General features: G+C 59.7%; 52 protein-coding genes (1 of these 52 only partly in view). 30 read left to right on the forward strand and 22 right to left on the reverse strand.

Annotation, left to right across the window (positions count from 1 at the left end; genetic code table 11):
* Positions 1-166 precede the first annotated feature (166 nt).
* Positions 167-1,675, reverse strand: coding sequence for a glycerol-3-phosphate dehydrogenase (glpD, locus tag CBW22_RS22495; protein ID WP_088517919.1), 1,509 nt, complete (start codon positions 1,673-1,675; stop codon positions 167-169).
* A 227-nt stretch (positions 1,676-1,902) separates the two neighbouring features.
* Between glpD and glpE the strand changes: the two genes are divergently transcribed.
* The 5 genes from glpE to malQ all read left to right on the forward strand — a co-directional run bounded on the left by glpE (position 1,903) and on the right by malQ (position 8,620).
* Positions 1,903-2,229, forward strand: coding sequence for a thiosulfate sulfurtransferase GlpE (glpE, locus tag CBW22_RS22505; RefSeq protein WP_021313438.1), 327 nt, complete (start codon positions 1,903-1,905; stop codon positions 2,227-2,229).
* Positions 2,230-2,261: 32 nt separating this feature from the next.
* Complete coding sequence (glpG, locus tag CBW22_RS22510) at positions 2,262-3,086, forward strand: rhomboid family intramembrane serine protease GlpG (RefSeq protein ID WP_088517946.1); 825 nt, start codon at positions 2,262-2,264, stop codon at positions 3,084-3,086.
* Between the two features lie 43 nt (positions 3,087-3,129).
* Complete coding sequence (locus tag CBW22_RS22515) at positions 3,130-3,888, forward strand: DeoR/GlpR family transcriptional regulator (protein ID WP_088517920.1); 759 nt, start codon at positions 3,130-3,132, stop codon at positions 3,886-3,888.
* A gap of 212 nt (positions 3,889-4,100) precedes the next feature.
* Positions 4,101-6,506: a maltodextrin phosphorylase gene (gene malP, locus CBW22_RS22520; RefSeq protein WP_088517921.1), complete on the forward strand. Its 2,406-nt coding sequence runs from the start codon at positions 4,101-4,103 to the stop codon at positions 6,504-6,506.
* 56 nt (positions 6,507-6,562) lie between these two features.
* Positions 6,563-8,620, forward strand: a complete 2,058-nt coding sequence (gene malQ / locus CBW22_RS22525; protein WP_088517922.1) for a 4-alpha-glucanotransferase — start codon at positions 6,563-6,565, stop codon at positions 8,618-8,620.
* Between the two features lie 36 nt (positions 8,621-8,656).
* On the opposite strand, the gene nfuA is transcribed toward malQ, so the two are convergent.
* Positions 8,657-9,232, reverse strand: a complete 576-nt coding sequence (gene nfuA / locus CBW22_RS22530; RefSeq protein WP_021507402.1) for a Fe-S biogenesis protein NfuA — start codon at positions 9,230-9,232, stop codon at positions 8,657-8,659.
* Positions 9,233-9,290: 58 nt separating this feature from the next.
* On the reverse strand, positions 9,291-9,968 hold the full coding sequence (gntX, locus tag CBW22_RS22535; protein ID WP_088517923.1) for a DNA utilization protein GntX: 678 nt from the start codon (positions 9,966-9,968) through the stop codon (positions 9,291-9,293).
* 35 nt (positions 9,969-10,003) lie between these two features.
* Between gntX and bioH the strand changes: the two genes are divergently transcribed.
* A complete protein-coding gene (gene bioH, locus CBW22_RS22540) occupies positions 10,004-10,777 on the forward strand; it encodes a pimeloyl-ACP methyl ester esterase BioH (RefSeq protein ID WP_088517924.1) in 774 nt (257 codons plus the stop codon).
* On the opposite strand, the gene CBW22_RS22545 is transcribed toward bioH, so the two are convergent.
* Entirely contained in the window at positions 10,758-12,446 is a 1,689-nt protein-coding gene (locus tag CBW22_RS22545) for an alpha-amylase family glycosyl hydrolase (RefSeq protein ID WP_088517925.1), read from the reverse strand. The genes bioH and CBW22_RS22545 overlap by 20 nt on opposite strands.
* 96 nt (positions 12,447-12,542) lie before the next feature.
* The gene (locus CBW22_RS22550; protein ID WP_088517947.1) at positions 12,543-14,873 is read right to left on the reverse strand and encodes a Tex family protein; all 2,331 of its coding nucleotides are present in this window, start codon (positions 14,871-14,873) and stop codon (positions 12,543-12,545) included.
* 236 nt (positions 14,874-15,109) lie between these two features.
* Here CBW22_RS22550 and CBW22_RS22555 point away from each other — a divergent pair, with 236 nt between their 5' ends.
* Together CBW22_RS22555 and greB are read left to right on the forward strand one after the other, a co-directional pair.
* Positions 15,110-16,372, forward strand: a complete 1,263-nt coding sequence (locus CBW22_RS22555) for a hypothetical protein (RefSeq protein WP_088517926.1) — start codon at positions 15,110-15,112, stop codon at positions 16,370-16,372.
* Between the two features lie 53 nt (positions 16,373-16,425).
* A complete protein-coding gene (gene greB / locus CBW22_RS22560) occupies positions 16,426-16,932 on the forward strand; it encodes a transcription elongation factor GreB (RefSeq protein WP_021507408.1) in 507 nt (168 codons plus the stop codon).
* Positions 16,933-17,034: 102 nt separating this feature from the next.
* Here the strand turns inward: greB and yjbE are convergent, their stop codons facing one another.
* Positions 17,035-17,277: an exopolysaccharide production protein YjbE gene (gene yjbE / locus CBW22_RS22565; RefSeq protein ID WP_021507409.1), complete on the reverse strand. Its 243-nt coding sequence runs from the start codon at positions 17,275-17,277 to the stop codon at positions 17,035-17,037.
* Positions 17,278-17,787: 510 nt separating this feature from the next.
* Between yjbE and ompR the strand changes: the two genes are divergently transcribed.
* Both ompR and envZ read left to right on the forward strand, forming a co-directional pair.
* Positions 17,788-18,507: an osmolarity response regulator transcription factor OmpR gene (ompR, locus tag CBW22_RS22575; protein ID WP_001157751.1), complete on the forward strand. Its 720-nt coding sequence runs from the start codon at positions 17,788-17,790 to the stop codon at positions 18,505-18,507.
* Positions 18,504-19,862 carry a two-component system sensor histidine kinase EnvZ gene (gene envZ, locus CBW22_RS22580; RefSeq protein ID WP_088517928.1) on the forward strand — a complete coding sequence of 453 codons (1,359 nt, stop codon included), beginning with the start codon at positions 18,504-18,506 and terminating at the stop codon, positions 19,860-19,862. The genes ompR and envZ overlap by 4 nt, the downstream gene beginning before the upstream one ends.
* Before the next feature lie 133 nt (positions 19,863-19,995).
* Here envZ and pckA read toward each other — a convergent pair whose 3' ends face one another.
* The 4 genes from pckA to CBW22_RS22600 all read right to left on the reverse strand — a co-directional run bounded on the left by pckA (position 19,996) and on the right by CBW22_RS22600 (position 25,566).
* Complete coding sequence (gene pckA, locus CBW22_RS22585; protein ID WP_088517929.1) at positions 19,996-21,615, reverse strand: phosphoenolpyruvate carboxykinase (ATP); 1,620 nt, start codon at positions 21,613-21,615, stop codon at positions 19,996-19,998.
* 270 nt (positions 21,616-21,885) lie between these two features.
* Positions 21,886-22,758: an Hsp33 family molecular chaperone HslO gene (gene hslO, locus CBW22_RS22590; RefSeq protein WP_021507412.1), complete on the reverse strand. Its 873-nt coding sequence runs from the start codon at positions 22,756-22,758 to the stop codon at positions 21,886-21,888.
* 25 nt (positions 22,759-22,783) lie between these two features.
* The gene (hslR, locus tag CBW22_RS22595) at positions 22,784-23,185 is read right to left on the reverse strand and encodes a ribosome-associated heat shock protein Hsp15 (RefSeq protein WP_021507413.1); all 402 of its coding nucleotides are present in this window, start codon (positions 23,183-23,185) and stop codon (positions 22,784-22,786) included.
* 239 nt (positions 23,186-23,424) lie between these two features.
* Complete coding sequence (locus CBW22_RS22600; RefSeq protein ID WP_021507414.1) at positions 23,425-25,566, reverse strand: intracellular growth attenuator family protein; 2,142 nt, start codon at positions 25,564-25,566, stop codon at positions 23,425-23,427.
* A 398-nt stretch (positions 25,567-25,964) separates the two neighbouring features.
* Here CBW22_RS22600 and nudE point away from each other — a divergent pair, with 398 nt between their 5' ends.
* Positions 25,965-26,531, forward strand: coding sequence for an ADP compounds hydrolase NudE (gene nudE, locus CBW22_RS22605; RefSeq protein ID WP_058780182.1), 567 nt, complete (start codon positions 25,965-25,967; stop codon positions 26,529-26,531).
* Between the two features lie 83 nt (positions 26,532-26,614).
* Here the strand turns inward: nudE and mrcA are convergent, their stop codons facing one another.
* The gene (mrcA, locus tag CBW22_RS22610; RefSeq protein ID WP_058759309.1) at positions 26,615-29,164 is read right to left on the reverse strand and encodes a peptidoglycan glycosyltransferase/peptidoglycan DD-transpeptidase MrcA; all 2,550 of its coding nucleotides are present in this window, start codon (positions 29,162-29,164) and stop codon (positions 26,615-26,617) included.
* 148 nt (positions 29,165-29,312) lie between these two features.
* On the opposite strand from mrcA, the gene pilM reads away from it, so the two are divergent.
* The 12 genes from pilM to trpS all read left to right on the forward strand — a co-directional run bounded on the left by pilM (position 29,313) and on the right by trpS (position 39,309).
* Entirely contained in the window at positions 29,313-30,122 is an 810-nt protein-coding gene (gene pilM, locus CBW22_RS22615) for a type IV pilus biogenesis protein PilM (protein WP_088517930.1), read from the forward strand.
* Positions 30,122-30,664 carry a PilN domain-containing protein gene (locus tag CBW22_RS22620; protein WP_088517931.1) on the forward strand — a complete coding sequence of 181 codons (543 nt, stop codon included), beginning with the start codon at positions 30,122-30,124 and terminating at the stop codon, positions 30,662-30,664. Before pilM ends, CBW22_RS22620 begins: the two co-directional genes overlap by 1 nt.
* Positions 30,657-31,145 carry a HofO family protein gene (locus CBW22_RS22625; protein ID WP_176428169.1) on the forward strand — a complete coding sequence of 163 codons (489 nt, stop codon included), beginning with the start codon at positions 30,657-30,659 and terminating at the stop codon, positions 31,143-31,145. Before CBW22_RS22620 ends, CBW22_RS22625 begins: the two co-directional genes overlap by 8 nt.
* The gene (locus CBW22_RS22630; protein WP_088517932.1) at positions 31,135-31,515 is read left to right on the forward strand and encodes a HofP DNA utilization family protein; all 381 of its coding nucleotides are present in this window, start codon (positions 31,135-31,137) and stop codon (positions 31,513-31,515) included. Before CBW22_RS22625 ends, CBW22_RS22630 begins: the two co-directional genes overlap by 11 nt.
* Positions 31,457-32,716 (forward strand): DNA uptake porin HofQ, encoded by a 1,260-nt coding sequence (gene hofQ, locus CBW22_RS22635; RefSeq protein WP_058759304.1) that lies wholly within the window; start codon positions 31,457-31,459, stop codon positions 32,714-32,716. Before CBW22_RS22630 ends, hofQ begins: the two co-directional genes overlap by 59 nt.
* A 481-nt stretch (positions 32,717-33,197) precedes the next feature.
* On the forward strand, positions 33,198-33,719 hold the full coding sequence (gene aroK, locus CBW22_RS22640) for a shikimate kinase AroK (protein ID WP_010617392.1): 522 nt from the start codon (positions 33,198-33,200) through the stop codon (positions 33,717-33,719).
* Positions 33,720-33,758: 39 nt separating this feature from the next.
* Entirely contained in the window at positions 33,759-34,847 is a 1,089-nt protein-coding gene (aroB, locus tag CBW22_RS22645; protein WP_088517933.1) for a 3-dehydroquinate synthase, read from the forward strand.
* A gap of 94 nt (positions 34,848-34,941) precedes the next feature.
* Entirely contained in the window at positions 34,942-35,970 is a 1,029-nt protein-coding gene (locus CBW22_RS22650) for an SPOR domain-containing protein (protein WP_088517934.1), read from the forward strand.
* A gap of 96 nt (positions 35,971-36,066) precedes the next feature.
* Positions 36,067-36,879, forward strand: a complete 813-nt coding sequence (gene dam / locus CBW22_RS22655; RefSeq protein WP_021507424.1) for an adenine-specific DNA-methyltransferase — start codon at positions 36,067-36,069, stop codon at positions 36,877-36,879.
* A 65-nt stretch (positions 36,880-36,944) separates the two neighbouring features.
* Positions 36,945-37,628: a ribulose-phosphate 3-epimerase gene (rpe, locus tag CBW22_RS22660; RefSeq protein WP_021507425.1), complete on the forward strand. Its 684-nt coding sequence runs from the start codon at positions 36,945-36,947 to the stop codon at positions 37,626-37,628.
* On the forward strand, positions 37,612-38,289 hold the full coding sequence (locus tag CBW22_RS22665) for a phosphoglycolate phosphatase (RefSeq protein WP_021507426.1): 678 nt from the start codon (positions 37,612-37,614) through the stop codon (positions 38,287-38,289). Before rpe ends, CBW22_RS22665 begins: the two co-directional genes overlap by 17 nt.
* 15 nt (positions 38,290-38,304) lie before the next feature.
* Positions 38,305-39,309, forward strand: a complete 1,005-nt coding sequence (gene trpS, locus CBW22_RS22670) for a tryptophan--tRNA ligase (protein ID WP_058770971.1) — start codon at positions 38,305-38,307, stop codon at positions 39,307-39,309.
* A gap of 40 nt (positions 39,310-39,349) precedes the next feature.
* Here trpS and CBW22_RS22675 read toward each other — a convergent pair whose 3' ends face one another.
* From CBW22_RS22675 to nirB, 5 genes are all read right to left on the reverse strand, one after another.
* Entirely contained in the window at positions 39,350-39,796 is a 447-nt protein-coding gene (locus CBW22_RS22675) for a hypothetical protein (protein ID WP_058759299.1), read from the reverse strand.
* Positions 39,797-39,868: 72 nt separating this feature from the next.
* Positions 39,869-41,233, reverse strand: coding sequence for a siroheme synthase CysG (gene cysG, locus CBW22_RS22680; RefSeq protein WP_088517935.1), 1,365 nt, complete (start codon positions 41,231-41,233; stop codon positions 39,869-39,871).
* 46 nt (positions 41,234-41,279) lie between these two features.
* The gene (gene nirC / locus CBW22_RS22685) at positions 41,280-42,083 is read right to left on the reverse strand and encodes a nitrite transporter NirC (protein WP_088517936.1); all 804 of its coding nucleotides are present in this window, start codon (positions 42,081-42,083) and stop codon (positions 41,280-41,282) included.
* Between the two features lie 30 nt (positions 42,084-42,113).
* Entirely contained in the window at positions 42,114-42,440 is a 327-nt protein-coding gene (nirD, locus tag CBW22_RS22690; protein WP_021507431.1) for a nitrite reductase small subunit NirD, read from the reverse strand.
* Positions 42,437-44,977 (reverse strand): nitrite reductase large subunit NirB, encoded by a 2,541-nt coding sequence (gene nirB, locus CBW22_RS22695; protein WP_088517949.1) that lies wholly within the window; start codon positions 44,975-44,977, stop codon positions 42,437-42,439. Before nirB ends, nirD begins: the two co-directional genes overlap by 4 nt.
* Positions 44,978-45,212: 235 nt before the next feature.
* Between nirB and CBW22_RS22700 the strand changes: the two genes are divergently transcribed.
* Positions 45,213-46,496: a cytosine deaminase gene (locus CBW22_RS22700; RefSeq protein WP_088517937.1), complete on the forward strand. Its 1,284-nt coding sequence runs from the start codon at positions 45,213-45,215 to the stop codon at positions 46,494-46,496.
* 48 nt (positions 46,497-46,544) lie between these two features.
* On the opposite strand, the gene tsgA is transcribed toward CBW22_RS22700, so the two are convergent.
* Positions 46,545-47,723: an MFS transporter TsgA gene (gene tsgA, locus CBW22_RS22705; protein WP_021507434.1), complete on the reverse strand. Its 1,179-nt coding sequence runs from the start codon at positions 47,721-47,723 to the stop codon at positions 46,545-46,547.
* Positions 47,724-47,984: 261 nt separating this feature from the next.
* On the opposite strand from tsgA, the gene ppiA reads away from it, so the two are divergent.
* The 5 genes from ppiA to argD all read left to right on the forward strand — a co-directional run bounded on the left by ppiA (position 47,985) and on the right by argD (position 51,333).
* The gene (gene ppiA, locus CBW22_RS22710) at positions 47,985-48,557 is read left to right on the forward strand and encodes a peptidylprolyl isomerase A (RefSeq protein ID WP_021507435.1); all 573 of its coding nucleotides are present in this window, start codon (positions 47,985-47,987) and stop codon (positions 48,555-48,557) included.
* A gap of 100 nt (positions 48,558-48,657) precedes the next feature.
* Positions 48,658-48,828: a YhfG family protein gene (locus CBW22_RS22715; RefSeq protein ID WP_021507436.1), complete on the forward strand. Its 171-nt coding sequence runs from the start codon at positions 48,658-48,660 to the stop codon at positions 48,826-48,828.
* Positions 48,818-49,411, forward strand: a complete 594-nt coding sequence (locus CBW22_RS22720; protein ID WP_021313655.1) for a putative adenosine monophosphate-protein transferase Fic — start codon at positions 48,818-48,820, stop codon at positions 49,409-49,411. The genes CBW22_RS22715 and CBW22_RS22720 overlap by 11 nt, the downstream gene beginning before the upstream one ends.
* Before the next feature lie 41 nt (positions 49,412-49,452).
* On the forward strand, positions 49,453-50,028 hold the full coding sequence (locus CBW22_RS22725) for an aminodeoxychorismate synthase component II (protein ID WP_088517938.1): 576 nt from the start codon (positions 49,453-49,455) through the stop codon (positions 50,026-50,028).
* An 87-nt stretch (positions 50,029-50,115) separates the two neighbouring features.
* Positions 50,116-51,333 carry a bifunctional acetylornithine/succinyldiaminopimelate transaminase gene (argD, locus tag CBW22_RS22730; RefSeq protein ID WP_088517939.1) on the forward strand — a complete coding sequence of 406 codons (1,218 nt, stop codon included), beginning with the start codon at positions 50,116-50,118 and terminating at the stop codon, positions 51,331-51,333.
* Here the strand turns inward: argD and CBW22_RS22735 are convergent.
* Together CBW22_RS22735 and crp are read right to left on the reverse strand one after the other, a co-directional pair.
* Entirely contained in the window at positions 51,330-53,405 is a 2,076-nt protein-coding gene (locus CBW22_RS22735; RefSeq protein WP_088517940.1) for a YccS/YhfK family putative transporter, read from the reverse strand. The two genes, argD and CBW22_RS22735, sit on opposite strands and share 4 nt — an antisense overlap.
* Before the next feature lie 58 nt (positions 53,406-53,463).
* Positions 53,464-54,096, reverse strand: coding sequence for a cAMP-activated global transcriptional regulator CRP (crp, locus tag CBW22_RS22740; RefSeq protein WP_000242755.1), 633 nt, complete (start codon positions 54,094-54,096; stop codon positions 53,464-53,466).
* Positions 54,097-54,400: 304 nt separating this feature from the next.
* On the opposite strand from crp, the gene CBW22_RS22745 reads away from it, so the two are divergent.
* Positions 54,401-54,805, forward strand: a complete 405-nt coding sequence (locus CBW22_RS22745) for an OsmC family protein (protein ID WP_021507440.1) — start codon at positions 54,401-54,403, stop codon at positions 54,803-54,805.
* A gap of 70 nt (positions 54,806-54,875) precedes the next feature.
* Here CBW22_RS22745 and CBW22_RS22750 read toward each other — a convergent pair whose 3' ends face one another.
* The 3 genes from CBW22_RS22750 to CBW22_RS22760 form a co-directional block, all read right to left on the reverse strand.
* Complete coding sequence (locus CBW22_RS22750; RefSeq protein WP_021507441.1) at positions 54,876-55,745, reverse strand: phosphoribulokinase; 870 nt, start codon at positions 55,743-55,745, stop codon at positions 54,876-54,878.
* A 61-nt stretch (positions 55,746-55,806) separates the two neighbouring features.
* The gene (locus tag CBW22_RS22755; RefSeq protein ID WP_021507442.1) at positions 55,807-56,025 is read right to left on the reverse strand and encodes a YheU family protein; all 219 of its coding nucleotides are present in this window, start codon (positions 56,023-56,025) and stop codon (positions 55,807-55,809) included.
* 2 nt (positions 56,026-56,027) lie between these two features.
* Positions 56,028-57,024: the 3' portion of a hydrolase gene (locus CBW22_RS22760; protein ID WP_058759291.1), read on the reverse strand. 20 nt of this gene lie beyond the right edge of the window; only the last 997 of its 1,017 coding nucleotides appear in the window; the start codon falls outside the window, past its right edge; it ends in the stop codon at positions 56,028-56,030.

The raw sequence follows: 57,024 nt of genomic DNA on the forward strand, positions 1-57,024 counted from the left end.
GAAATAATGGCGATGGCGGGAAGCTTCGTATTACCCGGCCGTCGTCAGCGGCATTATCCGCGGGCGGTAAAAAAGAAACCGCAGCGTTATCCGCTGCGGCGTCCTTAAAAGCTTAACTGACAAGCATTACGCGCGGTGGCGGGGTTGAGGACAATGCTTAAGGCGATTAGGAAGCCAGCGACAGCGCCGGTTTCTGGCCATTTTCCGCCAGCCAGTCGCGGATGCGCGCCTGTTCGGCTTCGCTCAGCCACATACCCTGTTTGGTACGGCGCCAGATGGCGTCGTCCAGTTCGCGCACCCACTCGTGTTTCACCAGGTAACGCAGTTCGGCTTCATAGAATTCGTGGCCAAAGTTTTCACCCAGATCTTCACGGCTCTTCGCGCCTTCCAGCAGCTCTTCAGTACGGCTGCCGTAGGTGCGGGCGAAGTGACGCGCCATGCCTTCGCTGATGAACGGATAGCGACGGCGCAGGCTGGCAGCGTAATCTTCACGCGTACCGGAGAAATCACCGCCTGGCAGCACGGCGTTTTTGGTCCACGCCGGACCGGCATCGGGGTAGTATTTCGCCAGTTTCTCCAGCGCATGCTCCGCCAGCTTGCGATAGGTGGTCAGCTTGCCGCCAAACACGGAAAGCAGCGGTGCCTGACCGTTGTCGTCGTGCACGTCCAGCGTGTAATCACGGGTGATCGCCTGCGGTGAATCAGATTCATCATCGCACAGCGGACGCACGCCGGAGTAGGTCCAGACGATATCGTCACTGGTCAGCTGCTTTTTAAAGTGCGCGTTATACACCTTCAGCAGGTAGCTGATTTCATTGTCATCGATTTTGACATTTTTCGGATCGCCTTTGTATTCGACGTCGGTGGTACCGATGATCGAAAACTCATCCATCCACGGAATCACAAACACGATACGGTTATCTTCGTTTTGCAGAATGTAAGCCTGCTTCTCGGTGTGCACGCGCGGCACCACGATATGGCTGCCTTTGATCAGGCGAATACCGTACGGCGATTTCAGCTTCAGGCCATCGTCAAAGAACTGCTTCACCCAGGGACCAGCGGCGTTAACCAGCCCTTTGGCGCGCCAGGTGTAGGTTTTGCCGGTATCGACGTCTTCCGCTTCCACCATCCACAGGCCGGCTTCACGCCAGGCGCGGGTTACGCGGGTGCGGGTGCGCACTTCGCCGCCCTGTTTCACCACTTCCTGCGCGTTAAGCACCACCATGCGCGCATCGTCTACCCAGCAGTCGGAATATTCGAAACCGCGCGTAATTTCAGGCTTCAGGGCCGATTCCGCGCCAAAACGCAGACCTTTACTGCCTGGCAGCGTAGTGCGCTTACCGAGGCGATCGTACATAAACAGGCCCATGCGGATCATCCACGCCGGACGCAGATGCGGGCGGTGTGGCAGACGGAAACGCATCGGGAAGGCGATGTGCGGCGCCATTTTCAGCAGCACTTCACGTTCGGCCAGCGCTTCGCCCACCAGACGGAATTCGTAATGTTCCAGATAGCGCAGGCCACCGTGAATCAGCTTGGAACTGGCAGAGGAGGTTGCACAGGCCAAATCCCGCGCCTCCAGCATTAGCACTGACAGGCCGCGTCCTGCAGCATCCACTGCAATGCCGGCACCGTTGATGCCGCCGCCGATCACGATCAGGTCTTTGGTTTCCACGTCATCTCCTCCGATGTTCGGAATAGTTCTAAAATGTTCGTTTTCGAGCGTAATAATAATCGGAAACCAACATTGACGCCAGCGCTTAACTCAATAAAAACATTCTTGCGTGATATAGCTAACATTTCGGCAGGAAAAAAATCACATATCCACAGGATTTGTCAGGTTATAGCGGCGGCTTATCAGGGTAAACTAACGCCAATTGATGACGAGGTAATGAGAGACCCATGGAAACCTTCGAGTGTATTAATGTCCTGCAGGCTAACGAGCATCTGGCACAGGGAGCGCAACTGGTAGACATCCGCGATCCGCAAAGCTTCGCCATGGGCCACGCCACCGGTGCGCAACATCTGACCAATGACAACCTGGCGACGTTTATCGCCGGCGCCCGGCACGACCAGCCGGTGCTGGTGATGTGCTATCACGGTAACAGCAGTAAAGGCGCGGCGCAGTTCCTGTTAAGCCAGGGCTTTAGCGACGTCTACAGCATCGACGGCGGTTTTGATGCCTGGCGCGCGGCGTTTCCGACGCAGGTCGCCACCGGCAGCCTCTGATTGACCGATTAAAGGAAGGAGAGCACCGCATGATGCGCATCACCCAGTTTAACCAGCCGCGTATGGCGCAGGCGTTTGTGGATTACATGGCGACGCGTGGCGTCACGCTGCGCATTGAGCGCGAAAGTCACTGTGTCATTGTGCTGGATGACGACAGCAAGCTGGAGATGGTCGAAAACGAACTCGCGCAGTTCGTGCGCGATCCCAACCATCCACGCTATCAGGCGGCGAGCTGGCACAGCGGTACCACCGACAGCGGTCTGCGTTATGAGCGTGGCAATATCTGGGCAAACATTCGCGAACGCGCGGGCCCGCTCACGCTGACCATCATGATCGCCTGCGTGGCAGTGTTTATCCTGATGCAGATTGTCGGCGACGATGTGGTACTCAGCTGGCTGGCCTGGCCGGCGGATTCCTCCCAGTATTTTCAGGTGTGGCGCTGGTTCAGCCACGCGCTGCTGCACTTCTCGCTGCTGCACATTCTGTTCAACCTGATGTGGTGGTGGTATCTCGGCGGTGCGGTAGAGAAGCGCCTCGGCAGCGGCAAACTGTTCGTTATCATGCTGATTTCAGCGCTGCTGAGCGGCTGGATGCAGGCGAAATTCAGCGGTGTGCTGTTTGGCGGGCTGTCCGGCGTGGTCTATGCGCTGATGGGCTACTGCTGGCTGCGCGGCGAGCGCGATCCCGAAAGTGGCATTTATCTCGAGCGCGGCCTGATTGGCTTCGCTATTGTATGGCTGGTGATTGGCTGGTACGGCGCCTTTGGCCTGTCGATCGCGAACGCTGCGCACGTCACCGGTTTGCTGGTGGGGCTGGCAATGGCGTTCGTTGATACGCGCAAACGCGCACGTCGCTAGTAGCAGGATAAAAAGAACACGGCCTTGAGCCGAGGAGAGAGATGTGAAGCAGACGCAACGTCATGACGCCATTATCGATCTGGTCCGGCGTCAGGGGTATGTCAGTACGGAAGAGCTGGTGGATCACTTTGAGGTCAGCCCGCAGACTATCCGGCGCGATCTGAACGATCTGGCCGATCAAAACAAAATTCAGCGTCATCACGGCGGCGCAGCGCTGCCTTCCAGCTCGGAAAACACCGCGTGGCAGGATCGCAAAATGATGTGGTCGGCGGAAAAGGCACGCATCGCCGAGCGCGTGGCGAGCCAGATCCCGGACGGCGCCACGCTGTTTATTGATATCGGCACCACGCCGGAAGCGGTGGCGCATGCGCTGCTCAACCACAACAATCTGCGTATCGTCACCAACAACCTCAACGTGGCGATTTTGCTGATGGCCAAGCCGGATTTCCGCGTGATCATCGCCGGCGGTGAAGTGCGCACGCGCGACGGCGGTATCATGGGGGAAGCCACGCTCGATTTTATCTCTCAGTTCCGGCTCGATTACGGCATTCTCGGCATCAGCGGTATTGATATGGACGGTTCGCTGCTGGAGTTCGACTATCACGAAGTGCGCACCAAACGCGCCATTATCGAGAACTCGCGCTGCGTGATGCTGGTGGTGGATCACTCGAAGTTTGGCCGTAACGCCATGGTTAACCTTGGCAACATGAGCCTGATTGATTACCTGTATACCGATCAAACCCCGCCGTTAAGCGTACTGAAGGTGATTGAACAGCACGAAGTCCATCTGGAGCTGTGCTGATTTCCCAGGTGCGCATCAATGCGCACCCTGTGAGGCACCAGGTCATCGCGCTTATTGTAGGGTCGCCATTGATGGCGACCAGGCCGCAGCGGCACGCCTTTTTTCACTGCATCTTCATTTCCCTGTCGCTTTTTTCAGCGTCCCCGGCTTAACTTACTCTTTCAGATTTGCGCTTGCCCGTGTTTACCGTTTCGGATGCAAAGGGATGCACTATGTCGCCGCTAAAATTCAATAAAACCCGCTTTGACGCCGCGCTGACCCGCCAGTGGCAGCAGCTCGGACTGACTTCCGCCCGGCAGATGACGCCGCATCAGTGGTGGCAGGCGCTCAGCCGGGCGCTGATGGAACTGCTCGCCGCACAGCCGCCCGTGCCGCCGAAAAGCGCTCAGCGCCACGTTAATTATCTCTCGATGGAGTTTCTGCCCGGCCGGTTGACCGGTAACAACCTGCTCAATCTCGGCTGGTATAACGAGGTGGCCGCCGCGCTGGCAGAGCACCAGGTTGAGCTGAATGAACTGCTGGAGGAGGAGGTCGATCCGGCGCTGGGCAACGGCGGTCTGGGACGGCTCGCGGCCTGCTACATGGATGCGATGGCGACGGTCGGCCAGCCGGCGATGGGGCACGGCCTCAACTATCAGTACGGCCTGTTTCGTCAGTCGTTTGTGGCCGGACAGCAGCACGAAGCGCCGGATGACTGGCAGCGCGAACGCTATCCGTGGTTCCGCCACAACGCGGCGCTGGACGTGCCGGTGGGGCTGGGCGGTAAGGTCAAAAAGCGCGACGACGGCAGCGTCGAATGGCGTCCGGCACAGCAGCTGATCGGCCAGGCCTGGGATCTGCCGGTAATCGGCTATCGCAACGGCATCACGCTGCCGCTGCGCCTGTGGCAAGCCACCAGCGCGCAGCCTTTTGACCTGACGCTGTTTAACGCCGGGAAGTTCCTGCAGGCGGAGCAGCCGGGCATTGAAGCCGACAAGCTGACCAAAGTGCTCTATCCCAATGACAACCATGCGGCAGGTAAACGTCTGCGGCTGATGCAGCAGTATTTCCAGTGCGCCTGCGCGGTGAGCGACATACTGCGTCGTCACCGGCTGGCGGGCCGTGCGCTGCATACGCTGCCGGATTTCGAAGTGATTCAGCTCAACGATACCCATCCCACCATCGCTATTCCGGAGTTGCTGCGCCTGCTGCTGGATGAGCATGGCCTGAGCTGGGACGACGCCTGGCACATTACCAGCCGCACCTTTGCCTATACCAACCATACGCTGATGCCGGAGGCGCTGGAGCGCTGGCCGGCGAGCCTGCTGCGCGAACTGCTGCCGCGCCATCTGCAAATCATCAAACAGATCAATCGCCAGCTGAAGCAGCAGGTCAAACAGCGCTGGCCGAATGATAGCGCCCTCTGGCACAAGCTGGCGGTGGTGAGCGACGGCGAAGTGCGCATGGCCAATCTGTGCGTGGTGAGCTGTTTCGCCGTCAACGGTGTGGCAGCGCTGCACTCGCAGCTGGTGGTTAACGATCTGTTCCCGGAATATCACCAGCTGTGGCCGTACAAGTTTCATAACGTCACCAACGGCATTACGCCGCGCCGCTGGCTGAAGCAGTGCAACCCCCTGCTGTCCGCGCTGATTGACGACAGCCTGCAGGTGGAGTGGGCCAACGATCTCGACGCGCTGGAATGGCTGGCGCCGCTGGCGAAGAAGAAAAGCTTTCGCCAGCAGTTCCGCACCATCAAACAGCAAAACAAACTGCGGCTGACGGTGTACATCAAACGCGTGACTGGCATCGATATCAATCCTGACGCGCTGTTTGATGTGCAGATCAAGCGCCTGCACGAATACAAACGCCAGCATCTCAGTCTGCTGCACATCCTGCACTGCTATCGCCAGCTGCGCGATAACCCGGACAATCCCGACTTCGTGCCGCGCGTCTTTCTGTTTGGTGCCAAGGCGGCGCCCGGCTATTTGCTGGCAAAAAACATCATCTGTGCCATCAATAAAGTCGCGGAGGTGATCAACAACGACCCGCTGGTGGGCGATCGCCTGAAAGTCGTGTTTGTGCCGGATTACCGGATTACCGCCGCCGAGCTGATGATTCCGGCAGCCGATCTCTCGGAGCAGATCTCCACGGCCGGCTACGAAGCCTCCGGTACCGGCAACATGAAGCTGGCGCTCAACGGCGCGCTGACGATTGGCACGCTGGACGGGGCTAACGTGGAGATTGCCGAGGCGGTCGGTGAGAAAAATATCTTTATCTTTGGCAACACGGTGGATGAGGTAAAAGCACTGAAGGCCGACGGTTACAGTCCGAAGAAACTGCGTAAGCACGATCGCTATCTCGACGGTTTGCTGAAGGAGCTGGAAAAGGGCAAATTCAGCGACGGCGACCGGCAGGTATTTGCGCCGCTGCTGGAGAGCCTGAGCAAACAGGGCGATCCGTGGCTGGTGCTGGCCGATTTCGCCGCTTACATCGCGGCGCAGCAGCGCGTCGAAGCGCTGTGGCGCGACCCGGAAGCGTGGACCAAAGCGGCGATTCTCAACACGGCGCATACCGGCCGCTTCAGTGCCGATCGTTCGATTCGCGATTATCAACAGCGTATCTGGCAGGCGGCGCGCTGAGCCGCCGGAAAATGACGCTGCATGCGTAATGTGCGCACGGCAACGAAGGAGACGACATGGCCATGAAGAAACTGGATCAGGCTGCACGGGATGCCGGTATCGCACTGAGTTTTATCAACAATAAAGGTGAGTCACAGACCATCAGCGACGACACCAAACGCGCGCTGCTGGCGCTGATGGACGCCCCGACGGGCAACGCGCCACCGCTGCCGCCGGTACTGGTGTTCACGCCGCCCGGGCTGCCTGAACTGACGCCGCAGGGTAGCGACGACTACCGCTGGCAGCTGGTGAGCGAGCAGGGGCAGCACTATGACGGCACGCTGAGCGCGGGAGAAAGCCTGGCGCTGCCGGCAGAACTGCCCGAGGGCTACTATCAGCTCACGCTGAGCACTTCACGCCAGCAGTGGCAGACGCGCATTATCATCGCACCGGCGCGCTGTTATCTGCCGCCAGCGCTGGCGCAGGGGGAGAAGCGCTGGGGCGCGCTGGTGCAGCTCTATACGCTGCGCTCGGCGCGTAACTGGGGCATCGGCGACTTTGGCGATCTGATGCAGATGCTGGAGCAGGTCGCCGCTCACGGCGGCGATTTTATCGGTCTCAACCCGCTGCATGCGCTCTATCCGGCGCAGCCGGATCACGTCAGCCCGTACAGCCCGAGCTCGCGCCGCTGGCTCAACGTGCTGTACATCGACATCAATCAAATCGACGAATTCACCCACAGTGAAGCCGCCCAGCGCTGGTGGCACAGCGCGCCAACGCGCAAAGCGCTAAAACAGGCGCGCAGCGCAGCGTTTGTTGATTACCGCGCGGTGACGACGCTCAAGCTGACTGCGCTGCGTTTTGCCTGGCAGCACGCACAGCCGCAGCTGACCCGACAGCCGGCGTTTCAGCAGTTTCTGGCTGAAGGCGGCGATGCGCTGCGCTATCAGGCGGCGTTTGACGCCATCGTAGCGGCGCGCAGCCAGCAGCATCCCGATGAGTGGGGCTGGGAAAAGTGGCCGTCAGGCTGGCAGCAGGCGCAGCAGCCGGAGGTGCAGCAATGGTGCGCGCAGCATGAGGACGACATTCTGTTCTGGAGCTGGCTGCAGTGGCTGGCGCAGCAGCAGTTCGCCGCCTGCTGGCAGCGTAGCCAGCAGCTGGGGATGGCGGTCGGGTTATATCGCGATTTGGCGGTTGGCGTGGCACAGCACAGCGCGGAAACCTGGCAGGATCCGCAGCTGTATAAGCTGGGCGCATCGGTGGGTGCGCCGCCGGATCCGCTTGGCCCGCTCGGGCAGAACTGGGCGCTGCCGCCGCTCGATCCACATGTGCTGCGCGCGCGGGGCTATCAGCCGTTTATCGATCTGCTGCGCGCCAATATGCGCGATTGCGGGGCGCTGCGCATCGATCACGTTATGGCGCTACTGCGTTTGTGGTGGATTCCCTATGGCGAAGGTGCCGATAAAGGCGCGTATGTCGCCTATCCGGTGCACGACCTGCTGGCGATCCTCGCGCTGGAGAGCCAGCGTCAGCGCTGTATGGTGATCGGTGAAGATCTCGGCACCGTGCCGCAGGAGATCGTCAGCCTGCTGCGCGATCGCGGCATTTTTTCGTGGAAGGTGCTGATGTTCGAGTGCGGGGAGGAGGGGCAGTTCCGGCCACCGGCAGCCTATCCGCGCCAGTCGATTGCCAGTGCCAGTACCCATGATTTACCGACGCTGAGCGGATTCTGGCATGCCGCCGATCTGCAGTTGCGCGAGCAGCTGGGGCTGTTTACTAAACGCAGCATGCTGAAGGCGGCCATCGCCGAACGCGATGGGCAGAGAAAAGCGCTGCTGAAGGCGATGAGCGAGGCGCAAGCCATTGATGCGCGCAGCAAAAACCGCGCCGGCCAGCGTCTGACGCCCGCGCTGAATCAGGGCGTGCACCGCTTTCTGGCATTTACCGACAGCGCCCTGCTGGGGCTGCAGCCGGAGGACTGGCTGGGAATGGAGACGCCGGTCAACGTGCCGGGTACGGTAGCCGAATACCCCAACTGGCGGCGCAAACTGCGCGTACCATTGGAGAAGTTGTTTAGTTACCGGAAAGTGCAGCGGCTGCTGGCGATCGTCAATGAAGGGCGTAAGAAGCAGTAAAACACGCGGCAGCCGGGGTGGCTGCCGCATCTTCTATCAGTAGTAGGAGTGCTCGCCGCGCTGATGCTCGGTGAGATCGCGCACGCCTTTCAGTTCCGGGAAGGCGGCCAGCAGCTCTTTCTCGATGCCGTCTTTCAGCGTCACGTCAATCATCGAGCAACCGTTACAGCCGCCGCCGAACTGCAGAATGGCATAGCCCTCGTCGGTGATCTCCATCAGCGAGACGCGCCCGCCGTGGCTGGCCAGCTGCGGGTTGATCTGCGCCTGCAGCAGATACTCCACGCGCTCAACCATCGGCGCATCGTCCGACACTTTACGCATCTTGGCGTTCGGCGCTTTCAGCGTCAGCTGTGAACCGAGGTTATCGGTCACGAAGTCGATCTCCGCATCTTCGAGGTACGGCGCGCTCAGCTCATCGACATACGCAGACAGCTTGTCGAACTTCAGTTCGGTATCGGTGGCTTCAACCGCGTCCGGCGGGCAGTAGGAGACGCCGCACTCGGCGGTTGGCGTACCCGGGTTAATAACGAATACGCGAATCTGGGTGCCATCTTCCTGTTTTGACAGCAGTTTTGCGAAGTGCTCTTGCGCAGTATCAGTAATACGGATCATGGCGATTGCTCAATAGTTGACTAAAATACCTGGTTATAATACGCCCAACGCCGACGCTCTACAAGGTACGGCACAGGCATCCTATGTGTACGCTGGCCGCGCCCTGCGCCAGTAATAAGCGGCTGATTTCCCCCACCGTGCTGCCGGTGGTCACCACATCATCGATAAGCAGGATGTGGCGTCCGCGCACCGCCATTTCAAGGCGAAACGCGCCACGCAGATTGCTTTTCCGGGCGCGGGCGCTGAGCGCATGCTGCACCGCGCCGTGACGCACCCGGCGCAGCCCTTCGCGGTATTCACAGCCGAGCCAGCGCGCCAGCGGTTTAGCCAGCAGCGCGGCCTGATTATAACCGCGCTGCCAGGCGCGGCGGCGATGCAGCGGCACGCTCAGCACCAGATCGATACGCGACAACGGCTGCTGGCGGCGCTTTGTTAATAATTTTAACAAAAGCAGCCGCGCCAGCATCACCCTGAGTGCGGTTGCGCGCGAGAATTTGAGCTGCTGCACCCATTCGCTCAGCGGCGGCACATAATCACTCACGCAAGTGAGCGCCTGCCACGGCGGCGGCCGGCGCAGGCAGCGTCCGCACGGCTGATCGCCGCTGGCCGGCAGTCCGCAGCAGGGACAGAGCGCCGGCAGTGCCGGTAGCTGACGCAGACACACGCTGCACAGGCCGTGCCGGGCGATACGCAGCGGCAGACGGCATAGCCAACACAGGGCCGGGATTGCTAGCATAGCGACCTCCTTTTCACTTTTCGGGAGTGTAACCGATGAGTTCGCTTTACTGGCACACCACAGGCACAGGCGATCGCGATCTTGTGCTGCTGCACGGCTGGGGACTGAACGCCGAAGTGTGGCAACACATTGTTCCGCGACTCAGCCCGCATTTTCGTCTGCACCTGGTGGACCTGCCGGGATTTGGCCGCAGCCAGGGATTTGGGCCGCTGAGCCTGGCGCAGATGGCGCAGCAGCTATTACCGCAGTTGCCAGCGCGCGCCGTGCTGCTCGGCTGGTCGCTGGGCGGTTTAGTGGCCAGCCAGCTGGCGCTGAGCCAGCCCGATCGCGTGGCGGCATTGATTAGCGTGGCGTCGTCGCCGTGCTTTACCGCCCGGGATGAATGGCCCGGCATCCAGCCTGAGACGCTGGCGACGTTCCAGCAGCAATTGAGCAGCGATTTCCAGCGCACCGTGGAGCGTTTTCTCGCGCTGCAAACCATGGGGACGGAAAATGCGCGTCAGGATGCGCGCCAGCTGAAAGAGGTAGTGCTGTCGCAGCCGATGCCGTCAGTGGCGGTACTGGAAGGGGGATTGAACATTCTGCGCCACGATGATTTGCGCAGCGCACTGGATGGGCTGACGCTGCCGTTCCTGCGTATCTATGGCGCGCTGGATGGCCTGGTGCCGCGCCGCATTGCGCCGCAGCTGGATGCACGCTGGCCGCATTCGCAGTCGGTTGTCATCGCGAAGGCCGCGCACGCGCCGTTTATTTCGCACCCGGAGGCGTTCTGCCAGCAGGTGCTGCAGTTCATCCACGCAGCCACATAAACTGCCAGGCGGCCAGCACCAGCGGCTGGCTGCCATCCACGCGCTGCCCGCTGATCACATCCTGAAAAGGGCGCGCCTGCGGCAGCGTGGTGCTGATCTGGCGGCTGCTGAGATTGAACACGCACAGTAACCCTTCGTCGCTGTCCGCGGCGTGACGGCGCAGCAGCAGCACCGCGTTGTCGCTCTCCAGCAGCGTCATCGGATTGTCCGGATGGAACGCCGGCTGCCGGGTGCGCAGCTGAATCAGTGCGCTAAGCCGCTCAAACACCTGCTGACGCAGCGGGTTGCCGCCGCTGATTTGCTGTTCGATATCGCGCAGGCTGTACTTCTCACGGTTGATGGCGCGGTTGTGCCCGGCAGCGCGCACGCCCTCGTTGTCATTGCGCGAGCCGAGAATACTTTGAATATAGATGGCGGGCACGCCGGGAAAGGCCAGCAGAATCGCGTGCGCCAGCAGGAAACGGCGCAGGCGCGTGTCGTCATCGTCGGTCTGGTGATTGAGCGCATCCAGATACGTTACGTTGATTTCATACGGGCTGGTGCTGCCGTCCGGGTTGTTTTTATAGGACACCAGCGCGCCCTCCAGCGCCAGTTCACGCACCAGCGCCACAATCTCGACTTCCGACAAAATGCCGCGTGCCGGATTGAGGCCAATGCCGTCGTGCGAGGCGAGAAAATTAAAGAAGGTGGTGCCGCCATCACTGGGCTCAAGCGTGCTGGCCCACTGGCGCAGCGCGCGCGCCGAGCCGGAGTGAATGGCGTGCAGCACCAGCGGTGGCAGTGAAAACTGGTAAACCATCTGCGCTTCGTCGTGGCCGTTGCCGAAATAGCTGATGTTATCCTGATGCGGCACGTTGGTTTCGGTCACGATCACCGTACCTGGCGCGACTTCGTTGGCGATGGCGCGAAACAGCTTCACCAGCTGATGGGTTTTGGTCAGATGGATACAGCGTGTGCCCGGCGTTTTCCACATGTAGCCCACCGCGTCCAGCCGCACGTAATCCGCGCCTTTGTTGAGATAATCCAGCAGCACGCCCACCATGCGGATCAGCACCTGCGGATTGGCGAAGTTGAGATCGATTTGGTCGGCGCTGAAGGTGGTCCAGATAAAGCGCGTGTCGCCGTTAGCGAGGGTAAACGGCGTCAGCAGCGGTGAGGTGCGCGGGCGCGTCACGGCGCTGAGATCGGTGGCGGGCGGCATGCTGATAAAGAAGTCGTCCCAGCCGGCATCCTGCGCCAGAAAGTGGCGAAACCATGCGCTGTGCGCCGACATATGGTTACAGACGAAATCGAACATCAGCCGGGTTTCGCTGTGCAGCGCCGTGATGTGCTGCCAGTCGCCGCAAATCGGGTTCACTTTGTGGTAATCGATAACCGAGAAGCCATCGTCGGACGAGTAGGGGAAAAATGGCAGCAGATGCACCAGGCTGAAGGTGGACTGCAGATGCTGCTGATAAAAGCGCGTAAAGCTGGCGAGCGTGGGTTGCTCGGGTTCGCGGAACTGGTCGGCGTAACTGATCAGCACCACGTCTTTTTCATCCCAGTGCGCTTTACGCGGCAGCTTTACCGTGTCGCGCGCCGCGCGGATGTGCGAAAGCAGGCGCTCGCGCGCCGCGACGGGGAAGCTACCTTCATAAATCTCATCGAGCAGGAAGTTGATAATGTCCATCGGATCGCCGGGTTACGCGGAAGGTCATTTTTTCACACGGTTTTTTCAGCGTAGTCCCCCAGGACAATTTATCAACCTCCTGTACTCGCGCGCCGCTTAGCGTTTCTTCCCAAACGCGGCCGCCAGCGCATCGCCCATCGCGCTATTACCGACGCTGCTGCTGGCAGGTTTGCCGCGGCCTTTGGCACCGGCGGCCGGCCGCGCGGCCTCTTTGCCTGCGCCACGGTTGCCGCCGCTGCGCGCGTTGCTTTCACCCGGCTGCTCATCCAGACGCATGGTCAGCGCGATACGCTTACGCTGCAGATCGACTTCCATCACCTTCACTTTGACGATATCGCCGGCTTTCACCACCTGATGCGGATCGTCTACGAATTTGTCCGACAGTGAAGAGATGTGCACCAGGCCGTCCTGATGCACGCCGATATCGACGAACGCGCCGAAGTTGGTCACGTTGGTCACCGCACCTTCCAGCACCATGCCCGGCAGCAGGTCGTTGAGCGTCTCCACGCCTTCGGCAAACTGCGCGGTTTTGAACTCCGGACGCGGATCGCGGCCCGGTTTCTCCAGCTCTTTGATGATATCGGTGACGGTCGGCAGCCCGAAACGCTCATCGGTGAAGTCGCGCGCATTCAGGTCGCGCAGGCTACCCGGATTGCCCACCAGTTCATTCAGCGCCTGTTCCGTAGCGGCGAGAATGCGCTCCACCAGCGGATAGGCTTCCGGATGCACCGTTGAGGCATCCAGCGGATTATCGCCGTGGTTGATGCGCAGGAAGCCGGCGCACTGTTCAAAGGCTTTCGGCCCAAGGCGGCTCACCTTCAACAGCTGCTGGCGGTTCTGGAAGCGGCCGTTTTCGTCACGCCAGCTGACAATGTTCTGCGCCATCATGCGCGTCAGGCCGGCGACGCGCGTCAGCAGCGCCACCGAAGCGGTATTCAGATCGACGCCCACGGCGTTCACACAATCTTCCACCACCGCATCGAGTTTTTTCGCCAGCTGGCTCTGGCTGACATCGTGCTGATACTGGCCAACGCCAATCGATTTCGGGTCAATTTTGACCAGCTCTGCCAGCGGATCCTGCAGACGACGGGCGATAGACACCGCACCGCGCAGCGAAACGTCGAGATCGGGGAACTCCTGCGCCGCCAGTTCGGAAGCGGAATAGACCGATGCTCCGGCCTCACTGACAATCACTTTTTGCGCTTTGATTCGCGGGAACTGCTTCTGTACGTCGAGGAAGAAACGCTCGGTTTCACGTGAAGCGGTGCCGTTGCCGATCGCCACCAGTTCAACCTGATGTTTCGCGCACAGTGCCGCCACCGAGGTTGCGGCTTTGGCCGCCTGGCCGGTATGCGGATAGATGGTATCGGTCGCGACCAGCTTGCCGGTGGCATCGACCACCGCCACTTTGACCCCGGTGCGCAGGCCAGGATCGAGACCCATGGTGGCGCGCATGCCGGCGGGAGCCGCCATCAGCAGATCGTGCAGATTACGGGCAAACACGTTGATCGCTTCGTCTTCCGCCCGTTCGCGGATGGTGCCCATCAGTTCGGTTTCGAGGTGCAGCAGGACCTTGATGCGCCAGGTCCAGCTGACCACGGCTTTGCGCCAGCTGTCGGCCGGTGCGTTGTTCAGGCGCAGGCCAAGGTGGTCGGCGATCAGCGTTTCACCGTAGCTTTCGCGCGGCGCTTCATCAAACTGCGGATCGGCGTTGAGCGACAGCTGTAAAATGCCTTCGTTACGGCCACGGAACATGGCCAGCGCGCGGTGCGACGGCACGCTGCTCAGCGCTTCGTGGTGATCAAAGTAGTCGCGGAATTTAGCGCCTTCTTCCTCTTTGCCTTCCACCACGCGCGCAACCAGATGGGCGTTCTTCCACAGGTATTCACGCACTTTCGCCAGCAGCGTGGCGTCTTCGGCGAAGCGCTCCATCAGGATATAGCGTGCGCCATCCAGTGCGGCACGCACATCGGCGACGCCTTTGTCCGCGTCGACATAACGCGCTGCCAGCTGCTCGGGATCCTGAGACGCATCGTTCCACAGCGTCTCAGCCAGCGGTTCCAGCCCGGCTTCGATAGCGATCTGCCCGCGCGTGCGGCGCTTCTGCTTATAAGGCAGATAGAGATCTTCCAGCTCGGTTTTGTTCAGCGTGCCGTTGATGGCAGTGGCTAATTCCGGCGTCAGTTTGCCCTGGTCATCAATGGATTTCAGAATCGACTGGCGGCGTTCCTCCAGCTCACGCAGATAGCCGAGACGGCTCTCCAGCGTACGCAGCTGGGTATCATCCAGCCCGCCGGTCACTTCCTTACGGTAACGTGCGATAAACGGCACGGTGTTCCCTTCATCCAGCAAGCGAATGGCGGCGTCAACCTGGTCGGCGCGTGCCTTCAGCTCACCTGCGATAATCTGGCTCAGCGAATCTTTCATCATCAGTAACGGTCTTGCTTACACAGGGTTAGAAATAGGGGACAGTTATACGGACTGAGGCCGCAAATTGCCAGCCGCTGACCGGTGAATCCGTCTTTTTCTGAATGCAGCGCGCAACTCAGAGAAACTTAGCCACCTATGTGTTAAACCCCAGCGCAATGGCGTGCCGGTTGCTGCCAGGCTCGCCCCGCCTCTGCCCTATAATCCGCGGCAAACCACGGAAGGAGGGTGAAGCAATGATCAAATTACTGCTGCTGCTGGCCGGACGCGAGCTGCTGGTGCGTTATCGTCTGCTGATTTATGCCCTGGCGCTGTGCGGCGTGCTGCTGGCAGGCATGATCGTGGCGGACGTGCTGGTCGATGGGCATATCAATCTGTCGCTACAGGTGCTGGCGCTCTTAATGTCGCTGTCGCTGCTGTTTAACCTGCTGAGCGGCGAGGTGTCGCTGCAGCGCTGGCTCAATCTGCTGTTTTCCCTGATTTTTGTCGGCACGCTGCTGGCCGGCGCGCTGTGGCACGGTGATGAAAGGCAACTGAAGAAACTGCTGCTGACGGTGATGGAAATCTGCCTGTTGTTTAACGGCCTGTTTCGCTGCCTGAGCGCGGCGCTGATTCAGCGCCAGCGCTGGGTGCGGCATTTTATGCTGGGCTGCGGCGAGATGGTGCTCAGCGTGGTGCTGTTTTTCAATGACAACCTGCATACCTGCCTGTTGCTGGGCAGCTGGCTGGTACTGTTGCTGCTGTCGTTCAGCCTGACGGTGTGGCGCGTCTGGCGCCAGTGGCAGCGCCTGCCGGCGGGTCAGTCCGTTACGCTGCTGCCGTGGTTTTGTCGCGGCCATCGTCATATCGCGCGGCTCCGGCCGTGGCAGCAGGCCCGCTTTCCGCCGGACGCTGCGGCATTTCCTCTCTGTGTCCACGTCTGGCAGGCGCAGTCTGAAGCCAGTCAACAGCCGAAGCGCTATGTGATTGACCGTTACATCGGCGTGATTAACGGTGAAGGGCACTTTTGTACCGGCCACGCGGCACTGAGCTTTGGCGAGCGCGGCTACATCAGCCTTTATCCGCAGCAGGAGATCGATCCGCAACCGCACGAGCTGCCGCGTCTGCTGCTGGCCGGACAGATTAACGATCGCCCCGGCCGTTTTCTCCCCTCGCTGGCGGCAGAGATTGCCGACTGGCGCAGCCCGGATTTAACCTTCAGTTTTCAGCACTACAACGGGCAGGCGCTCGCCAGCTACTGGCAGGCCAACCGTGGTGACAGCCTGTATAATCTGACGGCAAAAAACTGTTCGACCACCGTGGTGGATGCGCTGGACGTGGCGTTTGAAGGCTATTACGGCCAGCGACTGCAGCAGGTGTTTGCGCTGCTGCTGCAGCCGGCGTTCTGGGGCGCCTGCGTGCTGCGCGAACGGGCAGAAATCATGACCTGGACGCCCGGCCTGGTCGCCGATTATGTGCGCCTGATGAAAAAGACGCTGGGTGCCTGTCCGGGCAGGTAAGGCTTTGTGATAGCCTCTGTGCAGTGAACAGGGCTGTAACCACGAGTGAAGCGATGAAAACCCAACTGATTACCCGCGAAGGCTATAACAAGCTGCGTGCTGAGCACGACCATCTGTGGAATGAGAAGCGGCCGGAAATCACCCGCATTGTCTCCTGGGCCGCCAGCCTGGGCGATCGCTCTGAAAACGCCGATTACACCTATAACAAGCGCCTGCTGCGCCAGATCGATCGGCGCGTGCGCTATCTGCGTAAATGCCTCGCCGAGCTGAAAATTGTTGATTATGCGCCGCAGCAGGAGGGCAAAGTGTTCTTCGGCGCCTGGGTGGAAGTGGAGAACGAGCAGGGCGACGTGAAGCGTTTTCGTATCGTCGGACCGGACGAGATCTATGGCGATACGGTGAAAGAGTACATCTCCATCGACTCGCCGATGGCGCGCGCGCTGATCAAAAAAGAGGTGGATGACGAGGTGACGGTAAACACGCCGGAAGGACAGAAGGTATGGTTTGTGAACCGCATTGAGTACGTGACGGAAAGTGAGGAAAAAAGAGGCGGAGAGTAATGGCCTGGTGAAACAAGCCGGGGCGCAACTTATTCTCCGCTGGCGAAAGGGCTGGCAGTATAAGAGGGGGAAGCGCCGCAGCCTTGCCGCGCCAGATAAGCGTTATTTGCCCGGCGTGGTCGCCGTGGTCGTTGAGGTGCTGCTACCGCCGTGATCGCCGCCGCCCATGGTGGCCAGCGCGACGCCGAGCAGGGCACCCACCGCACCGATGCCGATAGCATCGGAATTACCTTTGGCCGTGGTCGACGCCTGTGCGCCGGCGGCTTCGCCCGCTGGCGTAGCGGCCTGAACCTGTGTGAGGCTGGTGAGTACCAGAGCGCTCAGCAGAACAACGGTTTTTTTCATCTTTCTTCTCCACATGAACTCAGTAAGCAGGTACCGATGCAGTGTCGGAGATCATTTGCGCAGAGGAAAGGGGAGTTTACTGACTGATTTAAATCACTTTATTTAACACTGGCCTTATTTTGCGCGCGCACTGGCACTGTTCCGAGCGCGGATACGCAGTCAGCGGCGAAAACGCGCTATTTTATGCTGCTGAGCGCGGCCGCTGGCTTATCCTGCAGGCGAAACTTAAGCCAAATGGCGCGCCCCGCCTGACGGCGGAAGCGGGACGGCCTGGCTGGACCACTCGCCGACAGAAAACGCCGCTGATTTTCAGACAAGCGCTAAACGGCGTCAAAATCAGTCAGAAAAGCGCGAGCGGAGCCGCAGTTCGCGGTTAAAATTAAAGATAAGCTGCTGTTTAATATGCTTTGTAACAATTTCGGCTAGAATATAAACCATTAATGACTGTCACAGACAGGCATCTTTTTTACACAATATCGGCTCAGGCAATGGCGCCTTTGGGAGTTGAACATGCAAGAGAACTACAAAATTCTGGTCGTCGATGATGATATGCGTCTGCGCGCACTGCTCGAACGCTATCTCACCGAACAGGGCTTTCAGGTGCGCAGCGTCGCCAACGCCGAGCAGATGGATCGTCTGCTGACCCGCGAATCATTCCATTTAATGGTGCTCGATTTAATGCTGCCGGGCGAAGATGGCCTGTCAATTTGCCGTCGTCTGCGTAGCCAGAGTAACCCGATGCCGATCATTATGGTCACCGCGAAAGGTGAAGAGGTCGATCGTATCGTGGGGCTGGAAATCGGCGCCGATGACTACATTCCAAAACCGTTCAACCCGCGTGAGCTGCTGGCGCGAATTCGTGCTGTGCTGCGTCGTCAGGCCAATGAGCTGCCGGGCGCGCCGTCGCAGGAAGAAGCCGTCATCGCCTTCGGTAAGTTCAAACTGAACCTCGGCACGCGCGAAATGTTCCGTGAAGATGAGCCGATGCCGCTGACCAGCGGAGAGTTTGCCGTGCTGAAAGCGCTGGTGAGCCATCCGCGTGAGCCGCTGTCGCGCGATAAGCTGATGAACCTGGCGCGCGGGCGTGAGTACAGTGCGATGGAGCGTTCTATCGACGTGCAGATCTCTCGTCTGCGCCGCATGGTCGAAGAAGATCCGGCGCATCCGCGCTATATCCAGACCGTCTGGGGCCTTGGCTACGTGTTCGTTCCGGACGGCAGTAAAGCATGAGGCGATTGCGCTTCTCACCCCGCAGTTCGTTTGCCCGCACCCTGTTGTTGATCGTTACCTTGCTGTTCGTCAGCCTGGTAACGACCTACCTGGTGGTGCTCAATTTCGCCATTCTTCCCAGCCTGCAGCAGTTCAACAAAGTCCTCGCCTACGAAGTGCGTATGCTGATGACCGATCGGCTGCAGCTGGAAGATGGTACGCAGCTGGAAGTGCCGCCGGCCTTCCGGCGCGAAATTTATCGTGAGCTGGGCATCTCGTTGTACACCAACGCGGCGGCGGAAGAGAGCGGGCTGCGCTGGGCGCAGCATTATGAATTCCTCAGTGAACAGATGGCGCAGCAGCTGGGCGGGCCGACCGACGTGCGGGTTGAGGTTAACAAAAACTCGCCGGTGGTCTGGCTGAAAACCTGGCTGTCGCCGGATATCTGGGTGCGCGTACCGCTGACCGAAATCCATCAGGGCGACTTCTCACCGCTGTTCCGCTATACCCTGGCGATTATGCTGCTGGCGATTGGCGGCGCCTGGCTGTTTATCCGTATACAAAACCGACCCCTGGTCGATCTCGAACACGCTGCGTTGCAGGTGGGGAAAGGCATTATTCCGCCACCGCTGCGCGAATACGGTGCTTCGGAAGTGCGTTCGGTGACGCGCGCCTTCAACCAGATGGCGGCGGGCGTGAAGCAGCTGGCCGATGACCGTACGCTGCTGATGGCCGGCGTCAGCCATGATTTACGCACGCCGCTGACGCGTATCCGTCTCGCCACCGAGATGATGGGCGAGGAAGATGGCTACCTGGCCGAGTCGATCAACAAAGATATCGAAGAGTGTAACGCCATCATCGAGCAGTTCATCGATTACCTGCGCACCGGGCAGGAGATGCAAACCGAGCGCGCCGATCTGAATAGCGTGCTGGGCGAAGTAGTGGCGGCGGAGAGCGGCTACGAGCGCGAGATTGAGAATGCGGTGATGGACGCGGAGCTGATGCTGGATATTAACCCGCTGTCGATTAAACGCGCGGTGGCGAATCTGGTGGTTAACGCGGCGCGTTACGGTAACGGCTGGATCAAGGTCAGCAGCGGTCAGGAATTGAATCGTGCGTGGTTCCAGGTGGAGGATGATGGTCCGGGCATTAAGCCGGATCAGTTACAGCATCTGTTCCAGCCGTTTGTACGCGGCGACAGCGCGCGCAGCACCAGCGGCACCGGTCTGGGCCTGGCAATTGTGCAGCGTATTATCGATGCGCATGACGGATCGCTGGAGATTGGCGAGAGTGAACGCGGCGGATTACGTATCCGTGCGTGGTTACCGATTCCGGAAAACAGCGCCACGACGGCAGTAAGCAGTACTGTTAGTTAAATTTCCGCACCAACCGTCGCGGCGCAATCTATTGCGCATCCATCAGCGATATTGCCGCTGCAGGCATGCGCGATAAATCGCGCCGCGACGAAATGTGCCATCGCTAAGCCGCCGTTGTGGCGGCTGGGCTACTTCACAGCTGCGGGCCGGCCTGCACCAGCGCCTTACCGGCATCGTTATCGGTGTACTTCTCGAAATTGGTGATAAAGCGCTGCGCCAGCGCTTCGGCAGCCTGCTGCCAGGCGGCGGCGTCAGACCAGCTGCGGCGCGGATCGAGAATGGCATCGTCCACCTGTGCCAGCGTGGTGGGCACCTGCAGATTAAACACCGGCAGCGTCACGGTCTCCGCTTCATCCAGCTCACCGGCCAGAATCGCGTTGATGATAGCGCGTGTGTCTTTCAGCGAAATGCGCTTGCCGCTGCCGTTCCAGCCGGTATTCACCAGATAGGCCTGCGCGCCGGACGCCTGCATACGTTTCACCAGCACATCCGAGTACTGCGTTGGATGCAGCGTCAGGAACGCCGCGCCAAAACAGGCGGAGAAGGTTGGGGTGGGCTGCGTCACACCGCGCTCGGTGCCGGCCAGCTTGGCGGTAAAGCCGGACAGGAAGTGGTACTGGGTTTGCTCCGGCGTCAGACGCGAAACCGGTGGCAGTACGCCAAAGGCATCGGCGGTCAGGAAGATGACCTTCTTCGCGTGGCCGGCTTTCGATACCGGCTGCACGATGTTTTCGATGTGCTCGATCGGGTAAGACACGCGGGTGTTTTCCGTCTTGCTGGCGTCGGCGTAATCGACCGTGCCGTCGGCGCGCACCACCACGTTCTCCAGCAGCGCATCACGGCGAATCGCGCGGTAAATCTCCGGCTCAGCCTGCTCTGACAGATTGATGGTTTTGGCGTAGCAGCCGCCTTCGAAGTTAAAGACGCCGTCGTCGTCCCAGCCGTGCTCATCGTCGCCGATCAGCTGACGATCCGGATCGGTAGAGAGGGTGGTTTTACCGGTACCGGACAGGCCAAAGAACACCGCCACGTCGCCCGCTTTGCCGACGTTGGCCGAGCAGTGCATCGAGGCGATACCCTTCAGCGGCAGCAGATAGTTCATGATGGCGAACAGGCCTTTTTTCATCTCGCCGCCGTACCAGGTACCGCCGATCAGCTGCATGCGTTCGGTCAGGTTAAAGGCAACAAAATTCTCTGAATGCAGCCCCTGCGCCTGCCAGTCCGGATTGGTGCACTGCGCCGCGTTCATCACCACGAAATCCGGCGTAAACTCAGCCAGTTCGGCTTCAGTCGGACGGATAAACATGTTTTTAACGAAATGCGCCTGCCACGCCACTTCCATCACGAAACGCACGCTGAGGCGGGTGTCCGGGTTGGCGCCGCAGAAGGCGTCAATCACAAACAGACGCTTGCCGGAAAGCTGTTGCGTGCAGCGATCTTTGAGCGCCTGCCAGGTTTCCTGTGACAGCGGCTGGTTGTCGTTCTTGCCGTTGCCAACGTCGTTCCACCACAGCGTGTCACGCGTGGTGTCATCCCGCACGATGTATTTATCTTTCGGCGAACGTCCGGTGAAGATGCCGGTATCCACGGCAATGGCACCGCTCTGCGTCAGGGTGCCGCGCGCGTAACCTTCCACCTCCGGGCGGGTTTCTTCCTGAAATAACGTGGCGTAATCAGGGTTGTACACCACCTCGGTGGTGCCGCTAATTCCGAGCGTTTCGAGGTCTTGCGATGTCAGGCCGTTAACGCGCATGTGACTGCTCCTTAAATCGGTACTTCATGGCATTTTTTATGAGGGTTTCTGCGTCCTGCTGCGCATAGCCGCACAGGGCAGATCGCGCGCAGTGTACACGTCTGAGCGAGGTGGAAAAGTGAAGAGAGTTAAAAATGCGAGCTGGAACGTGACAAGTAGAGAAATCTGCCACTTATGAAACTAAAGTTAGCGTAAATTAGTTAATTTCCGTGAAAAATCATAGCGCTACGCCGGCGGAAAATACGGGCGGCGTCACCGCCCGTTTGCTGATTAATGCAGTTGATCGCTATTGCCGGAGGGAGCGTTACGAATAGCAGCAATATCCACTGCATCGTACACATAGTGCGTGCCGCAATAGTCGCAGTGCATATCAATTTTGCCGTCTTCGACCAGAATCTCATCCACTTCCTCTGGCGGCAGCGTCTTCAGCACTTCACCGCAGCGTTCGCGCGAGCAGGTGCATTTAAAGCTGACCGGCGCCGGGTCGTAAACCGTGGCTTCTTCCTGATGATAGAGACGCCACAGTACGTCAGTAGCGGGCAGCTCAATCAGCTCTTCGCTCTTCACGGTTTCGGTTAACGTGGCCAGATGGTTGAAGTCATCCAGGTTGGGCTCCTGCGCGGGAAGCACCTGCAGCAGAATACCGGCTGCGCCTTTCTCGCTGGTGCGAATGAACAGGCGGGTTGGCAGCTGCTCGGAACGCATGAAGTAATCTTCCAGACAGCCCGCCAGCGTATCGGCTTCCAGGCCGACCACGCCCTGATAGCGCTCGCCTTTCTCAGGCGAAATGGTGATCACCAGATAGCCGTTACCCACCATCTGCTTCAGGCTGCTGCCGGCGGCAATCTCCGCATCCTCTTTCAGCCGCGCCACGCCGCGCAGCTCCTGGCGGTTATTCCCGTTGATCACCGCCATGCTCAGCGGGCCATCGCCCTGCAGCTGCACGGTGATATCGCCGTCAAATTTCAGCGTAGCGGTGAGCAGGCTGGTGGCGACCAGCAGTTCACCCAGCAGCGTTTTGACCGGCTCGGCGTAGTCGTGGTTCTGCACGATGTCGCGCCAGGTTTGAGATGCGTTGACCAGCTCGCCGCGCACGGCGACGTTTTCAAACAGGTAACGATGCAGTTGATCTTGAACAGACATAAGGTTTCTCTCGTGGGGGCGCGAGTTATTCATCGCCCGACAATTTAAATTTCAGCAGATCGCGGCGCTCTTTTTTATCCGGGCGGCGATCGGGATGCGGCATGGTCAGGGCATTCATTTTGCGCGCCAGCGCGTTCTTTTCGCGCTTTTCGATGCTGGCGGCCGTCTCCGCGTACATCTGCTGCGCTTCGCTGGCCGGACGCCGCTGGTCGCCGATGGCGGTGATAATCACCGTGCGCTCATCGTTGCCCTGACGCAGCGTCAGCTCGGCCTGCAGTTCGACCACTTTGCCCGGTTTGCTGCGCTGGCCGTTGTAATGCACTTTGCCGCCTTCAATCATGTCGCGAGCCAGCGCGCGGGTTTTATAGAAGCGCGCGGCCCACAGCCATTTATCAAGGCGAACGCCTTCACTGGTTTTCTCTTTCATTGCGGCTCCTGCTGTTACGCTGCGTCGCGCCGTGTGGCGATCGGTCGCACACGGTCGCATGACGCCGGAAAGATGGATCGGGCCGGTGCCGGATACCCAAAGGTATGGGTACAACGTGATAAATCAAGGGCGAGGTGCCGTTGCGGGCTGCCGATCCATCGCCAATCCCTTAAGCGTAATCGGCATTTTGTTTTCCGCCCTGAAAAACAGGGCGACAGGGTAGCACAGAAGGCGGAGGGTCAGAACAGCGAGCGCACGCTCTGCATAGTGCTGAGGTTGTGGTTAAAGCACTTGTCGTAATACTGCTGAATCTGCGCCATACGCAGGCGGTTGCGGTGGATGCGGCGCAGCGCCAGCAGGCCGTTGCTGACGGCGCTGACAATCAGCACCAGCATTAGCAGCGCGGTGCCCAGATAGCGCCACTGCGCCATGGCGTCGGGCTCGTTGTGCAGGGCGATGTGGCGCGTGCCGTTGGCATCGGTGGTAATGCTGGTAATGATACCGCTGGCGGCAAACGGTGTGTGCAGCAGCATGCCGGACAGGCGCTGCAGTTCGTGCCATTGTGAAGGGGCGTCGAGATCGAACAGCGCTACCGACGGCTGCGGCTGGTTCACCATCTGCCGGCCTTCATCGCTAATGATCAGGAATCCGCCCGGCGGCGGGCTGTTCAGGGTTTCCGCCGCGCGACGCGTCTCCCGCGAGAAGAAGGTCGAGGTGGCGGTGTTCACCAGATTCTCCAGCGCTTCGGCGCTAACCGGGCGCAGCAGCACGTTCATGCCGTTGAGCTTGCCGGAATCCGCACGGTGAATCAGCGTATCCCAGTCTTTGGCGTTACCGAGGTTAACCAGCGCATTTTTCAGGCGCACGCAGTCCTGCTGCTGGCTGCACAGCTGCTGGGTTTTCAACACCAGATCGGAGAAATCATCCAGCAGGATCATGCCTGATTTCTGAATCGCGGACGCCAGCTGCGGGTTAAGTTTCGGGTCGGTGTTGGTTTCCGGATGCAGCTGCTGCGTGGTGGTCTCCAGCAGCGCGGCGGCTTTGTCGATGATGTCGGACTGCGGCAGCGGCAGCGGCGCAGCGTTGTTCCAGTAAATCGCCGAGCAGTCGAACGGCATGTAGCCGTAGCTGCGGTTGCTCTGGTAATTGCCCGGAACCGAGCACATGCCGGTGCCGCTCACTTTCAGGCTATCGCCAATGTGCAGCGGCAGGGCAGTGAGTTTATCGACGCTGTTCACTTCCACACTTTCGGTGCCTTTCAGCCAGGCGAGGCTGAGTTTGATCGGCATGCTGAGCGGAATCCAGCTCACCAGCATCACCAGCACCAGCAGCGAACCGCACGCCAGCACCAGGTTTTTACGCCAGCGCTGTACCGGGAAGTTGCGGACTTCATCCTGCAGCGACAGGAAGCGCCCCTGGCGTACCACCTGACGATTCAGATAGATATCCACATCCGTCACCTGGCCCAGGTCGTGCGCCACATAAGGCTGCCAGTGTGCCGGATAGATTAAGTCGATGATGCCGAGCGAGATGTTGCTCTGCTCCTGATTGGATTCGCCAAACAGGCCCCAGCGCTTCGGTGCGCCGCGCAGACAGTGCACATCGCGCAGCCCTTTTTCACCGGGGAATCGATACATAAACCACAGGCTGACAGCAACGATCGCGCCGGCGGGCAGCGCAATCCACAGCATCAGGCTGCCGGGCAGCACCAGGCTGAGGAAAAACAGCAGGAAGGCGCAGCAAATGGCGCTTGCTTCACGTGTGCCGTCGGCGCGCGACAGCTGATACTCTTCCGGCGACTCTTTGCGCACCTGCAGCAGCTCGACGTTTTCGCTCTCCTCTTTACGAATCGAAGCGTTGGTCGACATCGGCCGCACCAGCGGCGGCAGCGCCGGTTGTTCCACCGCATAGTTCACCAGCGAGTGGCCGTTGAGCGAGATCACCAGCGGCAGGGTCTGGGTGCGGATCAGCTCGACGTAGTTTTCTTCAGCGATGTACTGCTCCCACAGCGGCGGCAGATGCACCTCGACTTCATCCAGGTAGTAGCGCCATTTGTGGGGATCGTCAGTGGAGAGGCCGTAACGGGTGATGGAGCGGGTAACGGGATAAACATTATTGCTCTGTGCGGTCAGCGCCAGCGCTTCGGGTTCCCGTGACGATCGGGTCGATCGCCCGCTGCTGTGCTGACGCGCTTTACCCAGCGACGCAATATACTTCTCAACGGCAGCGCGTTCTTCATCGGTGAGTTTACGGCAGGGCGGACTGATAAACGGCAGTGGTTTCGCCAACGGCGGACGATGCCGCATAGCGTACCAGTAGCCGATTCCGGCCACTAACGAACAGGCCAGCATGACAGCCAGAATGACGATAAGAGTGCTCATGCTTTGCTCAATCCAGCCAAAAAACTGCCGTCACGTTTACGATGTGCTCCCGGTAAAACCTGCAATACGAGTCAATTTTGGCGAGCAGAAGTCATTCTGACAAGAGGCAAATGAAACAAAATACCGCGCAAAATCATTGTATTATAAATTTGTTAGATTATTCCTTAACGGGATGGTACTCACAAGCCCCTCAATTAAACATCGGTATTATCCGAATTTGCTGCTACCCCGTTGACTTATTGTGAAAATCTTACTGTGCAGATAACAAGAAGTTGTTAGCGGCAGCGAACAAATGTATGTCACCATGATTGACCCGCGCTGCGTGTCGCACAATGCCGCGGGCTTCGGTATGCTGACGTCATCGCGTTTCACAAGGCTGTGCTAAGTTTGAGGCTGATATGACCACTCCCCTGAAAAAACCTGACATCCTCAACGTGGAAGCGGTGGCCCGCTCCCGCCTGTTTACCATCGAAGCGGTTGATCTCGCCTTCAGCAACGGTGCGCGTCGCGTCTATGAGCGCATGAAGCCCTCCGATCGTGAAGCGGTGATGATTGTGCCGATCATTGGCGATGACGTGATCCTGATCCAGGAGTACGCCGTCGGACTGGAAACCTATGAGCTGGGCTTCCCGAAAGGTTTAATCGATCCGGGTGAAAGCGTTTTTGAAGCCGCCAACCGTGAGCTGAAAGAAGAAGTGGGCTTTGGCGCGCATCAGCTGGAAGCGCTGGGCAAACTCACCATGGCGCCGTCCTATTTCTCCAGCAAGATGAATATCGTGGTAGCTGAAGGGTTGTACGAAGAGAAGCTGGAAGGGGATGAGCCGGAGCCGCTGATTGTACGCCGCTGGCCGCTCAGCAATCTGCTGGCGCTGCTGGAAGAGCCGGATTTTCGCGAGGCGCGTAACGTCAGCGCGCTGTTCATGGTGCGTGAGTGGCTGGTGAAGCAGGGGCGGTTGAGTTATTGAGGACACCTGGCGGCGCAATAAAAGGCGCGGAAAGTCGCACGGGGTAAAAACAAAAAGCCGGGGATTTCCCCCGGCTTTTTTGATCAAAACAGTTCGTGGCTTTCACCGTTGTCCATAATGGTGGTGCCCACATCATGCACCGAATACTCGGTCGGCTGGGTGCCGTTAATGAAGTACTCCTGACGGGTGTTGCCGCCACCGTTGGCCAGCTTGCCGGTGCTGCGGTCAATGGTCACCGTCACCACGCCGTCCGGCGGTGTCAGCGGCTGCACCGGCACACCATCCAGCGCCACTTTCATGTAATCATCCCATGCCGGCTGCGCACTCTTCGCGCCGCCTTCGTAGCCGGAGATCTGATCCGGAATCGCACCCGATACCGTGGTGCGACCCAGCGCGCGCGAATCATCGAAGCCAATCCACACCGACGTCACCACGCCCGGACCATAACCGGAGAACCAGGCGTCTTTGGAACTGTTGGTGGTACCGGTTTTGCCGCCGATATCGTTACGCTTCAGATCGCGACCGGCACGCCAGCCGGTTCCCATCCAGCCCGGTTCACCGAAGATGTTGGAGTTCAGCGCGCTCTTAATCAGGAACGCCAGCGGCGTGTTGATCACGTGCGGCGCATACTGCTGATCGCCGGCCGGCTGCGGCTGCGCGGGTACCTGCTCCAGCTCGGGCTGCGGCACGGTCTGATTCTGCTGCTGATTCGAGGTGGCAACGTTTTCCACGCTCTCTTCATTCAGCGCCACCGACTTTTTGGTGTCGCCATAGATAACCGGCAGATTGCACTGCGGGCAGGCGATCTTCGGCTGCGCCTGGAAAATCACGCCGCCCTGTTCGTTCTCAATCTTGGCGATGAAGTAAGGATCGACCAGGAAGCCGCCGTTGGCCATCACCGCATAGCCGCGCGCCACCTGCATTGGCGTGAAGGATGCGGCGCCCAGTGCCAGCGACTCGGTATGGATAATGTTCTGCGCCGGGAAGCCAAAGCGCTGCAGATACTCAGCGGCGTAATCAACGCCCATGGCACGCATCGCGCGCACCATCACCACGTTTTTCGACTCACCCAGCCCCTGGCGTAAACGAATCGGACCCGCATAAGTCGGCGGCGAGTTCTTTGGTCGCCAGTCTGCGCCGGCACCGGCATCCCAGCGTGAAATCGGCACGTCGTTGAGGATGGAGGCCAGCGTCAGGCCGCGGTCCATGGCGGCGGTATACAGGAACGGCTTGATGTTCGAGCCGACCTGACGCAGCGCCTGGGTGGCGCGGTTGAACATACTCTGGTTGAAGTCAAAACCGCCCACCAGCGCGCGTACCGCACCGTCTTCCGGATTAAGCGACACCAGCGCCGAGTTCACCAGCGGCACCTGTCCCAGCCACCATGCATCCCCGACTTTACGTACCCAAATCTGCTGGCCAGCCTGCAGCACCTGAGTGACGCTGCGCGGCGTCGGGCCCTGCAGGGTGTCGGATTTATACGGACGCGCCCAGCGCACGCCGGCTAAGGTCAGCGAAACGCTGCTGCCATCTTTCAGCATGGCGGTGGCTTCGTCGGCGCTGGCGCTGGTGACCACGGCGGCGTTCAGCGGACCGTAGACCGGCAGATCTTTCAGCGCGTTGACGATGCGGGTGTGATCCCAGCTGGCTTCGCCCACTTTCCACAGCACGTTGGTCGGGCCGCGATAGCCGTGACGCATATCGTACGCCATCACGTTGTTACGCACCGCCTGCTGTGCGGCTTCCTGCAGATGGCGGGTCACGGTGGTATACACTTTGTAGCCATCATCGTAGGCGCTGTCGCCGTAGCGTTTCACCATCTCCTGACGCACCAGCTCGGTAAGATACGGTGCAGAGAAGGCAATTTCCGGGCCGTGATAGCTGGCGGTCAGCGGCGTGTTGCGCGCGTCGTTATACTGCTGCTGCGTGATGTAGTTCTGATCCAGCATGCGAGCCAGCACCACATTACGGCGCGCCAGCGCACGGGCATGGGAATAGAGCGGGTTAAAGGTCGACGGCGCTTTCGGCAGGCCGGCAATCATCGCCATCTCACTCAGCGACAGCTGATCGACCGGTTTACCGAAGTACACCTGCGCCGCCGCACCGACGCCGTAAGCGCGATAGCCGAGATAGATTTTATTCAGATACAGCTCAAGGATTTCATCCTTACTCAGCAACTGCTCGATGCGAATCGCCAGGAAGGCTTCCTTGATTTTACGCATCAGCGTGCGTTCAGGGCTGAGGAAGAAGTTACGCGCCAGCTGCTGCGTAATGGTACTGGCGCCCTGCGAGGCGTGGCCGGAGACCAGCGCGATGCTGGCGGCGCGGAAAATCCCCACCGGGTCGACGCCGTGATGCTCATAAAAGCGGCTGTCTTCGGTGGCGATAAACGCTTTGATTAGCTCAGGCGGCATCTGTTGCAGGGTGAGCGGGATACGGCGCTTTTCACCGTACTGGGCGATCAGCTCGCCATCCGCGCTATAAACCTGCATCGGGGTTTGCAGGCGCACATCTTTCAATGTGTTCACATCAGGCAGCTGCGGCTCTATGTATTTGTACAAACCATAAACCGTGCCGGCTCCCAGCAAAATGCAACACACTGCAAGGATCAATAAATACTTTACGAACTTCACCTGAGAATTCCCATCTGTTGGCGTTTGGGCAGTTTATAAACAATCGCGCGGTAGTATAAAGGCAAGCCTGACGCTTTGATATACCCGTCATTCTTCATGCAATGCGGGTAATCATCCTTTTTCCTGTAACGATAAGGAGATCGCGCGCATGGCTTTTCAGCGCTGGCAAATTGGACTGGACATCCAGAACGGGCAACTCTGCGCCCTTGGCATTGAACGACGCCGTCACGGATGGCAGCTGCGACACTGGTGGCAGCAGCCGCTGCCGCACGATACGTTACGCAACGGCGTGTTGCAAACCTCGCCAGTGTTACAGGAGATGTTGGTGCGCTGGCAGCGTCATTTACCCAGGCGCTACTCACTGCGCGTTGGCCTGCCGCCGCAGCTGGTGCTGCAGCGTACGCTGCCGTTGCCAGAGACCTCACTGCGCGAGCCGGCGCTCAGCCGCTACGTTAACGCGTCCGCATCACGCCTGTTCCCGGTCGAAGCCGCCTCGCTGTCGCTGGATTACCGGCTGGGCGGCAGCGCCAGCCAGCTGCACGTCACCGCCGCGCGCCGCGACGTCATCGCCCAGTGGCTGGCGCCGCTGCAGCAGGCCGGACTGCGCCCCGACGTGTTTGAGCTGAGCAGTCTGGCGCTGACGCAGATCGCCATGCGCGTTCCGCTGCGCCCGCATCAGCTGCTGATCCATCCGCTCAGCGATCACTGGCTGTGGACGCTGGCCGGTGAAAATAGCGCCTGCGGCGCGGCGACCGAACCCCTGACGCTAGCCCATCTGCGTGACACCTTTCCCCTGGCACAAGCGGTGTTCTGCACCTCACCGCAGGCGTTGCCGGAGGCGGAAGTACAGCGCTGCAAGCCGCTGGCGCTGCTGCATTATCTGCAACCGCCGCTACCGGCAGAGGCGGGCGCGCTGGCGATTGCGCTTGGCCTGGCACTGCGTCCGGAGGATTACTGATGCTGGCGGTCAATTTGCTCCCGTGGCGGGCACAGCAGTTGCTGCTACGCCGCCAGCACAGTGTGGCGTTGCTGGTTGTCGTGCTGCTGGTAACGCTGTTACTCACGCTGCTGCTGTGGTGGCGCGCTGAACAGCGGCTCCAGCAGGCAGCCCGGCAGCACACCGCTATGACCATGCAGCTCCAGCAGATACAGCAGCGGCTGGCACATCAGCAAACACTGATGGCGCAGCGGGATGACCTGTTACGCAGGCAGCAGGCGCAGCAACAGCGGCTGCAGCAGCATCAACGCTGGCAGCAGTTCTGGCAGCAACTGCCCGCACTGATGCCGGAGACGCTGTGGCTGAGTCGCCTGGAGCGGCGACAAGGGCAACTGGTGCTGGACGGTCTGGCGCAAAGCCTGGCTGACGTCAGCGCGTTCCGCCAGCAGCTGCAGACGCAGCCGCTGTTTGCGGCGGTGAAGCAGGGCAGCGTACAGCGTCAGGCGCAGGGGGATTACCGCTTCGCGCTGCGCGCCCGGCTGCAGGAGGCGACCGATGAATGAACTCATCCAGCGCTGGCTGCAGCTGGCACTGACGTGGCGAATAGCCAGCCTGCAACTGCTGGCGCTGCTGCTACTCGGGCTGGCTTGGCTACTGCTGCTGCGTCCGCAACAGCAGCAATTCAGCACGCTGCAACAGCAGCTGTCACAACTGGCGCAGCAGCACCAGCAACGTCAGCAGCAGCTGGACGCGCGACCGGCCATCGGACAGCTTCAGGCGGAGATCGCAACGCTGCAGCCAGCGGCAACGGCGGCGTCCGTATCGTTAGAGCAACTGGTGGCGGCGCGCGGCAATCTGCTCGAGGCCTGGCATCCGGACAGTCAGCCACAGCAGCTGGCGCTTCGTCTGAGCTGGCCGCAATTTCTGCCGCTGTTCAGCGGGCTGGCTGCGACGGCATTAGCGGTGCCACAGCGTTTTCAGCTGCAGGCGGAGCAGGGCGTGTTACACAGCGAATTCTGGCTGGAGAGTGACGATGCGGAGTAGCGCACTGGTGTTACTGCTGTGCAGCAGCTGGGCGCTGGCGCGCGATCCGTTCCAGCCGCTGGCTGCCAGCCAGTGTCAGGTCCCCGCTGCCGTACCGCAGGGCTGGCGATTACAGGGCATCATTGGTCGCGCGCCGCACTTTGTGGCCTGGCTGGTTTCACCGCAGGGCAAACGTCAGCGGCTGAGCGCACCGGCTGCTTTTCCGGTGGCACCGTGGCAGGTGACCCAGCTCAGTGCACATACGCTGGTACTGAGCGCCACGCAGAGCTGTCCGCCGCAGCACATCACATGGGTAATAAAAGGAGGATTTTATGAAAAGGATGACGCTGCTGCTGTGGCTGGCGCTGAGCAGTCCGCTGCACGCCGCTGATCAGCCCCTGAGCCTGGTATTTGATGATGCGCCGGTCGAGCGCATTCTGCAGGCGCTGGCTGACTATCAGCAAACCAACCTGCTGATCGCGCCGGGCGTGGAGGGGCGGCTGTCGCTGCGGCTGGATAATGTCGGCTGGGAGCGCGCACTGGCGCTGGTCACGCGGCTGGCAAAACTCACGGTGATCCAGGAGGAGGGCGTGCTGCTGGTCTATCCGGAGAGCTGGCAGCAGCGACAGGCACAGCAGGCACAGGCGGAGCGTGAAGAGAAGCAGCTGCAGGCGCCGCTTGAGCAGCGCACCGTCACGCTGCACTACGCCAGCGCCAGCGATGTCTACCGCAGCCTGCAGGCGGAACGCTCGCTGATGACGCCGCGCGGCAGCGTGACGGTGGATAGCCGTACCAACAGCCTGTTGCTGCGGGACAGCGCGCAGGCGCTGCGCGACACCGAGCGCTGGCTGCAGGCGCTGGATCTGCCGCTGGAGCAGGTGGAGCTGTCAGCGCACATTGTCACCATCAATGAAGAGCATCTGCGCGAGCTCGGCGTCAGCTGGAGCACCGCACCCGGCGATGTCGTCACCGGGGCGCTGCGCAATCCGCAGCTGCTGGTGCCGCTGGCGGTGAGCAATCCGGCGATACGCGCCGGCGTCACGCTCGGACCGATGAACGGCGAACTGCTTAACCTGGAGCTGAGCGCGCTGGAGCAGGAGAACCAGATCGAAATCATCGCCAGCCCGCGGCTGTTTACCTCGCACCAGCAGACCGCCACCATTAAGCAGGGCACCGAAATTCCCTATGAGGTGAAATCCGGTAACAGTGGTGCGACGGCGATTGAGTTCAAAGAGGCGGTGCTGGGCATGGAGGTGACGCCAGTGGTATTGGGCAACGGGCGTATTCAGCTCACGCTGCGGCTGAGCCAGAACATGCCGGGTCGCAGCCTGACGATGGGGGAAAGCCAGGTGCTGAGCATCGATAAGCAGGAAATCGCCACTCAGGTGACGCTGCGCGACGGTGAAACGCTGGCGCTGGGCGGTATTTTCCAGCAGCAGCGCACCCAGGGCGAAAAGCGCGTGCCGTGGCTGGGCGAGGTGCCGCTGCTCGGCAGTCTGTTTCGTCAGCAGACCGACGAGCGCAAAAAACGTGAGCTGGTGATCTTCATCACGCCGCGACTGGTCAGGGAAGCAGCGCTTACCGCCGGATAAAGCGGAAAATTCGCTCCATATGACCAACTGCGTTGACGCAGGGCAGGAATTAGCATACAAGGTTTAGCGATTTTAAAACGGTGTAACGGAACGCGGCAGGATAACCTTCCGGCGGGTGTCAGTGACAAGCGATACTGACATCGAAAGAAATATGCCCGAATTTTGGGTGGTACAGGACGTCAGCAACGGCACCTATTCCACAGTTTACGCAGGTAAGCTGTCGGGAGCGACAGGCCCAGCCAGCGCACCTGTAGCGCGCACAAGGATGGCAAAAAAGGAAGAGCGTTACCGTCTCGCGAACCACAGACCGGTCCTGTTTGAAGGTCGCCGGGGGCAATTTATTCGGTTGCCAAACGGCCATGAGTGTTGAGATAATTTTCCGTCTGACTCTTGCTAACGCTCATGAGGTCTCAGTTCCTGTCCCGCCAGCAATTTGCTGAACGCGGGGTATCATCAACGAATTCTTAGTAATACCGACAAAATGGCAGAGAAACGCAATATCTTTCTGGTTGGGCCGATGGGTGCCGGCAAAAGCACTATTGGTCGTCAGTTAGCTCAGCAACTCAATATGGAATTTTTCGATTCCGATCAGGAAATTGAGCGACGTACCGGAGCGGATGTAGGCTGGGTATTTGATGTGGAAGGCGAAGCCGGTTTTCGCGATCGTGAAGAGAAAATCATCAACGAGCTGACCGAGAAACAGGGCATTGTCCTGGCGACCGGTGGCGGCTCCGTCAAATCCCGTGAAACCCGTAATCGTCTCTCCGCCCGCGGTGTGGTCGTCTACCTCGAAACCACCATCGAAAAGCAACTTGCCCGCACTCAGCGTGATAAAAAGCGTCCGCTGCTGCAGGTTGACGAACCGCCGCGCGAAGTACTGGAAGCGCTGGCTGGCGAACGTAATCCGCTTTATGAAGAGATCGCTGACGTCACCATTCGCACTGACGATCAAAGTGCAAAAGTTGTCGCCAATCAGATCATCAACATGCTGGAAAAAAATTAATCCAGCACCCTGAGGGCTCAGCAATAGGTATCGGTCATCATGGAGAAGATCACTGTCTCACTGGGGGATCGCAGTTACCCCATCACCATCGCTGCCGGACTGTTTAACGATCCGGCTTCTTTTTGGCCGCTGAAAGCCGGCGACAATGCCATGCTGGTGACGAATCAGACGCTGGCACCGATCTATCTGGACAAACTCGCGACGCTGCTGAGCAACGCCGGGGTGAAAGTGGATCAGGTGATTCTGCCCGACGGTGAGCAGTACAAAACGCTGGCGGTGATGGACGAGGTTTTCACCGCACTACTGCAGAAGCCGCACGGCCGTGACACCACGCTGATTGCGCTGGGCGGTGGCGTGATTGGCGATCTGACCGGTTTTGCGGCCGCCAGCTACCAGCGCGGCGTACGCTTTATTCAGGTGCCGACCACCTTGCTGTCGCAGGTTGACTCCTCGGTCGGGGGCAAAACTGCGGTGAACCATCCCCTCGGTAAAAACATGATCGGTGCTTTCTACCAGCCGGCTTCGGTGGTGGTCGATACCGACTGCCTCACTACGCTGCCGCCGCGCGAGCTGGCCTCCGGTCTGGCGGAAGTGATCAAATACGGCATCATTCTCGACGGTGAATTTTTCCAGTGGCTGGAGCAGAATCTTGATGCGCTGCTGGCGCTGGATAACACCGCCATGGCTTACTGCATTCGCCGCTGCTGCGAGCTGAAAGCCGACGTGGTGGCGGCCGACGAGCGTGAAACCGGCCTGCGTGCGCTGCTCAATCTCGGTCATACTTTTGGCCATGCGATTGAAGCGCATATGGGTTACGGCAACTGGTTGCACGGTGAAGCGGTTGCGGCGGGCATGGTGATGGCGGCGCGCACTGCTGAGCGTCTGAGTCAGTTCAGCGCTGCCGATACTGACCGCATTATTGCGCTGCTGCAGCGTGCTGGCCTGCCGGTTAACGGCCCGGCCAGCATGACGGCAGAGGCCTATCTGCCGCACATGATGCGCGATAAAAAAGTGCTCGGCGGCGAGCTGCGTCTGGTGCTGCCTCTCGCTATTGGCCGCTCCGAAGTGCGTGGCGGCGTGGCGCATGATATGGTGCTGGCTGCGATTAACGATTGCAAAGTATCTTGATTATCCCCGGACTACGTCGGGCTGCTGTCCGGCGGGGGAACAGTGAGCAGTGATGCGGCACGTGGGAAGCGTGCCGTTTTACGGAGGAGGCTAAATGGATGAGTTCAAACCGGAAGACGAGTTAAAACCTGACGCCAGTGACCGCCGTCCCACGCGGCCTCGCAAATCGTCTTCTGCGCCGAAAGCGAAAGTACCGGTTTCCCGTCAGCATATGATGATGGGTATCGGCATTCTGGTGCTGCTGATTCTGGTGCTGGGCATTGGCTCCGCGCTGACCGGCCCGGACGAGAAAAAACCGGCCAGCAACAGCGCCAGCACCGGTAGCGCGGCACCAGCTGGCGGCGGCAGTGAAAAGAATATCGACCTGTCAGGTTCAACCGCCATGAGCGGCCAGCAGAATGCCACGCCGTCGGCTGAGGGCAGTGCGCCGCAGAATACCGCCGGTAACGCCGCACCCGCTGGCAGTGACGGTCAGTCCATCTCCATGCCGTCTGTCTCCTCCACGCCGACTCAGGCAGCCCCGGTTGACACACCGGCCAACCAGCAGCGCGTAACGCTGCCGGGCGATCTCAATACCGCGCTGAATAATCAGCAGGGTTCCGTTGATGCCGCGGCGCAGGGCGCACAGGGCAACAGTTCGCTGCCTACCGCACCGGCAACGGTCAGCGGTAGCGCCGGCAAAGCGGTCACGCCGCCGGCGGTACGCGCTGAGACGCCACCGCGCAGCCTCGGTGCCAGCAGCGGCAGCAGCCACAGAACCCCGGCTGCCAGCAAACCGGCCGCAGTGAAAGAGAACAAAACGCACACCACCACCGCGCACAACAGCGCGCCGGCCAGCAGTGGCGGTGCCAGCAAGTCGCTGCCATCGGGCGGCAACTACACGCTGCAGCTGAGCGGTGCGTCGAAAGAAGCGAGCCTGAACGCCTGGGCGAAGAAACAGAATCTGAGCGGTTATCACGTGTATAAAACCACGCGTAACGGCCAGCCGTGGTACGTGCTGGTGAGCGGCGCTTATGCCACACCGGCCGAAGCCAAACGTGCAGTAGCTTCACTGCCGGCGGAAGTGCGTGCGGCGAACCCGTGGGTTAAACCGCTCAGCCAGGTGAAGAAAGAGAGCCAGTAAGTGATGTGGGGCCGCGCTGCTGCGGCCCCGTTCTAAGCGCAGATCTGCTGTCGGTTTCGCCACAGCCAATAATTAAGATGTAATAGCCACGACAGCATGAAGAAAAATCGCGCTTTCCTGAAATGGGCCGGAGGGAAATACCCGCTGCTTGACGATATCCGTCGTCATCTGCCACAAGGTGATTGTTTAATCGAACCTTTTGTCGGCGCCGGTTCCGTATTCCTCAACACCGATTATGACCGTTATCACCTGGCGGACATCAACGGTGATCTGATTAATCTCTACAATATCGTCAAAACGCGCACCGCCTCGTTTATTGAAGACGCGCGCCAGCTGTTCAGCGCCAGCGGCAATACGGCGGAAACCTATTACGCCCAGCGTACGGCGTTCAACGCCAGCACGGATACCTATCAGCGCGCCGTGCTGTTTCTTTATCTTAACCGCCACGGTTACAACGGCCTGTGCCGTTACAATCTGCGCGGTGAATTTAATGTGCCCTTTGGTCGCTATCGTAAGCCGTACTTCCCGGAAGCCGAACTGTTATGGTTCGCCGAGCGCGCGCAAAAAGCCACCTTTGTCTGTGAATCGTACGATGTTACTCTGGGCAACGCCCCTGCAGGCTCAGTGGTTTATTGCGATCCGCCGTACGCGCCGCTGTCGGCGACGGCTAATTTTACCGCTTACCACACCAACAGCTTTAGCCTGCGCGAGCAGCAGCATCTGGCGGAACTGGCCAGTAAGCTGGCGCAGGAGAGCCGCATCCCGGTACTGATTTCAAACCACGATACCCTGCTGACGCGCGAGTGGTATCAGCATGCGGATTTACACGTAGTTAAAGCCCGGCGTTCCATCAGCCGAAGCATAAGTGGTCGCACTCAGGTTGACGAACTGCTGGCGCTTTTCCGCTAGCCTGTTTCGTCCGCGACCAACGCATCACGCCAGCTCCGGCTGGCGCACAAAATTGGGAGATTCGGATGAAACAATTTTTACTGGCCCCATCAATCCTTGCCGCTGATTTTGCCCGCCTGGGCGAAGATACCGCTAAAGCGCTGGAAGCCGGTGGCGACGTGGTGCATTTCGATGTGATGGATAACCACTATGTTCCCAATCTGACCATGGGGCCAATGGTGCTGAAAGCGCTGCGCGATTACGGCATCACCGCGCCCATCGATGTGCATCTGATGGTCAAACCGGTCGATGCGCTGATCCCGGAATTCGCCAAAGCGGGTGCCAGCTTCATTACTTTCCATCCCGAAGCCAGCGAGCACGTTGACCGTACGCTGCAGCTGATCAAAGAGCACGGCTGTAAGGCCGGTCTGGTGTTCAATCCGGCAACGCCGCTCAGCTATCTCGATTACGTGATGGATAAGCTCGACATCATTCTGCTGATGTCGGTCAACCCCGGCTTCGGCGGCCAGTCCTTTATTCCGGGCACGCTGGATAAACTGCGCGAAGCGCGTCGTCGCATTGACCAGAGCGGTTACCAAATCCGTCTGGAAGTGGATGGCGGCGTGAAGATCGATAACATCGGTCAGATCGCGGCGGCCGGGGCTGATATGTTTGTTGCCGGCTCGGCGATCTTCGGTCATCCGGATTACAAGAAGGTGATCGATGAGATGCGCAGCGAACTGGAGAAAGTTAATGGCTCATTTCACTGATATCCGCGCGCTGGCGTTCGATCTCGATGGCACGCTGGTGCACAGCGCGCCAGGCCTGGCACAGGCGATCGATCTGGCGCTGGCCGATTTGCAGCTGCCGCCCGCAGGCGTTGAGCGCGTCTCAACCTGGATTGGCAACGGTGCGGACATCATGATGGCGCGGGCGCTTAGCTGGGCGCTGGGCCGTGAGCCGCAGGCCGACGAGCAGCGCGACGCGCGTGCGCTGTTCGACAAACATTACGCCGCAACGGTGGAAGCCGGCAGTACGCTGTTTCCACAGGTGCAGGAGACGCTGGCTGCGCTGCATGCCAGCGGTCTGCCGCTGGCCATCGTCACCAACAAACCCACACCGTTTGTTGCTCCGCTGCTGCAGTCGCTCGGCATTGCCGACTACTTTTCTCTGATCATCGGCGGCGACGATGTGGTGGTGAAAAAACCACATCCGGCGGCGATTTTCCTCGTTCTCGGCCGTTTCGGCGTGCTTCCAGGACAATTGCTGTTTGTCGGTGATTCGCGCAATGATATTCTCGCTGCCCAGGCGGCGGGCGTGCCAAACGTTGCGATGACCTTCGGCTACAACTACGGTGAGCCGATTGCCACCAGCCAGCCCGATTTAACTCTCGATACTTTTAGCGAACTTTTGCCCGTTCTCGGGCTGTGATTATCAGGACATAACATGAGCAAACCCATCGTTTTCAGCGGCGCCCAGCCTTCCGGTGAACTGACCATTGGCAACTACATGGGTGCGCTGCGTCAGTGGGTGCAGATGCAGGATGATTTCCACTGCATTTACTGCATCGTCGATCTGCACGCCATCACCGTTCGTCAGGACCCGGCCGCGCTGCGCAAAGCCACGCTGGATACGCTGGCGCTGTACCTTGCCTGCGGTATCGATCCGGAAAAAAGCACCATCTTCGTGCAGTCGCACGTACCGGAGCACGCCCAGCTGAGCTGGGTACTGAACTGCTACGCCTACTTCGGCGAACTGAGCCGCATGACGCAGTTCAAGGACAAATCGGCACGTTACGAAGAGAACATCAACGCCGGTCTGTTCGATTATCCGGTGCTGATGGCGGCCGATATTCTGCTGTATCAGACTAACCAGGTGCCGGTCGGCGAAGACCAGAAGCAGCACCTTGAGCTGAGCCGCGATATCGCCGCGCGCTTCAATGCGCTGTACGGCGACGTGTTTAAAATTCCTGAGCCGTTTATTCCGAAGTCCGGCGCGCGCGTGATGTCACTGCTGGAGCCGACGAAGAAGATGTCGAAATCCGATGACAACCGCAACAACGTGATTGGTCTGCTGGAAGACACCAAATCGGTGGTGAAGAAGATTAAGCGCGCAGTGACCGACTCGGAAGAGCCGCCGGTGGTGCGCTACGACATTAAAGAGAAAGCGGGCGTGTCTAACCTGCTGGATATTCTGTCAGGCGTGACCGGTAAGTCGATTGCGCAGCTGGAGCAGGAGTTCGAAGGCAAAATGTATGGTCACCTTAAAGGCGCGGTGGCAGATGCTGTGTCTGAGATGCTGACTGAGCTGCAGGAGCGTTATCATCGTTTCCGCAATGACGAGGCGTTCCTCAACCAGGTGATGCGCGATGGCGCAGCGAAAGCCCGTGCGCATGCCCAGGAAACGCTGAAGAAAGTGTATGACGCCGTAGGCTTCGTGGCGCAGCCATAAGCCGGTTTGCCGGGGCGCAGCACAACGCGCCCCGCAGGCTTTACTTCACCCGATGCAGCGTCAGCTCTGCGCCATCCCAGAATAGCCGCGCATTGCCGTCGGCCAGCACGCTCAGTACCGCGCCCGGTGCCGGTCCCCACGCCTGATTGCCACAGTGCACGTTGAAGCCATAGCGAAAGCTGAAATCACGATCCTGTCCGGCCCCGCTGGCGGCGCTCAGGCGCGGTTTGCCCTGGCAATTGTCGGTCGCCGGATTGATGCCGCGTTCGGCAGTGCCGCGCGTCCAGCTGATCGCATTGGGTTTAAACGCCACGCGCGCGCCCATAAACTGCGGATCGTTTTTGATGTAAATCTGGCCGTTCTCCTTTTTCGGCGTCACGGCAACCACCTGCCATTCGCCCGTGACCGTTGACCACGTCACCGGGGCGGCACTCACCGCCACGCTCAGCGGCATCAGCAGCGCCGCGGCCAGAGAAATAATGCGCATGGAAACTCCTTGTGATTGATTCGGCTGCTCAGTCTGGCGGCAAAGCGCAGCGCTGTACAGTATTTTACCGCATCAGAACCAGCGCAGCTGCGTGCGCAGGCTGACCACGCGGCCCACAATGATCAGCGCCGGACTGGCAAACTGCTGTGCCAGCGTCGCCAGCTCCTGCAGCGTGGCGCAGGCGACGCGCTGCTGCGGCGTGGTGCCGTGCTGCACGATAGCCACCGGCATCGCTGCGTCCATCCCGTGCCGTAACAACTGCTGCTGAATGTCGGCCGCCTGGCTGAGGCCCATATAAAACACCAGCGTCTGCTGCTCCGCCGCCAGTTTGCCCCACTCCATTTCGCCGTGCTGCTGCAGATGACCGGTGACGAAGCGAACGCTCTGGGCATGGTCGCGGTGGGTGAGGGGAATTCCGCTGTAGGCGGCACAGCCGGAGGCGGCGGTGATGCCCGGCACCACGCTGAACGGGATGTTATGCTGCGCCAGCACCTCCAGCTCTTCGCCGCCGCGGCCAAAAATAAAGGGATCGCCGCCTTTGAGGCGCACCACACGCTTGCCGCGCTGCGCCTGCTCCAGCAGCAGCTGGTTGATTTGTTCCTGCGGCACGCAGTGATGACCCGCCTGTTTACCCACGAAGAGGCGTTCGGCATCGCGCCGCACCAGATTAAGAATCGGCTCCGATACCAGCCGGTCATACACCACCACATCAGCCTGCTGGATAGCCTGCAACCCTTTCAGCGTCAGCAGACCGGCATCACCCGGCCCGGCGCCGACCAGCACGACTTCGCCCTGCTGCGTCAGCGGCGCCGCAAACAAGGCATCGACCTGTGCGGCAGCGCGTGCCCGATCGCCGTTGGCCAGCGTTTGGGCCAGCCGATCGCTGGCAAAGAAGCGCTCCCAGAAGGCGCGGCGTGGCGCCATGGCGCTAAAATGCTGCTTCACGCGCTCGCGCAGTGAGCCCGCCAGCGCAGCCAGTTCGCCGAGATGCTGGGGCAGCATTGCCTCCAGCTTCTCGCGCAGCAGACGCGCCAGCACCGGCGCGCGGCCACCGGAAGAGACGGCGATCATCAGCGGCGAGCGGTCGACGATCGACGGCATAATGGCGCTGGCCTGCTGCGGCGCATCCACCAGGTTACAGAAGAGGCGGCGCTGTTCGGCGGCGTCAGCCACCTGCTGATTGACGGCATCATCGCTGGTGGCCGCAATCGCCAGCCAGCATTCATCCAGCCAGTCATCGGCAAAGGCGCCGTGCAGTAACGTCACTTTTCCCTGTTGAGCCCACAGCTGAAATGCCGGGGAAAAATCCCGCGCGCCGACGTACAGCTCTGCGCCGGCCTCCAGCAGCAAACGCGCTTTGCGTTCAGCCACATCGCCTGCGCCAACCAGTAAACAACGCTTGCCTTGCAGCCGACAAAACAGCGGAAAGTAATCCATAACGAATCCTGAAAAAAAGCCCGCACGGTGCGGGCTGTGGAAGGGATTATACCGATTTCAGCGGCGAAGCCTGGGCTTGCGTCTGCGGGCGCTGCGCCTGCGGCGTGGCATACCAGTAGCCGAGGCCCATCAGCACCATGCCGGAGAACATATTGCCGAGCGTTACCCACAGCAGGTTGTGGCCGATGCCGCTCAGCGTCAGGTCGGCGCTGTGCTGGCCAAACCACGACAGCGCAAATACCGTCATGTTGGCGATGGAGTGCTCGTAGCCGGAGGCGATAAACGCCAGCAGGCACCACCAGATGGCGATGAACTTCGCGGCCCCTTCGCTGCGCACCGCCATCCAGATTGCCAGACACACCAGCCAGTTGCACAGCGCGCCTTTAAAGAACAGCGCCATCGCCGTCTGCGTGGTTTTCGCCAGCGCCATGCTGTGGATCAGCGAACCGGCGTTCGGCAGCAGCGCACCAGCGGCGTAGTAGTAGAGCAGGGCGACAAACACCGAGCCGATCAGGTTACCCAGCCAGGTTTGCGGCAGCACACACCACATCTGACCGTGGCTGATGGTGCCGGCTTTGACGCCCACGGTGAGGAACATGGTATGACCGGTAAACAGCTCGGAACCGGCGATGATCACCAGCGTCAGGGCAATACCGAAGGTGGCGCCCATCAGCAGTGGACGATACGCCGGGTCCGCCAGGTTGCCGAGGGTGAAGATCAGGATGATCGCCAGGCCAACGTAAGCGCCGGCCATCGCCGATCCGATCCAGAAGGCCAGCGGGCTGTGCTGTGCGGTGCGTACAATGCGCGCCGCATTGGCGGCGCAGGTGTTCAGGGTGTCAGAAAACATAGTGACGTCTCATAAAGTGAAGGAATTCTGTCAGGCGCAGACTTCGACCTGGCCGTTGCTGACGCGCACCGCATAGCTCGCCACCGAGCGGCTTTCATCTTCCAGACAAACGCCATCGCTCAGGCGAAAACGCTGTTTTTTCAGCGGGCTGGCGACCCACAGCGTGTGCTGGTGTTCGGCGATCAGGCCGCGCGATAACACGCTGGCCTCAGCAAACGGGTCGATGTTGCTCAGGGCGTACAGCTGCGCATCGTCGCGCGGGCGAAAGATGGCGATCTGCTGGCCGTTAACCAGCGCGCACACGCCGGTAGCGGGCAGGATTTGTGTGAGTTCACACACGGTGTACCACTGGCTCATGCGTCAGCCTCCTCGATCAGGGTAATAGCGATGCGCTCCGCCGGCCGCGCCGGGCGATGCTGCTCGCGTTCACTGACGTGCTGCACCAGCGGGTCGCGCTGCGGGCTGTTAACAAACGTGGCGAAGTGCGCCTGCTGCTGCGGGTCGTTCACCGTGGCGGTCCATTCACAGCGGACGTCAGCGCGCAGACGCGTCAGCTCCTGCTCCAGCTGCGCGTTAAGGCCGAGCCGGTCGTCGATAATCACGCTGCGCAGATAGTCGATGCCGCCGTCCATGCTCTCCAGCCACAGCGAAGTGCGCTGCAGCCGGTCGCCGGTGCGGATGTAAAACATCATGAAGCGGTCGAGATACTGCAGCAGCGTGTCGCGGTCGAGGTCAGCCGCCAGCAGATCGGCGTGGCGCGGTTTCATGCCGCCGTTGCCGCACACGTACAGGTTCCAGCCTTTTTCGGTGGCGATGACGCCGACATCTTTGCCCTGCGCTTCGGCGCATTCACGGGTACAGCCAGAGACGCCAAACTTCATCTTGTGCGGCGTGCGGATGCCTTTGTAGCGGTTTTCCAGCTCAATGCCGAAGCCGAGGCTGTCGCCAACGCCATAGCGGCACCAGCTGCTGCCGACGCAGGTTTTCGCCATGCGCAGCGCTTTGGCGTAAGCCTGTCCGGTTTCAAAGCCGGCGGCAATCAGCTGTGACCAGATCGCCGGCAGGTCGTCGCGCTGCGCCCCAAACAGGCCGATGCGCTGTGAGCCGGTGATTTTGGTGTAAAGGTTGTATTGCCGCGCCACTTCGCCCAGCGTCATCAGTCCCTGCGGCGTGATTTCACCGCCGGCGGTGCGCGGAATCACCGAGTAGGTGCCATCTTTCTGGATGTTGCCGAGATAGAGATCGTTGCTGTCCTGCAGCGGCGTGTGCTGCGGCTTGAGGATGTATTCGTTCCAGCAGGAGGCCAGCAGCGATCCGACGGTCGGTTTACACACTTCACAGCCGTAACCCTGGCCATACTTCGCCAGCAGCGCGTCAAACGACTTGATCTCCTCCACGCGGATCAGGTGATACAGCTCCTGGCGCGAATAGGCGAAATGCTCGCACAGGTGATGGTTAACTTCGATGCCCTGACGGCTCAGCTCAGCGTTCAGCACCTGCGTAATCAACGGGATACAGCCGCCGCAGCCGGTACCGGCGCGGGTTTCGGCTTTCAGCGCCGCCACGGTGTGGCAGCCCGCCTGCACCGCGTTAACGATATCGCCTTTGCTGACGTCAAAGCAGGAGCAGATCTGCGCGCTGTCCGGCAGCGAATCGACGCCCAGCGCCGGTTTTTCGCCGCTGCCCGCCGGCAGAATCAGCAGCGCCGGGTTTTCCGGTAAGGGGATGTGATTGAGCGCCAGCTGCAGCAGATTGCCGTAGTCGCTGGTGTCGCCCACCAGCACCGCGCCGAGCAGAGTTTTGTTGTCTTCGCTGACGATCAGGCGCTTATATACGTGCTGCTGTTCATCGAGCCAGATGTAACTGCGCGCGCCTGGCGTGCGGCCATGCGCATCGCCAATGCCGCCGACATCCACGCCCAGCAGCTTGAGTTTGGCGCTCATATCGGCACCGGCAAAGACGCTGTCACGCCCAACCAGCGCATCGCTGGCGACCTGCGCCATTTTGTAGCCCGGCGCCACCAGACCGTAAATCCGATCCTGCCAGGCGGCGCATTCCCCAATCGCGTAGATCGCCGCATCGCTGGTCTGGCAGCGATCGTTGATGGCAACGCCACCGCGCTGACCGAGCGCCAGGCCGCACTGTTGCGCCAGCTTGTCCTGCGGACGAATGCCGGTGGAGAACACGATGAAGTCGACGTCCAGCGCGCTGCCATCGGCGAACTCCAGCGTTTTACCGCCTTTAGCGTGATGCACAATCTGCCGGGTATTTTTGCCGGTATGGACCTGCACGCCCATCTGTTCGATCTTACGCCGCAGCTGTGCGCCGCCCTGTGTATCCAGCTGTTCCGCCATCAGCACCGGTGCAAACTCAACCACGTGCGTTTCAATGCCGAGATTTTTCAGCGCGCCCGCCGCTTCCAGTCCGAGCAGACCGCCGCCAATCACCGCACCGCGTTTGCTGCGGCGCGCGCAGGCTTCTATCGCGTTGAGATCTTCGATGGTGCGATAGACAAAGCAGTCGCTGCCCTCCGCGCCGGCGATCGGCGGGATCCACGGATAAGAACCGGTGGCCAGAATCAGCGTGTCGTAATGCACCGCACGACCGGTGTTGGAGTGAATCAGCTTTTCCTCACGGTTGAGGGTAATGGCGCGCTCGCCGAGCAGCAGATTGACCTGATGCTTTTCGTAGTAGCCTTCGCGCACCAGTGAGAGTTCTTCGGCGGTGTGGTGGGAAAAATAGGCGGAGAGATGGACGCGGTCATAGGCGACGCGGGGCTCTTCACAGAAAACGGTTATCGCGAACTGCTCAGGGGCGGCTTTGTCGATCAGTTCTTCGATAAAGCGGTGGCCAACCATGCCGTTGCCAATAATAACGACACTGTGCTTGCTCATGCTTGCCTCAAAATTTGCGGGATCTGCGCCTACCTTAGCGCGCTGTTTCTGGCGCTTATTGACGTACATCAACTGCGGCTTTATATACCCATTTAGAGGTATGTTGCTGATTTTACGCGTTTTTATCTAAGTCTTTTATTTGGTTGAAAATTACCCAATGGCGGCAGAAAAGTTGCCAGCGGCGCGGCCGTTTTTCGTGCTAGCTTAAGATGTTGCGTTTTCAGCGGAGAAGGATATGACCCAGCAAGCGTTTAAGTGGATAAACAACCTGCGCCTGGCAGGCCAACCGGGTTTATGGCAGATCGAAATTCGCCACGGCAACATCAGCGCCATCATTCCGCAGCCGCCGCACGCGGCCGCCCAGTCGGATGCGCTGGATGCCGCCGGTGGCCTGGCGAGCGCGCCGTTTATCGAGCCGCATATTCATCTCGACACCACGCAAACCGCTGGCGAACCGGCGTGGAATCAGTCCGGCACGCTGTTTGAAGGCATTGAGCGCTGGGCTGAACGCAAGGCGCTGCTCAGCCATGAGGATGTGAAACAGCGCGCGCGGCAGACGCTGAAGTGGCAAATTGCCAACGGCATTCAGCACGTGCGCACCCACGTGGATGTGTCCGATCCCACGCTGACCGCCTTAACCGCGATGCTGGAGGTGAAAGCGGAGATGGCGCCGTGGATCGATATCCAGATCGTGGCCTTTCCGCAGGAAGGCATTCTCTCTTATCCCAACGGCGAAGCGCTGCTGGAAGAGGCGCTGCGCCTCGGTGCCGACGTGGTGGGCGCGATCCCGCATTATGAATTTACCCGCGAATATGGCGTCGAATCACTGCACAAGGCGTTTGCGCTGGCGCAGCGCTATGACCGGCTGGTGGACGTGCACTGTGACGAGATTGATGATGAGCAATCGCGCTTTGTCGAGACCGTGGCGGCGCTGGCGCACCGTGAAGGCATGGGCGCGCGCGTCACCGCCAGCCACACCACGGCGATGCATTCGTACAATAACGCCTATACCTCGCGGCTGTTCCGCCTGCTGAAGCTGTCGCAGATTAACTTTGTCGCCAATCCGCTGGTGAATATTCATCTGCAGGGACGCTTTGACAGCTATCCGAAACGGCGCGGCGTGACGCGGGTGAAAGAGCTGCTGGAGGCGGGTATCAACGTCTGCTTCGGCCATGATGATGTGTTCGATCCCTGGTATCCGCTCGGCACCGCCAGCATGCTGCAGGTGCTGCACATGGGGCTGCACGTCTGTCAGCTGATGGGCTATGAGCAGATCGACAGCGGTCTGCAACTCATCACGCACAACAGTGCCAAAACCATGCAGCTGGCGGATTATGGCGTGCAGGTGGGCAAAGCGGCCAGCCTGATTATTTTGCCTGCTGATAACGGGTTCGATGCGCTGCGCCGTCAGGTGCCGGTGCGCTATTCGCTGCGTAAGGGCGTGCTGGTGGCGGCCACACAGCCGGCAAGCAGTGAAATTTATCTCGGTGCTACCGAAGCGGTGACGTTCCGGCGTTAAGGGAGCGGGAAGGGGAATAGCGGCGCGAGGCTTCGCGCCGCTCGGGGATCAGGCAGTCTGGTGAGCGTGCTGGCGATGTTTAGTGACAAAGCCGAGCAGCACACACATCACGAACACCACCGCGTACAGCGCGTTTGCGGTGGACAGCGCCGCGTGGGCACCGCCTTTCGCCACAATCGGGCCGGTGACCACGAAGGTCAGCATGGTGCCGACGGTGCCGCAGGTGAGGATAAAGTTCACCAGCTTCGGCGATGACGCTTTGGTCTGCAGCGAGCCCAGCGTGATGATGGTGGTGTAAATGGCGCTGGAGAAGAAACCAAGCGACATAATGATCCAGTGCAGCATGCTGGCATCGGTGGTTTTCACGAACCAGAACATCAGGCCGGTGGCCAGCAGCGCCAGCACCACCAGAATGCGTTGCAGGTCGAAGAAGCGCAGCAGGAAGCTGAACGCCCACATGCCGACCATATAGGCGGTCCAGAAGTTACCGACCAGCTGACCGGCAGCGGCGATATCCATGCCCATCGATTTGGTGGCGTATTCCGGTACCCAGGAGATGAAGCCGAGCTGGCCGAGGATGTAGCACAGTGCCGCGATCGACAGGAACAGCACGCCGATGCCCCACTTCTCTTTTTCGCCGCCCTGCACCGCGGCTTCGCTCTTCAGTACCGGGAACTCGACCATCAGCGTCAGGATAAAGATCGCCACGTAGATCACGCCAATGCAGGCATAAACCCAGTACCACGGCAGCGCGCGCGCCAGCAGAATGCCCGCGATAATCGGGAAGATGGTGCCGGCCATGCTAAAGAACGAGTCGGTAAACAGCAGACGGGAACCGCGCTGGCGACCATCGTACAGATGGGTAATCAGGAAGGTGCCGATCGACATGGTGATACCGCTGACCACGCCGAGCACGAACATGCACAGCGAGAACACCGTGAGGTTATGGCTGGTCATCAGCCCGGCCACGGCGAGGATCATCAGCACAAAGCCAAAGATCAGCTGGCGCTTGAGTGGCACAATCACCATCAGCCAGGCGTTCAGGAACACCGCCGCCAGAATACCGGCGTTAAGGAAAGTGAAGGTGTTGCTCATCTCTGAGATGGGCAGCTGGAAATACTGGGCAATATTATCCAGCACCATACCGGTAACGATCACCAGTGCGCCGGTGAGCGCATAGGAGAAAAAGCTGATCCAGGTAAGGCCAATGCGATTACGGTTTGTCATGTTCTGAACCTGTGATGCGCCGACGTGGCAAAAAGTGTCATGAATTGTAAATGGATCTGTGATCGTAATAAACAAGCAGTGAAACGTGCGAGAAATATTTCATTAATAGTGTGATTTTCGTCACGCAAATGATTGCGCGACGGGAAAAGTATGACGATAGCAACATCAGCGTAAATATAGGTAAAACGCTGGCTCTTGTATTACATGCTCTTTACAATCAATCTCGTTTTTGAGCTTGCTCTCCAAGGTAAGGAATCTTTCATGCTTAAACGTACTTTGACAGCGGCGGTTGCCCTGTTAGCGCTCTCTTCTGTATCTGCTTCGGCTCTGGCGGCGAAAGGGGATACGCACGTGCTGCTCACCACCTCTGCGGGCAATATCGAACTTGAACTGGATAATCAGAAAGCCCCGGTTTCAGTAAAAAACTTTGTGGATTACGTGAATAACGGCTTCTACAACAACACCATTTTCCATCGTGTGATCCCTGGTTTTATGATTCAGGGCGGCGGCTTCACGGCGGATATGCAGCAGAAGCAGACCAACGCGCCGATCAAAAACGAAGCGGATAACGGCCTGCGCAACCTGCGTGGCACCATTTCTATGGCGCGTACCGCTGAGAAAGACAGTGCCACCAGCCAGTTCTTCCTGAACGTGGCGGACAACGCTTTTCTTGACCATGGCCAGCGCGACTTCGGCTATGCGGTGTTTGGTAAAGTAGTGAAAGGCATGGATGTGATCGACAAGATCGCCCAGGTGCCGACCAAAGATGTTGGGCCATACCAGAATGTGCCGTCAAAACCGATTGTTATCACTTCCGCGAAAGTCCTGCCGTAATCCCTCTGCGCGCCACCCCTGTGTGGCGCCGTCTGCCGCGCTCCGGCAAAGCTGAAATTTGCTCTTATACTTAGGGCACATCCTGCTTGCCGGAGGCGCTATGAGCAGCAAACTCACCGAAAAACAGAAAATCACGTTGTGGCAGCAAACCCGTGCGGCCAATTATCAGGCCAGCTGCAAACTGGCCGGTTATACGCTGAATGAACCTGCCGTCGAGAGCGCCCAGGCGGACGATCGTCTGGCATCGCTGAGGAGGCAATATGGCGGATAACAGCCTGGCGGTGCGCGATCCCTATTTGTGGCACAACGATGACGTGCTGAAAAACCTGCTGGAAATTCACGACGTGGCGCAGCTGCGTAAAGCCGAGCTGGCATTCAGCGCGGCGCGGCTGGCCACGCTGGCGCTCGGACCGGCCACGCCTGGCCTGCCGCACCTGCGCCACATTCACCGCACGCTGTTTCAGGATATCTACAGCTGGGCCGGTGAACTGCGTACCATCGACATCTGGCGCGACGACACGCCCTATTGCCACTGCGAGTATATCGAGAACGAGGGCAATGCGCTGATGAGCGCACTGGAAGAGGAAGAGGGCCTGTGCGACCTCGACCCGCAGACCTTCGTGGCACGCATCGCGCATTACTACTGTGAAATCTACGTCCTGCATCCGTTCCGTGCCGGTAACGGGCGGGCACAGCGCATCTTTTTCGAACAGCTGGCGCTGCACGCGGGCTATCTGCTGAACTGGGATACGCTGGAGCCTGAAAGCTGGCACCAGGCCATCGTCGCCGGCGTCGGCGGCGATCTCGCGCCGCTCAACGCGCAGTTTGCGAAAGTGGTGAGTCCGGCGCGTTAAAATGCGTAGAATAGCGGCGGTTTTACTGGCCTGAGGGCATTATGCTGCTGCTAATTGATAACTACGACTCCTTTACCTGGAATCTCTACCAGTACTTCTGTGAACTGGGCGCGCAGGTGCGCGTGGTGCGCAACGATGCGATGACGCTGGAGGAGATGACGGCGCTGCCGCTGAGTCATCTGGTGATCTCGCCGGGCCCCTGTACGCCGGATCAGTCCGGCATTTCGCTCGAAGCCATTCGCCACTTTGCCGGACGGCTGCCGGTTCTCGGGGTATGCCTGGGCCATCAGGCCATCGCCCAGGCCTACGGCGCGCAGGTGGTGCGCGCGCGCCAGGTGATGCACGGTAAAACCTCTGCGGTGCAGCACACCGGCCAGGGCGTGTTCCGCAACCTGAATAATCCGCTGACCGTCACGCGCTATCACTCGCTGATTGTGGCGCGCGACACGCTGCCGCCGGAGTTTGAAGTCACCGCCTGGAGCCTGCGCGACGGCGTTGCCGATGAGATCATGGGCTTCCGCCATCGTACGCTGCCGCTCGAGGGCGTGCAGTTCCATCCGGAGAGCATTCTCAGCGAGCAGGGGCATCAGCTGCTGGCGAATTTCCTCAATACGTAACTTCCGTTTGCCATTGCATGATTTTTTATGCATATTTTTTGATTATAATTTCACATCAGCTCAACAAATAACCCGATGAGGTCATCAATGACAGCGGAAAATCTAGCGGTAAGCCGGGAAACGTTCGATAACGTTATTTTGCCTGTTTATGCACCTGCGCAGTTTGTGCCGGTCAAAGGCAAAGGCAGCCGCGTGTGGGATCAGCAGGGCAAAGAGTATATCGACTTCTCCGGTGGTATCGCGGTCACCGCGCTGGGCCATTGTCATCCGGCGCTGGTGGAAACGCTGAAAAGCCAGGGCGAAACCCTGTGGCACACCAGTAACGTGTTCACCAATGAGCCGGCACTGCGCCTCGCCAGTAAACTGATCGCGGCGACCTTCGCCGAGCGGGTATTCTTCGGTAACTCCGGTGCCGAAGCGAACGAAGCGGCGTTCAAACTGGCGCGCTACTACGCCTGCAAAAAGCACAGCCCGTTCAAAAGCAAAATTATCGCTTTCCACAACGCCTTCCACGGCCGCACGCTGTTCACCGTCTCGGTGGGCGGTCAGCCGAAATACTCCGATGGCTTTGGTCCGAAGCCGGCGGATATCGTCCATGTGCCGTTTAACGATCTGGCAGCAGTGAAAGCGGTGATTGACGACCACACCTGCGCGATTGTGGTGGAGCCGATTCAGGGGGAAGGCGGCGTGATGCCGGCAACGCCGGAATTCATGCAGGGATTGCGTGAACTGTGCGATCAGCACAACGCGCTGCTGGTGCTGGATGAAGTGCAGAGCGGCATGGGCCGCAGCGGTAAGCTGTTTGCTTACGAACACTATGGTATCAAGCCAGATATCATCACCACCGCTAAAGCGCTGGGCGGCGGTTTCCCGGTGAGCGCGATGCTGACCACTCATGAAATCGCCTCGGTGATGGCGCCAGGCGTGCACGGCACCACCTACGGCGGCAACCCGCTGGCCTGTGCGATTGCCGAAACCGCGCTGGATATCATCAATACGCCCGAGGTGCTGAATGGTGTTGACGCGCGCCGTGAGCAGTTTGTCTCGGCGCTGCAGAAGATCAATCAGCAGTTCGACATCTTCAGTGAAATTCGGGGCAAAGGGCTGCTGCTGGGTGCCGTACTCAACGCGCAGCACGCCAGCAAAGCGCGCGATATCCTCAACGCTTCCGCCGCTGAAGGCCTGATGGTACTGACCGCCGGCAGCGATGTGATTCGCTTTGTGCCGTCGCTGGTGATTGAGCCGACTGATATCGCAGAAGGCATGGCGCGCTTCGCCCGGGCGATCGCAAAAGTCCTGAACTAACCTTTCGGCTTCAGCACGCTGAGCCAGTGGCCGTGATGCGGGCGCTGGCTCCACGCCAGTGAAGAAATGGTGTGCATCACATTGAGGTGCTGCAGAATGCGCTTCACATGCTGTTCGACAATCGTCACCGGCCCCTCATTCAGATTCTCCGGCGCTTCCAGAATATTGCTGTCGTTGCCCGGCCCGTCGTAAGCCAGCCGCTGCTGACAGCGCTGCAGCGCGATTTCACAGGACTGCAAATAGCGCTCCGCCAGCTTTGGCGTCAGCATGGTGTGCTCGCGCGCCAGAATGGTCATGGCGTTGATGTGCTCGACGATAAACTGGCTGTGGGTCACCCACAGGCGCATATCTTTCAGATACTGGAAGTTAAAGCCCGGCTCGGTGGACGCCTGGTTGAGCGAGTTAAACAGCGCGTTGTGCGCCTGGTTAACCTTGACGCGCTGATACGCCAGCTTCTCCGGCGCCTGCTCCGGACCGAGCAGCAGGCGCAGCGCCTCCTGATAAGCCTCCAGCGCATCGTGCGCGTTATTGCGCAGCAGCCCGCTCTGCCATTGCGGCCATAGCCAGATCATACCGGCGAAGGCAATCAGACAGCCCATCAGCGTATCCATCATGCGCGGCAGCAGGAACTGCGCGCCGTTCAGCGACAGCAGCTGCAGCGAATACACCGCCGTTACGGTAAAGCCAATCATCGACCAGCCATAATATTTACGCGTGATCAGATAGCTGGCGAGGGTGATGACCAGCATGGTCAGCAGGGCAATCGACTCCGGAACAGCAAAGCGCAGCGACGCCGCGGCGATCAGCAAGCCGGCGAAGGTGCCGAGCGCCCGGTGCTGAATGCGCACGCGCGTGGCGCTGTAGCCGTTCTGGCTGACAAACATGATGGTCATCAGAATCCAGTAAGGCTTGGGAATATTGAAGAACAGCGCCAGCGCGCTGCCGAACATCAGCATCACCGCGAAGCGCGCCGCCGTCCGCAGCGCGGCAGATTTCAGCGACAGGTAGCTGCGCAGCGCCGGCAACAGCGGCAGGCGGCGCTGGCGATCGGCCATCAGGTCGCGGGTGTACAGTGGCTTCTGCGTGCGCAGCACGCGGGCGATGCGGCTGAAATGGTAGAGGCAGAAATTACCGACCGGATTATCCGGGTGCTGCCGGGCAATTTTCTCCAGCGCGCCGAGCGGCTTCTCCATGTGGAAGCGTTCCGGCAGCTGGTGATAGAGAATGGCATCGGCCAGCACGCGCAGCCGTGCCGAAATGATTTTCGCGTTCCAGCGGATCACCGCCTCGGCGTGGCTCTGCTCCACCAGCTTTTGCACCTCTTCCGGCTGGTGCAGGCTGACCGAGATGTGCTCCTGCAGATCGAGCGCAACCTGGAAAGCGCGCGTCAGGCGTTTATGGCTGTTATCACGGCTGGCCGACAGCATATGCATCTGCTGGTAGCAGGTGGTGATCAGATCGACCGCTTTCTGCTGGCGCGCCAGTAGCGGCGGCAGCGCTTTTTCCGGATCGGTCAGCTGCGTCAGCAGGGTGTATTTGGCGTCGCAGTAATCGGCCAGCTCGCGGTACAGCAGGCTGAGGGTCTCGCGCATCGGCTGCTCTTTCCACAGCCAGAACCAGAACCAGTTAAACAGCCCGTACCACAGCGTCCCGCCGATATACAGCAGCGGCGGAACCCACATCGGCATTCGGCCGACGAGGCTTAAGGTAAAGATGGCGGCGATCAGCGTGCCGGGCAGCAAACGACCATGCAGCGGGCTGATTTCACCGGTCACGCCCACCAGCAGCGGCAACACCAGCAGAATCAGCGGCAGCGGCACAGCGTAAGCCGTGAGGTACTGAATCAGAAAACTGCCGCTGGCGAACAGTGCGCCGCCGACAATCAGCCGTTTGAAGAACCGCTTATGTGGCGTATCCAGACCGGCGATGTTGCAGCAGGCCGGCACCAGGGAGAACAGCAACCCTTTTTGCAGATCGCCAAACAGCCAGCCGAGCGCCACAGGCAGGCACAGCACCAGCGTTTGCCGCAGCGCATAGTTAACTTCCGGATGATAGATGATTCGACGCCACATCAGCTCATCGTAAACAGAAACGGCGCGATGTTGCCATCACGCCGTGGGTGAGAAGAAATCAGCGGGTGCCGTAAACGACGATGGTTTTGCCGTGTGCGGAGATCAGGTTCTGATCTTCCAGCATTTTCAGGATACGACCCACGGTTTCGCGTGAGCAGCCCACGATCTGACCAATCTCCTGACGGGTGATTTTAATCTGCATACCGTCCGGGTGGGTCATGGCATCAGGCTGTTTCGCCAGGTTGAGCAGCGTTTGCGCGATGCGGCCGGTCACATCGAGGAAGGCAAGGTTGCCGACTTTTTCAGATGTTACCTGCAGGCGACGCGCCATTTGCGCCGACAGGCGCATTAAAATATCCGGATTGACCTGAATCAGCTGACGGAATTTTTTGTAGGAAATTTCAGCCACTTCGCAGGCGGTTTTCGCACGTACCCAGGCGCTACGCTCCTGGCCCTCTTCAAACAGGCCGAGCTCACCGATGAAATCCCCCTGATTGAGGTAGGAGAGAATCATCTCTTTGCCTTCTTCATCTTTAATCAGTACCGCGACGGAACCTTTCACGATGTAGTACAGCGTTTCCGCTTTCTCACCCTGATGGATGAGGGTGCTTTTGGATGGATATTTGTGAATATGGCAATGGGACAGGAACCATTCGAGTGTAGGGTCTGTTTGCGGTTTGCCGAGAACCATTCGCTATTATCCTCTGTTGTAATCGTGCCCAAAATACAGGGGGCAGTTTTCCCTGTCAGGCGGTGAAATCGTCCAGCGTTTCCCGTGAGGGACAGTTATTCGGGGGTGGATTCGTAAGCGATGCTTTTGATTCGTCCCGCTTTCGTCTTTCGTGACGAAAATATTTTCAGCACTGTTTGTAGCATAGCTTTTGCAACCTGTCTCCTGTTGTCTCGCTTCAGCAGGTGGGGGATGCGTCTGCATTGCTGTTTGTCAGGTGAAAGCGTACTCTGGCGGCAAAACCGCCGCTTCAGGAGAAAGAATAATGCAGGCACGAGTGAAATGGGTGGAAGGGCTGACCTTTCTCGGAGAATCCTCATCCGGTCATCAGGTATTAATGGACGGCAATTCCGGTGATAAAGCGCCCAGCCCGATGGAGATGGTGTTGATGGCTGCGGGCGGCTGCAGCGCGATTGACGTGGTGTCGATTCTGCAAAAGGGGCGCAACGATGTCGCCGATTGTGAAGTCAAACTGACCTCAGAACGCCGCGAAGAAGCACCACGCATTTTTACGCATATCAATCTGCATTTTATTGTCAGCGGCAAAGCGCTGAGCGATAAAGCGGTGGCGCGCGCGGTGGATCTGTCCGCGGAGAAGTACTGCTCGGTCGCGATCATGCTGGGCAAGGGCGTCGAGATAACGCACAGCTACGAAGTGGTGGAGCTGTAATCCAGCCGGGAGCGCGGCGCTGCGCTCCCGATCTCAGTTCCTCCCGGCGAAACTGGCGCGTTAGCCTGCGCTATTCAATACGTTTACCTTCAATCAACCGCTGCACCAGCGGCGTCATGATTAACTCCATCGCCAGTCCCATCTTGCCGCCCGGCACCACCAGCGTATTCATGTGGGAAATAAACGAGCCCTGGATCATCGCCAGTAAATAAGGAAAAGCGATGCCCTCCAGGCCGCGAAAATGGATCACCACAAAGCTCTCATCCAGCGACGGGATCTCACGCGCGGCAAACGGGTTCGAGGTATCCACGGTCGGCACGCGCTGGAAGTTGAGGTGCGTGCGGGAAAACTGCGGCGTGATGTAGTTGATGTAGTCTTCCATCGAACGCACCACCGAATCCATCACCGCTTCGCGCGAATGGCCGCGCTCGCTGGTATCGCGCACCAGTTTCTGAATCCACTCCAGATTAACAATCGGTACCACGCCAACCAGCAGATCGACATGTTCCGCCACGTTATGTTGCTGCGTCACCACGCCGCCGTGCAGGCCTTCATAGAACAGTACATCGGTGTTTTCCGGCAGCGGCTGCCATGGCGTAAAGGTGCCCGGCACCTGATTCCACGGCACCGCTTCATCGTAGGTGTGCAGATATTTGCGCGACTGGCCGAGTCCGCTCTGACCATAGTCGCGGAAAGTCTGCTCCAGCAGGCCGAAGTCGTTGGCTTCCGGGCCAAAGTAGCTGATGTGACGCCCGAGGTCGCGCGCCTTACGAATCGCCATGTCCATTTCCGGACGGGTATAGCGATGGAAACTGTCGCCTTCTACTTCCGCCGCGTGCAGATCCAGCTGCTGGAAAATTTTACGGAAGGCGAGACTGGTGGTGGTGGTTCCGGCGCCGCTGGAACCGGTAACGGCTATGACTGGATGCCTGGCTGACATAACAGCGCTCCCTGTGAAGTCCGGCGATGAGCATTGTTACCACGAATTGCCGCCTGACGCATTAGCCGCGAAATTCACGCCGCGGCATAATATTGACCGATTCATGCAATTCTGACCACACCAGTACCACTTCGCCCTGCTCAAGCTGGCGGCGCACGTCGGCCACTTTCTGCGTCAGGCTGCGCTCCTGCTCGCCGTAATCGGTGCCTTCACGCAGCACAAAACTTTCTATCAGGTTTTCCAGCGTTGTCGGGTCGAGTTCTTGCCAGGGAATAATCACAATTACATATCCAGATAAGTTGAGAGCCAGTCCGGCACGCGCTGCTCCAGCCACATTTTGGGTCGCAGCAGGCTGCCGCCCACGAAGCCGACGTGACCGCCTTGCTGCGTCAGCTGATACTCAATTGTGGCAGACAACTGCTGCGGCTGCGGGATCACCGCATCGGTCATGAAGGGATCGTCTTTGGCATGGATGATCAGCAGCGGCTTGCGCACGCCGGTCAGCAATGGCATGGCGCTGGCGCGCTGATAATAGTCGCGCGCATCAATAAACCCGTGGGCGCGGGCGGTAATCGCATCATCAAATTCACGCAGCCGGCGGAAGGCGCGCAGCTGCGTCAGATCGACCGGCAGCGTGCCCGGCCAGGCGCGCAGTTTACGCGTGGCGTTTTTCTTCAGCTGGGTCAGCAGGTAGTGCTGATAAAAGCGTGAAAAACCCACGTCCAGCTTCTGGCTGCATGGCTCCAGCGCCAGCGGCGCGGAGATGGCGACCGCGGCATCCAGCGGGGCCGACGTACCCTGCAGCCCCAGCAGACAGGCCAGCATATTGCCGCCAAGCGAAACGCCGACCGCCGCCGTCGGCACCGTGCCCCATTCGCGCTGCAGCCAGTGCAGAAAATAGGTGGCATCTTCAGTTTCACCGGAGTGATAGATGCGCTGCAGACGGTTAGGCTCGCCGCTGCAGCCGCGGAAGTGCATGATCACCGCCAGCCAGCCGCGCGCCTGACACGCCTGCATTAGCCCATGGGCATACGGGCTGCGGAAACTGCCTTCCAGCCCGTGGAACAGCACCATGCGCGGCTTGTGACGTGCCTGTGCCGGATCTTCGCTCCACGCCAGATCGACGAAGTCGCCGTCCGGCAGATCGAGGCGCTGCCAGTGCGGGCGCAGCGTGACGCGCCGGCGCAGCAGGCGCGGCAGCAGCGTTTGCAGATGCGCATTGCCGAAGCCGCGCAGCGGGGTAAAGCGCTCGCCGCTCGGGCGATCAAAATAGCCTGGG

Origin of the sequence: Pantoea sp. VS1 (genome assembly GCF_002207995.1) — a bacterium.
Taxonomy (GTDB): domain Bacteria; phylum Pseudomonadota; class Gammaproteobacteria; order Enterobacterales; family Enterobacteriaceae; genus Pantoea; species Pantoea dispersa.

Coding starts and splice junctions, on each gene's coding strand:
- tsgA (WP_021507434.1), bottom strand. CDS start 47,723: ATGACAAACCGTAATCGCATTGGCCTTACCTGGATCAGCTTTTTCTCC.
- CBW22_RS22555 (WP_088517926.1), top strand. CDS start 15,110: ATGATCAAATTACTGCTGCTGCTGGCCGGACGCGAGCTGCTGGTGCGT.
- greB (WP_021507408.1), top strand. CDS start 16,426: ATGAAAACCCAACTGATTACCCGCGAAGGCTATAACAAGCTGCGTGCT.
- malQ (WP_088517922.1), top strand. CDS start 6,563: ATGGCCATGAAGAAACTGGATCAGGCTGCACGGGATGCCGGTATCGCA.
- CBW22_RS22720 (WP_021313655.1), top strand. CDS start 48,818: ATGGCGGATAACAGCCTGGCGGTGCGCGATCCCTATTTGTGGCACAAC.
- trpS (WP_058770971.1), top strand. CDS start 38,305: ATGAGCAAACCCATCGTTTTCAGCGGCGCCCAGCCTTCCGGTGAACTG.
- nudE (WP_058780182.1), top strand. CDS start 25,965: ATGACCACTCCCCTGAAAAAACCTGACATCCTCAACGTGGAAGCGGTG.
- envZ (WP_088517928.1), top strand. CDS start 18,504: ATGAGGCGATTGCGCTTCTCACCCCGCAGTTCGTTTGCCCGCACCCTG.
- CBW22_RS22550 (WP_088517947.1), bottom strand. CDS start 14,873: ATGAAAGATTCGCTGAGCCAGATTATCGCAGGTGAGCTGAAGGCACGC.
- nirC (WP_088517936.1), bottom strand. CDS start 42,083: ATGTTTTCTGACACCCTGAACACCTGCGCCGCCAATGCGGCGCGCATT.
- pilM (WP_088517930.1), top strand. CDS start 29,313: ATGGCTTTTCAGCGCTGGCAAATTGGACTGGACATCCAGAACGGGCAA.
- hslR (WP_021507413.1), bottom strand. CDS start 23,185: ATGAAAGAGAAAACCAGTGAAGGCGTTCGCCTTGATAAATGGCTGTGG.
- rpe (WP_021507425.1), top strand. CDS start 36,945: ATGAAACAATTTTTACTGGCCCCATCAATCCTTGCCGCTGATTTTGCC.
- CBW22_RS22715 (WP_021507436.1), top strand. CDS start 48,658: ATGAGCAGCAAACTCACCGAAAAACAGAAAATCACGTTGTGGCAGCAA.
- glpG (WP_088517946.1), top strand. CDS start 2,262: ATGCGCATCACCCAGTTTAACCAGCCGCGTATGGCGCAGGCGTTTGTG.
- aroK (WP_010617392.1), top strand. CDS start 33,198: ATGGCAGAGAAACGCAATATCTTTCTGGTTGGGCCGATGGGTGCCGGC.
- hslO (WP_021507412.1), bottom strand. CDS start 22,758: ATGTCTGTTCAAGATCAACTGCATCGTTACCTGTTTGAAAACGTCGCC.
- ppiA (WP_021507435.1), top strand. CDS start 47,985: ATGCTTAAACGTACTTTGACAGCGGCGGTTGCCCTGTTAGCGCTCTCT.
- CBW22_RS22750 (WP_021507441.1), bottom strand. CDS start 55,745: ATGTCAGCCAGGCATCCAGTCATAGCCGTTACCGGTTCCAGCGGCGCC.
- ompR (WP_001157751.1), top strand. CDS start 17,788: ATGCAAGAGAACTACAAAATTCTGGTCGTCGATGATGATATGCGTCTG.
- argD (WP_088517939.1), top strand. CDS start 50,116: ATGACAGCGGAAAATCTAGCGGTAAGCCGGGAAACGTTCGATAACGTT.
- gntX (WP_088517923.1), bottom strand. CDS start 9,968: ATGCTAGCAATCCCGGCCCTGTGTTGGCTATGCCGTCTGCCGCTGCGT.
- glpE (WP_021313438.1), top strand. CDS start 1,903: ATGGAAACCTTCGAGTGTATTAATGTCCTGCAGGCTAACGAGCATCTG.
- CBW22_RS22745 (WP_021507440.1), top strand. CDS start 54,401: ATGCAGGCACGAGTGAAATGGGTGGAAGGGCTGACCTTTCTCGGAGAA.
- nfuA (WP_021507402.1), bottom strand. CDS start 9,232: ATGATCCGTATTACTGATACTGCGCAAGAGCACTTCGCAAAACTGCTG.
- CBW22_RS22735 (WP_088517940.1), bottom strand. CDS start 53,405: ATGTGGCGTCGAATCATCTATCATCCGGAAGTTAACTATGCGCTGCGG.
- bioH (WP_088517924.1), top strand. CDS start 10,004: ATGAGTTCGCTTTACTGGCACACCACAGGCACAGGCGATCGCGATCTT.
- cysG (WP_088517935.1), bottom strand. CDS start 41,233: ATGGATTACTTTCCGCTGTTTTGTCGGCTGCAAGGCAAGCGTTGTTTA.
- aroB (WP_088517933.1), top strand. CDS start 33,759: ATGGAGAAGATCACTGTCTCACTGGGGGATCGCAGTTACCCCATCACC.
- CBW22_RS22675 (WP_058759299.1), bottom strand. CDS start 39,796: ATGCGCATTATTTCTCTGGCCGCGGCGCTGCTGATGCCGCTGAGCGTG.
- nirB (WP_088517949.1), bottom strand. CDS start 44,977: ATGAGCAAGCACAGTGTCGTTATTATTGGCAACGGCATGGTTGGCCAC.
- CBW22_RS22725 (WP_088517938.1), top strand. CDS start 49,453: ATGCTGCTGCTAATTGATAACTACGACTCCTTTACCTGGAATCTCTAC.
- yjbE (WP_021507409.1), bottom strand. CDS start 17,277: ATGAAAAAAACCGTTGTTCTGCTGAGCGCTCTGGTACTCACCAGCCTC.
- pckA (WP_088517929.1), bottom strand. CDS start 21,615: ATGCGCGTTAACGGCCTGACATCGCAAGACCTCGAAACGCTCGGAATT.
- dam (WP_021507424.1), top strand. CDS start 36,067: ATGAAGAAAAATCGCGCTTTCCTGAAATGGGCCGGAGGGAAATACCCG.
- nirD (WP_021507431.1), bottom strand. CDS start 42,440: ATGAGCCAGTGGTACACCGTGTGTGAACTCACACAAATCCTGCCCGCT.
- CBW22_RS22650 (WP_088517934.1), top strand. CDS start 34,942: ATGGATGAGTTCAAACCGGAAGACGAGTTAAAACCTGACGCCAGTGAC.
- CBW22_RS22545 (WP_088517925.1), bottom strand. CDS start 12,446: ATGGACATTATCAACTTCCTGCTCGATGAGATTTATGAAGGTAGCTTC.
- CBW22_RS22700 (WP_088517937.1), top strand. CDS start 45,213: ATGACCCAGCAAGCGTTTAAGTGGATAAACAACCTGCGCCTGGCAGGC.
- CBW22_RS22625 (WP_176428169.1), top strand. CDS start 30,657: ATGAATGAACTCATCCAGCGCTGGCTGCAGCTGGCACTGACGTGGCGA.
- CBW22_RS22600 (WP_021507414.1), bottom strand. CDS start 25,566: ATGAGCACTCTTATCGTCATTCTGGCTGTCATGCTGGCCTGTTCGTTA.
- CBW22_RS22620 (WP_088517931.1), top strand. CDS start 30,122: ATGCTGGCGGTCAATTTGCTCCCGTGGCGGGCACAGCAGTTGCTGCTA.
- crp (WP_000242755.1), bottom strand. CDS start 54,096: ATGGTTCTCGGCAAACCGCAAACAGACCCTACACTCGAATGGTTCCTG.
- malP (WP_088517921.1), top strand. CDS start 4,101: ATGTCGCCGCTAAAATTCAATAAAACCCGCTTTGACGCCGCGCTGACC.
- hofQ (WP_058759304.1), top strand. CDS start 31,457: ATGAAAAGGATGACGCTGCTGCTGTGGCTGGCGCTGAGCAGTCCGCTG.
- CBW22_RS22665 (WP_021507426.1), top strand. CDS start 37,612: ATGGCTCATTTCACTGATATCCGCGCGCTGGCGTTCGATCTCGATGGC.
- CBW22_RS22630 (WP_088517932.1), top strand. CDS start 31,135: ATGCGGAGTAGCGCACTGGTGTTACTGCTGTGCAGCAGCTGGGCGCTG.